This is a genomic window from Clostridioides sp. ZZV14-6154, assembly GCF_020657785.1.
Taxonomy (GTDB): domain Bacteria; phylum Bacillota; class Clostridia; order Peptostreptococcales; family Peptostreptococcaceae; genus Clostridioides.
This window is the reverse complement of sequence record NZ_JAGWCY010000008.1, coordinates 1-57,671: the sequence shown is the minus strand read 5'-3', so window position 1 is coordinate 57,671 and position 57,671 is coordinate 1. Positions and strand designations below refer to the sequence as shown.

Genomic DNA, 57,671 nt, shown 5'->3' with positions numbered 1-57,671 from the left:
AATGCAAGCCCTAAGAATATTAATCCAAGACCTGTCTTTTTAAATAAACTTATATCACCTTGTGGTCTACTAGCAAGTTTAAACCATAATGCTCCAAGAACTGGACCTAGTACAATACATACAAGTGCATTTAATGAGTCGAACCAAGCAAGAGGAACTTCAAACCCTCCAATAGTCATGTTTACAAATGCTGCACCATAATCATAAACTGCAAGATAAGTTAGGTACCAGAATAACCAGAAAACTACAGAGAAGAATGAAATAAGTATAATAGCCCAAATTCTCTTCTTATCCATACTTGTAAGAGGAGTATTATCTTTTTCTTTAACTTTCTCAGCTACTACACCTTCTTTAAAAGGTCTTTTCCCTGCATTTCCAAGGAATCTCCATCCATATGTGAACCAGATTGCACCGATTACACAAAGAACAGCTGCTATGAAGAAACATTGAGAGAAACCAAGTATTCCATTTTTAGCAAATGTCTTAAGATAAAGTATACCAACTGCTGTTGTTCCGATGAAAGAACCTATATTAACAAAAGAATATTGTACAGAGAATGCTGTATCAAGTTCTTCTTGATTATCAAAAAGTTGTCCATTTACTGCTGATACATTTCCTTTAAAGAATGCAGTACCAATTGAAACTAGAATTATCATTGCATTTACCATAGAAACTGTAGTTGCAATAGAACCAAGATAGTATCCTACCCCCATGATAAGCATACCTATAGGTATAGTATATCTAGCTCCTATCCATCTATCTGATATATATCCTCCAATTATTGGTGCGAAATATGTGAATGCAACAAGGTTAGCTTGCATTATAGCTGCTTGTCCTTTATCTATTCCAAGACCACCTTTAACAATAGCTGTTGTAAGGAATATATAAATTAAAAACTTTGCAGAATAATATGCTGCTCTTTCAAACGAGAAAGTTGTTGCACAGATATAAAATCCTATAGGGAATTTACCCTTTTTATTTACTGTTGTGCTCATAAGTTTAAATCCTTTCTTAATTGTATTTTTATATTTTCTACGTTTTATCCAGACTCTTTCTTTTAATGAAAGATATGGTGATATTGTTTTGTAAAACAATTCGTAATAATTATTAAGATAATTGCGTTTTTATTTGTAGAATCTAGATGTTTTCATGGCATAAAGATTAATATCTTTATTGTCAATAAATTTAAATACTATATCTATAAATTTAAATTATATAAATTCATTATTGTCAGGTATATTTATAACCTGTTATCTTTATAAATTAACACCACAAAAAACCAAACTATAAATTATTAGTTCATTAATTATTATTTAGCTTAAATACAATATTGCCATAACATAATGGATAATTTTATATCTAACTTCTAAATTCATCACTCTAGCAATTTTTTCTAATTTAACTACTCCTAATTAAATGAAAAAATCTTCACTATATGCAATTCTTATTTTTTTACTTGATAGTATTTTACAAACTAAATTCCTCCTTTTGTGGCAAATTGCGTAATCATATTACTATTGCCTTTTTAAAGGAGTTTTGAATAAAGCAACATGTATTTATTCAAATTAAATACTGTCTTTACTTGTTTTTTAAATTTCTAAATACTTCATTCAATTACTTGTCAACTTAAATAAATAAACTACTATCTATTCACAGATTAAATTTATTTCTTATTAAATATACACATGCATTCTGTGAATCTAAATATAAAAACTGTTGTTTTAAAGTGATTACCTAGATATTCGCTTTGATATTATTAATTGAGGTGATACTATTTATAATTTATTAACCATAAAATACCTCAACTTGAAAACTTTTTCACGAATATTTATTTTTCACCTCCCTTTATTTATTTCACCATGTAAATCGTACCATAAACACATACTTATATGCAACAAAAAAATAAGAAAAAAATCGAATAATCGACAGTAAATAATTAGAATAAATCAAATCATACTTGTCAAGTATATTATATAAATTTTCCGTCTGGAAATATAAGTTAAACTAAGCGTCAAAATAGTTTTTTAGAGATGAAATTTTATTATTTTATGGATTCATATTATTTATTAGATAGGTTTTTGATATGCAACTTATATTACTTAGACTATACGACGTCAAAGAGCATTTGTTATTTAAGAAACATTATCAATAATAAAATTAAAAAAAAGAATATTCTAATCAATTTTAACTAACTATTTTTAATTTTTAAATGATTGTTATATTTTTAATTAACTTAATAAATTTAAATTCTTCAAAATCAATTATTTTTTATCTGTTAACTCAACATTTACTTAATTAATATAGAAAAGTTTGATTAAAAACAAACTATAGTAATTATTATATATTACTCTTTTAGAAATAATCTAAATTTTGTATGTCTATAATTTTTCAAGTTACACTATAAATATACAACAAATATATCAATTTAAATTATAAAGGTATATTTAGTCTTATTTTGTCGATTATATTTATAATGTACTCTTCTAAACTAAAAGTATTTATCTAATCTATATTTTCATGTATGAAAAATAATTAATCCTTAAATATCTAAATTGTATTATTTATAATAAAATGTAACTTATGTTTATATTGGTATAATTCCAAATAATTTAATGTTAATATTTAAAAATATCTTAGTAATATACTTAATTCTAGCAATAATATAAAAATAATAAGCTGGATAAATATTAAGTTCAAAGTGCGTTTATATGAAACTAAAAATAATATTTTTTACAGAGAGATTAAAACTATATGTAACTTAAATGAAGCTATTTTACTTTAGTAAAATATAAATTTTTACGATATAGGTAAAATTAAATAAGGTGACTTCTATTTAATATAGTAGCCACCTTATTAATCAACACTAAAATATATTTTATATTGTCATATACTTTAAACGATAATACTCTTATAATATTATTAATTTTACTTCAGATTTCCAGCATGCTTATTAAACTTACCATTCAATCATCCCCTTGATTAAAAAGTATATTCAATAATAATTTAATTTTTTAAGAATTGTATATTATAAACATCATTTTAACGATTCCTATAATATTATTATATATTCAGTTTTTAATAAAAGCAATGTGAATAAATAATATTCTGAAATAATTAAAAATAGCAATAAAATATTCATAAGCACTTATTGTAAAATTATATTTAAATATTATTTTATTTTTTTTATATTTTTAACTATGCTATACTTTTTAAGTAGGAGATAATATAAAAAATACTTTATTGCGGTATATGACTTGATATATATGAGGTAACTTCATCAGGAGAAATATTCAAAACAGTTGCAAACTCTTCATTTAATAATCTTTCTGCTTCTTTCATCATATTATCATCTGCTTGATGTGATTTTTTACCAAGAGATTTTATATGTTCTTTATTACAGTATATACTTCTTATTAATTTAAGTAACTCTTCACACTTACCACTTCTAAGCATCACTTTAAATTGCTCACTTCTCATTTTTTCATTATCTATCCAGGATGTATCCATATTTGGTATATCACTTATTAGCGAAGCCACAGTAACTTCAGAAAGTATCTTTCTCATTGGAACTTTCTTATTATCAACAGGTATTTTTATTATTGTATTATTAGAATAAAGGGGACTTAATACATAATATTCTTTTTGTACACCATTTGTAATTTTTTCGTTTGTTATGTCCAAAACTTTACAAACACCTGTCATTCCGTACATTATATAATCATCAATCTTAAACACAAAACCTCACCATCCTTAACAAAAAATAGTTTTGACAACTGAATTTACATCATCAAAACTATCTACTATATACTAATTGTACCATATTTTAAGATTTTAAGCTAAGTAAAACTTTTATTGTTTAAATAATAAAAAATACATTGACTATTAATCTATGTATTTTTTATTAATTTTGATAGTGAATAAACCATAACAATCGAACAAATCATAACAATCATATCCAGTATAATATTTATAAAATTGGTGCTTGGCTATTCATTGAGTATCCATCATTTCTAACATCATTTATCTCTAATGCATCATCTTTTGTTTCAACTTTACTAAGTTTTTTAACTGCTCCATAATGCTCTCTCAGTGAAAGTTTATCTCCATTTCCAGAAATAACCCATAAAACTTTATAACCTCTAGGTATTACTTGTAGCTTATTTTCACCCTTACCATCAGTAAAGTAAACTAATAAGTTAATCTTTTTATTATTAGCATATTCGAAGACTGGAGTAAATTTTGTGCCTCCACCTATTTTAACTCTATCTTTTATATCTTTTATAGTTTTTGCTTTATATACACGTCTAATTTCACTGTCACACTCTATAATAGTAATTTCATGATTATAATTTTTAACTATATTAAGAACTTCTTTAATTGCTTGTTTAAATTCTTCATCACTAATACTTCCACTTATATCAATAGCAACTGCTATTTCTGCTTTATGACTTCTAAGTTCTCCTCTTAAATCTAATCGGTTAGGCTGTCTTCTATTTCTCCTTGTTATAGTCTTCTTTTTGTTGCTTTCAACTGTTCCCATTAATCTACTAAGATATAAATTCCATGGTAATTCGCCTTTACTATTTTTAATGGCTGCTATCATATTTTCCAAGTGTGCTGGAATCTTACCTTTTTGAGAACTATCAATAAATTTTTCTGTAAATTCTCTAAGAGTTCTTTCATCTATATCATCGGATTCTTCCCATATATCATGAGTTTTTTCTGGACTATAATCAGTTTCTATATTTCCATACTTGTCACTATCATCTTCTTCACCATCTTCATCTTCTTCTAACAAATCTAATTCAGTTTGAATCTTTTCTACATAATACTCAAAAGGCTCATACGGCTCTAGTTTTAGAGAATATTTCAGATTTACCCATTCTAAAGTAGTAGCATATGGCGGTAAATTATTCAAATATTTGTTTACTACTATATCCATTGCCATATTAATGGCTAATGTACTATACTTTCCTTTTAATTCTTTTGCTCTCACTAAATGCACAGATACTATATGATAAATTTCATGCTTTATTGTACTTTCCATTTGTTCTATATTGAGAGTTAAAAAAATTATTGGATTAAAGTATATGACGTATTTAGCTCCTTTAAAATTCACACCTGTAGGACTACTTATATCGAATCGTATCTCTCTTGACATCTGAAACAAAAAATATCCATAAAAATTATCTTTTTCTTCCATAAGGCTTAAATTAACTTTATCTACTAGACTAAAAAATTCATCTTTAAAATCTTTTGGTATATCCACCTCAAATTTCTCATTAGCACGATTTGCCTTTAGCATAGAATGAGTATTTATAATTTCACTAGCTTTAATATAGAGTTCTTTTGCTTGCTTATCAAAATAATTTTCCATATACTATCCCCTTATTAAACGATATGACTCAAAGTAAGATTTTACAAACTCTTCATTTTCTATAGCTTTTTTATACACTTCAATATAGCTATTTCTAATATCCTTCATAATTCCTATCATTAAATCTATCGGATATATTTTTAAGAACTCAATAAACCTATCAATATAATATTTTGATTTATACTCGTCATTTCTCATATTTAATTCTAAATTTTTTAGAATATTTATTGCTGATAGATAAAGTCTTGTATGGCTTTCATTTTTTACTCTTTCTACAAGATGTTCATCAATAGTATCACCTAAAAAAACATCTTCATAAGATATCAATGGGCTGGAATCTGATTCAATAAAACTTATAAACTCTTCTGCTATAACCTTACCTACATTCCCCTTTATAACATTTAAAAATACTGCTCTAGGAATTGATTTCTTTTTATCCTTATAAACTTTATAAATTTTAGAAACTCTTTCATAACTTCTCGGAGTTGCTCTTATGTCATCTTCATTTGTTTTATGCAGATATTCTGGGAAAGTTGAAATAAACTCTATAATCTTTTTTTCAATGCCTTCATCTATTGCCCATTTCAACCATTGTGTATGGTCACTCTCCATATTTAACCAAACAAATCTATTTTCTTGAGCTGAATCCATATCTACAACTTGATAATCGAAGTCTGAACCATATTTACTTGATGGATTCATTGCTGCTAAAATCTTTACATCATCATGTAACTTATATCCATTAATCTCTCTATTTAAAATTAGATTCATAAGTTCTTGTTGTACAGTATGCTCACAACGATTTATCTCATCTATAAATAAAATAACTGTTTTTCCTTTAGATATTTCTTCATCAATTTCTCTTAGTTTATTATGAACAGCATATACTGTCGTTTTCTTTTCTGTCTTATATCCATTAGAATTAACTCCTACATAAGATTCTATAGTTGGAAGACCTCCTATTTCACCTTCTTTAAGTAGATTTCCATCAATTACAATCAAACTCCAATTATTTTCTTTAGCAAGTTTTTTTGCTAGAGCTGTTTTTCCTATTCCACTTTCACCAACTATTAGAGGTACTTCTCCAGTGGATAATATTAAGTCAACGCTTTTTAATGTATCTATAAAATTCATTTTTTCTCTCTCCTACATAATTTTCAATTTTTCATCTACAGCTATTTTTTTTGCTGTTTTACTTCCATATTTATAAATAAACATCATCTTGTCTATTGCTATATAGTCACTGTTTCTATCTATAATATTACAATTTAAAAAATCTCTAATATACTTTTCTTCAACATCTTCTTTTGATAGTACTTGTTTTAATACTTCTTCTAGCTCATCCTTAGATATTTTTTTTACAATATACTTAATCACTAAAATATTTACTTTTAAAAATTCTAATATTTTATTCTTATCTAAATTAGTTATAAAGTTAATAGCTGCCTCATTATTCTTAATAGCTATAAGTTCTGTATTATAACTAGGAGAATCTATATATCTTAATGCATCATAACTTATTTTTACTGCCTCTTCCTGTACACTTTCATAAGGTTGTTTTATAAACTTTATTGAATCATAATTTTTTCTTACTGCTAATAATTGTAACTCTTCACTTGGATTTTTAGAATATTTAATAGCCCACCCTGCTTGATTTATAGCTAATTTAATCACTTTATCAGTTGGATTTTTTATATAGTCTAATATACTCCATCCATCATTTACTGCTTTTATCATCATATCTTCTGTTGGGTCATTTATAAATTTAATTGCTCTAATATTGTTATTAATTGCTAATTCTTGCATCTCTCTGGTTGGATTATTTATATATTCTAGTACAAGTCCGTTTTCTTTGATAGCTAGTAGTTTCATCTCATCAGTTGGATTATTTATAGTTGCTATAATATTAGGATTATTTTTTATCATTTCAATAACTTTTGACTTTTCCATAATATGCCTTTCCTTCTATAGTTATTTTTATTTGTATATTAATATAATAATCTATTCCTATCTATATAATTGTTTCTTATTATAATAAATATACTTTTTAAGCAAGTTTAAACAGAATAATTATACCAATTTTAAAAAAAATTTCTAAAACCTTAGAAAACTAAGTATTTTTAAACTCTGTTATTAGATGTTAATTATAGTAGTTTTTTAATAATTTACATGATTTATTAAAGTTTTATGACTTTTATCTATCTCTAAATATTTGCAACCTTTTTATGATTGCCCAGATTATTCTATTCAAAATTTATCACATATAAAAAATAATACCCTTTATAATAAAATAATAAAAAAAAGAGATTAAACAATCAGTTTAATCCCTTTTTATAAATTTATATAAGCTTAATCATTTTCGTTTAACCATTCAGTTAGAACCTCTATATATTTATCATTTTCTTCAACAAATGGCATATGTCTTGAATATTCAAATAGTTCCCATTTACTATTAGGAATTCTATCATACATAGTCTTTGCAATATATGGTGAGCACAAATCTATCGCTCCACTAGTTACTAAACAAGGTTCCTTTATTTCATGTAATCTATCTGTAAACTCATATCCAGAAAGAGTACCTGTAGGAGAAAATTCATTGTATCCCCATCCTACAATATATGCTTCAGAACCAGACTTTTTAGGTCTTCTTAAACATTCAGGAGAATCTTCAGTTACTTCCCCTGCACAATACATCTCCATAAACTTTTCCAATGCATCATTATATTCTTTACTAGAGTAATCTCCAGTATTTACTGCATCAAGTAACGCCTTTTGGTCAGCTTCACTCATATATGATATTCTTCTTTTTTGTTCTTTTTCCCAAAGTTTTGCAGAAGAAAGAGTAGATGAAAGAATATATGACTTAATACCCTTTGGTTTATACTCAAGAGCATACCAAATAGCCTGCATACCTCCCCAAGACTGACCTAATAGATGAATTTCATCAAGCCCTAGATGTTTTCTTAGTTCGATAAGCTCTTTTATCCATGTGTCCGCATTAAATAGCTCCGGATGCCCTTCTACAAATGAATTACCACAACCAATTTGGTCATACATTATAACTTGTCTGCCACTTTCAGCTATCTTGTCTAATACTTCAAAGTAGTTATGTGTAGAACCTGGACCTCCGTGAAGTAGTACTAATGGTTTCTTTCCTTCTGTAGCTTCTCCTACTATACGATAATAGGTCTTAAAACCTTCAAAAGGCATGTATCCTTCAGTGATTTTCATGTTTATCTCCTCCAATTTGTCATTATGAACAATAATTAAGTTCATTAATAAGGCTATTTAAAACTTCTCATACATATTTAATTATGTATTTTTATATTTATACCTACTTTTATAAATAGTATAACATAAAAGTTAAAAATCACCATACCAAAGCAATTATAAAATCATATTAACTATATAATTTTATTTTTTGTTAATAATATTATATACATTTTTGACTATTTTCATTTGCTACAACTATTTTTATTTGCTATTATGATATGAAATAACAAAAAATAATTACATAATAAGGAGTATAAAATGAAAATCTTATTAGTTGAGGATGATTTAGAAATCAGCGAAATGTTAAGAACCTTTTTACTTTCTGAGGGTTTTGAAATCACTATTGCATATAATGGAGAAGATGCGTGTGTTAAGTTTGATGAAAAACAATTTGATATTATTTTATTGGATTTAATGATTCCTAAAATTAGTGGTATGGAAGTTATGCAATACATAAGACAGCGAAATATTGTTCCAATCATCATTATATCAGCTAAAGATTCTGATTCTGATAAAACATTAGGTTTAGGTTTAGGTGCTGATGATTATATTACCAAACCGTTTTCAGTTGCAGAAGTCTTAGCCCGTATAAAAGCCAATGTTCGAAGAACGCAACAATATTCTGCTATGTCAAACTTCACGCCTGTTATTGATAACAGTGTCCTTATATGCAGAGACCTAGTTATGAATTTGGATAATTACACTGTTCATAAAAATAAAAATAAAGTTGAACTTACTGCCAAAGAATTTGATATTTTAAAATTACTTTTACAAAATCCAAAGAGGGTTTATACCAAAGAGCAGATTTATTCACTAATCTGGAATGATGTATATTTTGGTGACGAAAATGCTGTCAATGTTCATATCAGCAGACTAAGAAACAAAATTGAAGATAATCCACGTTCTCCAAAATACATCATTACAGTGTGGGGAATTGGATATAAATTAGGAGGAGCATAATGAGTAGTTCAACGATTATTTTTTTTCTTTCTATTTGTGTAGTAATTTTAGTCATTATCGTTTTATACCAACAGTTCATTTTTCGAAAAGGAATACAAAAAAAGCTGAGGGAAATAAGCAATAGTCTGATAGATATCTTAGATACAAATAACGAAAAAAAAGTAATGATTTTTACAGATAATAAAGTTCTTATAGATTTAGTATCACAAATTAACCGCCTTTTGGAGGATTGTCAAAAAATCCGTGTAGACTTCCGACGTTCTGAAATTTCTTCAAAAAAAATGCTTTCTAATATATCCCATGACATTAAAACACCTATGACTGTCATATTAGGATATTTGGAAATCATACAACTAAATACCCACGAGGAAAATAAAATGCTTACAAAAGTAGAACAGAAAGCACAGAAAGTAATGGACTTGATTAATCAGTTCTTTACATTAGCAAAGCTAGAGGCTGGTGACACAGATATCGAGTTATTGAAAGTAAATATCAATGAATGTTGCCGTGAAAATATTTTAGATTTTTATGATTTACTTACACAAAAAAATTTTCAAGTGGCTATAGAAATTCCAGAAGAAATTATTTTTGTTCAAGGAAATAAAGATTCACTACAACGTATCCTATTCAATCTTATTTCTAATGCTATTAAGTATGGTTCAGACGGAAAATATTTAGGTATTTTTATCCATTCAGATAAAAAATATGTCTATATTGATGTTACAGACAAAGGAAAAGGTATTGAAAAGGCATTTGCTAAAACAGTTTTTGAACGTCTTTTTACAATGGAAGATTCCAGAAACAGAGATATTCAGGGAAATGGTCTTGGTTTAACAATTGCAAAAAATCTAGCCATTCAACTTGGAGGTGATATAATTCTGGATAGTGAGCCAAACATCCATACTACATTTACTGTCAAATTAAGAAAACTATCATATTAAAATATCTACGAAAGAAATTCGTAAGATTTACTTAAGAGTTTTGAAAATCTATTTATCTATAATAAAAATTATCTAAGAAAGGGGGACACTTAAATGTCATATATTTTACAAACAAATCATCTTACTAAAGCTATTGAAGAAAGGGTCATTGTCAGTAATGTCAACATTAATATTAAAAAGGGAGAAATATATGGATTTCTTGGTCCAAATGGAGCAGGTAAAACCACAATAATGAAAATGATTACTAATCTTTGGAAGCCCACAGATGGAACAATTGAGATTTTTGGTGAAAGACTTACTTCTTCATCTTATGAAGTTTTAAAACGTATGGGGAGTATCATTGAATTTCCTACATTTTATGATCATATGAGTGGCTTTGAAAACCTTAAATTACATTGTGAGTATATGGGATACTACAGCCCTAAAAGTATAGACAATGCATTAAAAATGTTAAATTTATCTGATGCATCTAACAAACCTGTTAAGAGTTATTCTTTAGGTATGAAACAACGTCTAGGAATTGCTCGTGCGGTTCTAAACAAACCAGAGTTGCTGATTTTGGATGAACCAACTAATGGTCTTGACCCTGCTGGCATAAAGCAAATTCGAGATTCGCTTAAAATGCTATGTACAGAATATGATATTACCATTATGATATCTACACATATACTTTCTGAAATTGAGAGTATTGCAGATACAATCGGTGTTATTAATCAAGGTAAAATGCTTAAAGAAATTTCTATGAAAGATATTTCAGAAATGAACACTACATATATAGAATTAAGTGTAAATGATATTAAGCGTGCTTCTTATCTACTAGCAGATAAATTGAATATAATTAATTTCAAGATTATAGATGAAAACAATATACGAATCTATGATAAGAATATTACAACACAAGATGTATCAAGAGAGTTAACGCTTGGTGGTGTAGATATAAGTGTTCTACATACAAAAATGGAGACTTTGGAAGATTACTTCCTGAAAATAACAGAGGGGGCTAATAAATAATGTTAAAGTTAATAAAATTAGAATGGAAAAAAATCATATAGAAAAATACATTAAAAATGTATTTATCTTAGCAATTATTCTTTGCCTATTTGTTTTTGCACTAGCATTTTTAGGAATTGCAAATGACCCTGAGTCTGGGATTCTTGATGCAGCTCCAGGAAATGATATTATATCTGCACCAATTGAACTTTTTACAAGTATGGCATTCTTAATTTTTACAAGTGTTATGCTATCTTCTTTTATTGTCAGTGCTTACAAAAACAAAACAATGAACCTAATGTTCTCTTATCCAATTAAACGTAAAAAAATTCTGCTTTCCCAAATATTAGCTGTCTGGATTTTTAATTTTGTGGCACTAATATTAACAAGACTTTTGATTTATGGTTGTATTTTATTAGGTTCTCAATTTATGACTTCTTCATTCTTAATAGATTTTAATATGGGAAGTTCATTATTCTATGTACAACTTATTTTAAAGTCGATTGTACTTGTCAGTATGAGCTTTATAGCACTATTTATTGGTATTATTAGCAAATCATCAAAAGCAACAATTATTACATCCTTTTTGTTAATATTTTTAACCCAAGCAAGTGTAGGAGATTTTACACTGGCAAATAATATGCTCTTTCCTGTTATTTTAACAGTTATATCTTTAGTTTTCGCTTTTCTTTCTATCCATAATGCAGAAACTAAAGATTTGATGTAGATATATCAATAATATCTCAATTTACATTATATTTTTATAATCCAAGTTCTATTTATTGCTTTAAATTTTCACAAAAAACTTTCATAAAATAAAAATATATTGATTGTATTTAGCTAAATAGGGCAATAAAATAATTAAGTATAATTAATTACATTTCAAACCCCATTAGTTTTATGTTAAAATTATCTTTATTATATTTGTTTACAGGAGGTTTATATTTGAATAATATTAATTCACTTAAAGTAATAAAATTATCTCTTGGATGCTCTCTTGCTATATCTATTGCTTGGCTGTTAAAATTAGAATACTCAATGGTCGCTGGAGTTATAGTACTACTTACAGTAAAGGACACTAAAAAAGAAACTCTTAAAGGCTCTATTGGAAAGGTTTATGGCTTTCTTTTATGTACTATTTTTTCCTATTTATGTTTTAATATTTTAGGATATAATTTAACTTCATTTTCAATATTTATATTCATAATTATACCGCTTTGTTTTTTATTAAAAATTCAAGATGTTATTGCCATGTGTGTAGTAATCGCATCCCATTACTTCCTCCAAGGAGAAACATCTATTAAATGGATTTTAAATGAAGCTGGAATATTTGCAATAGGTACTGGAATAGGTGTCATAATAAATATGTATATTCCAACAAATATACATAAAATCTATGAAGTTCAAAAAAAATTACAAGAAGAAGTGAGTATTGTGCTTATAGATATTGCTGATATTATTGTAAATCCTAAAAAAGAAAATAGGTTCAGTAGAGATTTATATACCTTAAATTCACTTATTGATAATAGTATTTCTGAAACTTATGATAATATTAATAATACTTTATTAAGTGATACTAAATTTTTCTTAGAACATATGGATATTATAAAAAGCCAACGGGATATCTTAGAAAACTTGTATAGTTATATATCTCAACTAAATTCTACTCCACCACAAGCTCATATTCTATCTGCTTTCATACATAAGATAGGTTATACTGAATTTGAAGCCGAAACAGGGAATCTTCTTCTTGAAGAATTGGGCAGGTTAATGCTTAGTATGCAAAATCAACCTCTACCTGTTGATAGAACAGAATTTGAAAATAGAGCTATTTTATTCTTTTGCTTAACTGAATTAAAACAGTTTTTAATTAATCGTAGACGTGCTCAAGTTCTTAGAGATAATAATTTTTATAAATAGTATTATGAATCAAAAACAGGTAGATTATCTACCTGTTTTTGATTCATAATACTATTTCAAATTATATTTTAAAGTAAAAATACTACTATATTTTTCATATTTAAAATGAATTCACTATTTCTATTAATCTAATTATCTAGATTTAAATAATCTGATATATCATAAAAATGAATATTAAAAATTGTATAAACACCATTCTCTGAGTACACATCAATCTTATGCCCTAAATTATCCAACATCTTTTTTGCAAAATATAGTCCCATTCCAGTAGATTTATACAATCTATTCCTTCCATTTGTTCCTGTAAATCCTTTATCAAAAACTCTACATATATCCTCTTCATTTATACCAATGCCATAATCTTTTATAGATAACACTACTCCGTTTTCTAATGGTTTTGCATTAAATTCAATTTTACCAACTTCTTTTGAGTATTTTATAGCATTATTAATAATTTGGTCTAAAATATATGCTATACATTTAGAATCCGTGTAAACAGTATAATTTAAGTTGCTTAAATTAACTTCAATATTGTTTTTTATGAGTAAAAACGAGTTATTCTTTATAGAGGATTTTATTAATTTTTCTAAATTAACTTTATTCATAAATATGTCCTCAAACATACTATTACTTCTACTACTATATAAAATAGAATTTACTAAAAAGTTTATTTTTGCAATTTGATTCTTAATATCTATACTATCTTCTATATTATTTAATCTATCTGTAATTATACTCAAAGATGATATTGGAATCTTTATTTCATGAACCCATTTAGCTATGTATTCATCCAATTCTTTTAGAGATTGTTTATAATTTTTTGTATCATCATTGTTCTTTGATTTCAAATTTTCAATAATATCTCTTATGATATTTTCTTCAAAGGATTGTCCACTAATCAAGTAGTTGTCTATATCATCATTATTTTCTAAACACTTACATAAATCTTTATAGCTATTTTTAAAGTTTATATAATCTACAATAAAAAATACTATTATTATGAGTAAAGCTAAAAAATCTAAGTATATTAACTCTGCATATTGATTCTCAAATATATTTATAGCAAATAAGTAAATATTTATTATACTAATGATAATTAAAAAAAGTACAATATACTTGAATCTGTCTTTTAAATATTTTACTATCATTATATTGTATATCCTATTCCTTTTTTAGTTTTTATAAAATCATCAAACCCTAACTCTTTAATTTTACTTCTTAGCCTATTCATATTTACTGTAAGAGCATTATCTGTAACAAACTCATCATTATCCCATAAAGTCATCATAAGACTTTCTCTTAATACAACTTTATTTTTATTTTTTAATAATAAAGTTAAAATTTTTATTTCATTTTTAGTCAATTCTATATCTTTTTCCTTGTACTTGTTCTTTATGATTCCTTTTCCCACATCAAACATCAAATCTTTGTAGTATAGAACACTATTAGAGTCGCTATAATTGTAAGTTCTTCTTATTATCCCATTTATTTTGGTAACCAATATATCTATAGAAAATGGTTTTGTAATATAATCATCTCCTCCATTATTTATTCCCATTATTAAATCCATATCAGAATCTCTTGATGAAAGGAATATTATTGGAACATTTGAAACAGACCTTATTTTCTCACACCAGTAAAATCCATTATACAGTGGTAAATTTACATCCAAAAGTACTACATCTGGTTTTTTATCTATAAATTCTTCTAAAATCAGTTCAAATTTATCAATTACTTCTACTTTAAATCCCCATCTTTCTAATGCCAAAGCAATTTCTTTTGATAAATCAATATCATCTTCTATTAATAAAATTTTATACATTTATGTAATCTCCATTATTTTAATATTTTCTTATAATATAAATTATCTCTATCATATCATATTTTGTATACATTTATTAGTCAAACGACTTAGACCTAATTAATAAGGGGCTGTCTCAAAATAGATATAAGCCTCTTTTTCATTGTTGAAATGATGAAAATATATTTGATTTTATACAAAAAAGAGTGCCTCATGAACTAAAAAGTTCATTTTGAGACACCCCCTTTATTTTAATAGATTTGTTGATTAATTTTCGTATATTACCTTCTTAAACTTATTAACAGATACTGCTCCATATATTATAAATATTATTAAGCATATTACTAAGCTCAATATATATATACTAAATAAATCAGCCATTAATAAATTGCCTGCTAGTCTTAATGCAAAGTAACTTGATATTGTTGCACTTAACATTGGTAAAGTATAAAATATGGCTACTTCTTTAAATACAGCTTTATTTATTTCTTTTTCTGTCGTTCCTATCTTTAATAAAGTTTTATATTTATCTCTATCTTCATAAGCATCACTATATATTTTCATGTATATTATACTTCCAGCCACAAGCGTAAATACTAAAAATAAAAATACAAGCACTACATATGCAAATTTCATCCATTGACTTTCGTTCTGAGCTTTATATCCATTTCTCATGTAGCCACTTTGCATACTTAAATTTTTTTCAATATTATCAAACATCTTTTGGCTATTTTCTTCATCAGATACTTTTGCTCCATAGAAATATATTGGTTGTCCTTTGTCTTTTAACTTAGAGTAGATGTTATCATTCACTACTATAATACTGTCATTAATCCCTGTTCCTAATACTGGTACTTTTACTTCCCCTTTTGTAATATTATATACTTGTCCATCAATGTTCACACTGGTTTCTTTTTTAGCTAATGTTACTATCGTTTGAGGACTTTTTAACTGTATTACATTATTTCCTTTAACTAGTTTTTCGCCATACTCTTTTAATTCTTCCTCATTTCCATTTACTTTAAGAGTATTGTAAAAATCACTGTATTTCATTATTGTATTTAATTTATCATAATCATTTTTGCTATCTGGATTTTCTAAAGCAATTAGTTCTGGATTTACTGAATACCTTATATTATTAGTGTCTTTGATTATATCTTCTATTTGTTTTCTGTTTACTTCATTTCTATCTGTTGAAACTATACTAACAGTATATACATTTCTTTGTTCTTGAGCATTTTGTTGTAGATGTTTTATAGCAACTGATGCACCAAGGGTTGATATTGTAGTAGTTATAATTATAGCTATTATAGAGTAAGTTTTATAGTTTTTATTTAATCTGTAATTTATATTGTTTATAGCAATTATATTATTTCCATTAAATAATACTTTTTTATTTTTCATTATCATATGAAATACAACAGGCATAACTGATTTAAATAGACCATAAGTACCTATTATTATTATAACTATAACTGCCATTACACTAGTTATGTTTCCAGAGCGTATATCCATAGAAAGATAATAACCACATCCTAATACTAAAGTTGATATTATGGCTAATATGTATAATCCTATTCCTACTTTTGGTATTTTGTCTTGCTTCTTAGATGTGTTAATTAGGTTTATTACACTACTTCTACATATTGTTACAAAACCTTTTATAGTCATTATCATAAATATAGAAATAAATATCAAACTGGCATACATTATAGCTTTGATACTAAGCCCATTGGATACATTTATATCAAATCCAGATAATTTTATTATCACTACCTGGAAAAATCTAGATGTTATTATCCCTATAAGTATTCCTGTTATACAAGAGCTTATTCCTATAAGCATATTTTCTACAAAATATATTTTTCCTATAGTATATAAATCCAACCCCATAAAAGATAGTATTCCTATTTCTTTTGACCTATTTTTAAAGAATATATTTGTTGCATACCATATAAAGAAAAATAAAAATACTGATAATATTATTATTACAGATATTAACACTGATAATGTGAATTTCTGATTTTCTCCTTGCAGTACATTTATGGCATCACCATATCTTAGTAATTCAAAATTAGTCAGTACAACTACTGAAAAGACCATAGATATAAAAAATGCCAAATAAGTTCTTATATTACTTTTAAAATTATTATAAGCAATCCCAAGTACACTCACTTACATTTCACCTCCCATAGAGGCCAACATATCCATAATTTTTCCATAAAATTCTTTTCTACTACTTCCTTTATTTAATTTACACTTTATAGTTCCATCATTTATCATATATACTTCATTTGAATAACTTGCTGTTAGAGGGTCATGTGTAATCATTATAATAGTAGCATTATTTTCTTTATTTATCCTTTCTAATGAGTTTAAAAGTTCATAAGCTGATTTAGAATCTAAAGCACCTGTTGGTTCATCTGCAAATACTACTGCTGGGTTTGTAATTAGTGACCTTGCTGCTGCACCTCTTTGTTTTTGACCACCTGATAATTGGTATGGATATTTATCTAAATGATTTTCTAATCCAAATTTTTTGGATATAGAAAATACCTTATCTTCAATTTCTTTACTTTTCTTTTTCCCTAACGCCAGGGGAAGTGCTATATTATTCATGAGTGTCATATTATCTAGTAAGTTATAGTCTTGAAATATAAATCCTATTTTTTCTCTTCTTAATTTTGATAGTTCATTATTTTTTACTTTCGATATATCAATCCCATCGAGTATTATTTCTCCTGAGGTTTGTTTGTCAAGTGTAGACATTAGATTAAGTAATGTTGTTTTGCCTGCACCTGATGGCCCCATTATTGCTATAAAATCACCTTCATTAACTGTAAGAGATATACTTTTTAGTACATTTGTTTTAAATCCTTTTATACCATAATCTTTTGATATATTCTTTATTTTTAATATTTCTTTCATAATTAATAACCTCCGTTTGCTCACTTCTTAGTATATCTTCATTTTAAAGGTTTTGTACGGTTAAATCCTTATGTAAATATTACATTTTGCCTACCAATATTACACTTTTGTAACATAGAAAGGTTATTAATAAATATGTTTCTTAAATTTTTACTTATATTAATTTTTTAATGCTGAAAATGCCATTTCCTTATTAAATACTCATCATATATATTTATTTTATTTTTATATTCAATACTTCTAAATGCTTTGCTTATATTATTTTATTATTTTCTGTCATTTTAGATTTAAAATATAATTTTTAGCATCCTCAAAGTTATCAAATATTCTAAAATTGTTTGATTTATTTAACTCTAACATTAATTCTGAAAATCTTTTATTTATCTTATTTTCATCACTTTGCCAGAATGTAAAATCAACTTTCAACCATTTTGGTTCCAAGACATTTCTAAAAATATCACTAATTTTACTTAATGCAATTTCAGCATTAGGATATTTTATAACCTGTAACATTTGTAATCCCTGATATATATTCTGTTGCTCCTCTTTAGATAACAATGATTTGTCGAGAGCATATCCGTCTATTAGCGATATTCCCCCACCTGTTCCCTTTGTAGATATGATAGGTATTCCGGCAATAGACAGAGTATTGATATCGCGGTATATTGTTCTTGTTGATACATTAAAATAATTTGCCAATTCTTTAGCCGTTATATGCTCACGATTGACTATATAAAAAAACATTTGTACTAATTTCCTCCTTTCTGTTGCCATATGAAAACGCCACCTATAGTCTCTACTTAGGTGGCGTTATTCACTGGTTGGAAATCTATTTTTACTTGTTCTTATATGTTTGCCTTGGTCAAGTGCTGGAAGTAATATAACATCTCAAACCGTTGATTTTTTAATTCTATTTTCTCCAGTATAAAGTAATATTTAATTGTTATTTAATAATTGATATTTTCAAGCTTTAGTACCCTTTTTATACTGTTATCATCTTTAAAATTTATCGTTCTTTTACAGTCTTTTACTTTAAACTCAGGAATAGTTTTAAATTCTTCATCACATATTCCATCTTTGTTTAAATACATACAACTTGACATTCTAACTATTAAACCACTATTTTTTAACTCAAACAACACAGGGTCTATTCCTCCACCATCACCTCCAGTAGTTTCTCCTACTAAAGTTGCAAGCTTAGTCTCTTTACAAAACATAGAAAACGACTCTGATGATGAATATACTTTTTCGTCTATAAGTAAGTATATATTACCTTGAAATTTTAAATCATTATTAGTATTTATAGTATAAGAAGTCTTTTCAAAATCACTAAAATTTTTTAAAGTTTCTTCTGGTGCATTTTTCTTTACACCTACTGGTAGATTTTCTATAGGCTCTAATTTTATATTTCTTGCATTGGTATATTTTTTTACTATTTTGTTATTATTTCTATAGAGCCTATAACCCTCTATTTTTATATCATTTTTTATAAGTTTAGATACAATTCCTTTCCAATACCTGTCACTTCCGCCTGAATTTCCTCTTATATCAATAATTAAAACTTGATGTTTTTCTAAATTATTAATATAATCTCCTATCATTTTTAAATCCTTATCTATTGACCCATTTTGTGGCGACATTGCAGGTAAATACATGTATCCAACCTTGCCTTTAATTATATCTTCTAAAATTAGTTCTTTTTTCACAAAAATATCATTTGGCATTTTTATCTTAGTATTTATAGAATCATATCTATCTACAACTTTTTTATCATTAAGAAAGTCATACCAATTATTATTAGAATATGATTTTTTAAAAAGTTCATATCTGTTTTTATTATCTATTAATTCAGTATGTTTATTGTTTAATTCAGATAATATAGATGACATTTCTTCTATAAATTCTTCATCACTTTCAGTATTTTTAATTCTTTTTATATACTTATCCTTATTTTCTAACCAGTCAATATCATTAAGTCTCTTATTTACATCTAAGTAAGGATACCCCGTTTTTATAACATTATATACATATTTAAAGTCATCTACCTTTTCTTTCTCAGATAGTTGCTTCTTTTGGGAATAAGTAGAATTACCTAGTAAAATTATAGATATACAAATAATTCCTAAAAACAATATTTTCTTTTTCATATAATTCTCATCAACTTTCCAGCTTCATATTTTAATATATTATATTATTATAAATATTTAGAGTAATACTTATATATTATATTTCATTATAATTTATATATCCATAAATATATTTTAAATTTATTATTCTATAGTTTTATCAAAGGAATTCTAGTCTGTATTTATATATTAATAAACAAATTAACAATAAATTTTGCCACTAACTTTTAACCATCCACAATGTATTTCTATATAAAAAAAATATTTAGATATATATTTAGATAATCTTTACTAGTGTAACTACTTATCTCATTATATATATATTTCTCAAAACTACTAACTAAAACAAACATCATTCAAAATTATTGTAAATAAAAACGTAGGGAGATTTGTCTAACAAAAATCTCCCTACGTTCTTATTTATCCTATTTTCCTTTTTAGTTATTCTTCATCTAATACTGTTATCCATATTTTCTTTATGTAAAGCAACTCCACTAGCAACTATACATATATAGCTTCTTGATAAGTTTATTATAGCTTATTTTTTACTTAGTGTTATATATCTTTTATCTCAAATGTATTTGAAAACTCACTATCAATAGAAAATCTTTCAGACAATTTTTTACTGATAAAGAATGCTCTTATTTATATTTTTTTAAATAAAAACTAGAGAATACTCCCTAGTTTTTATTTAATCATCTAAGATTCATAACAATACAACTACTTGTTACAAATTGTATCAACTTCATATATATACCTATTAAGCATATTTTCTAACATTTCTTGTCTTCCAGACTTATTCTTTATAACTGGCATTTTCAGTGCATAAGCTTCTAAATCCTTAAATCCAACCTTACCTTCTACTATGTCTTTACCTATACCTTCACTAAAGCTTATATATATTAGCATTTATCATACTTCTTAAGCATATATCAATAAAATTTTCACTTACTTATCTTCTCTAAGTTCGTCAAATCCAACTATAGGTATTTCTAAATTATATTCATTAAGTAATTTTTCTAACTCATCTATAAAAATACCTTTCTCTTCTACCATTTGGACATCATTTATTTTATTCATCAAGTCCTTGCAACCACTTAATTCACCAAACCAATTTTTAGAACTACAGGTCTTATTATATCCACAACTTGGACTACCATCTATGGCAATGATACTTTTTATATTATAATTATTTTTTAAATATTCATCAAACTGTCTTATATAAGGTATTAGCATTTGTCTACATTGTTCTCTAAAAAACAAATTGTCAAACTGTTCTTTTACATGTCCCCACCTATTTATTCCATACAAAATCATCTCTGGACATGGTAATTGAATTATTCCATATCCATTATTTATTAAATCTATTGTTATACTTTGTGCACCTTTAAATTCTGATAGACCCTCTACTTTAGAGTTACAATTCAATATACAATGACAAACTACTACAATCTCTCTGTTTCTTTTCATAATATTCTCCTTAAGTATTCTCACTTTTAATAATACTACATATTTTGATAATTATATTATTCATTTGCTCTATATTTATAGTATTCTATATAGAAATATACAATTAGTAATCTTTTATAATCTATACTATGATAAAAATATATACATTTTTTTTAGGAGGTATTATAATTGAATACTAAGAAAATAACATTTTCTTCAATGTGTATAGTTATTAACATTGTTTTAGGTATAGCTATATCTATGATAAATATACCATTATTATTTTTAGATACGGTTGGTACTGTGCTTGGAGCTGTAGTATTAGGGCCTTTTTGGGGTGCTCTTATTGGTGGCTGTACAAACTTGGTTTTAGGAGTTATATCAGGCCCTACGAATATACCTTTTGCCCTTGTAAATATGGTTCTTGGTCTTATCGTTGGTTATATTTCTAAGAAAAAAGGTTTTGGTTATAAGGAGGCTATTATTACAGGACTAATTCTATCTGTTGTTTGTCCTTTAATTGGTACTCCTATTTCAGTTTTATTGTTTGGTGGTTTAAGTGGAAGTGGTGCTGATTTATTGGTCGGTTTTTTAGTTCAGTCTGGTCAGAAGATATTTACTGCTGCATTCTTTCCAAGAATCCTTAGCAATATAGTAGACAAGCCTTTGTCTTGTATTATGGTTGTGTATTTTATAAGTAAAATGCCTAAAGGTTTCATATCTCAATATAATAGGAGTACATCTAGTTCTTCTTAATAAATTGTAAATAATATATGATTTATTAATCTTTATAATAAATTTATATGCATATATTTGTATAATGATATTTTCTATTTTGGCTTCATTAACTTTTAGTATTTATGATTTAATTATACAACATTTGTATTAATTTAATTAAATACAACCTCTTAATATAAATTTAAATTCTAAAGCTGTATTAAGAGGTCGTATTGTTATTTTATTATAATCAAATAAGATATTAGCCAATTGCTACTACTAACTTATCTCTGATACATTTTATTTAACTTCTTTTAAAAACTCAAAGTTACTCAAGGTTTTTCTTTCCTTTACATCTTAGTTAAAATGCGTCTCCCTAAAAATCATTTTTTACAAGTATTTCTTATACTAACAAATACCTCTTCGTTTTCTGTAAACAACTCATACATATCTTCAAACTCTGGTATATCATATCCATGAGAATCATCATTTCTTAACTTTCTAAGTGTTTCTATAACAATAGAAGAATTTTGGGGCAATAAGTTATGATACTCACAAGCCAAGAGATAATCATAGAAGGTCTTAGATTTTATATTTAAATTAGTTGATTTATAATACAGCATTGCTTTTGTTAATTCTAGAAATGATACCATATAGCTTTTAAAACCTTCTTTTATATATCTAGCCCATAATTCAGGCATTTCTTCTTTAGTATATAGTATTTTGAAGTTTTGCAAATCATATAAACAAGAACCAAAATCTCTATTTACTTCTTCTATTGAACTCCAAGACAATTTATTTCTAATTACCATACATATCCCTCCAATCTAAGATATCTATTACATCACTATTTTCAAAATAGAAATTATTTATATAATCCTTAAAATCTTTAGATTCATAAATAACATCACCTTCTAAAATAGCCTTTCTAAGTGCTATTGTATAGTTATCTGTAACAATCTTTAAGTCTACATCAACATCTAATATATTTCTTAGAGCCTCTGTTTTCGTTGCAAGCTCTGTAATTGATACTTTTTTGATAGGAATCCATGCTATATCTATATCACTTTCTGATGTATGCCTATCTGTTCCATAACTACCAAATATTATGATGGCCATAGTATTTTCTTTTGGAAATATATTTATTATTGAGTTTTTAATCTCATCTGGTATATTTCTCATTTAATCACCTCATATTTATTATGTAATATTACTTAGCTAAATAATTCTCCTTCAAAAGCTCTTTACATTAATGAATTAAAGTTATCTTATAACTATTTTAAACTAATTTTCATTTCTAGTTTTCATTTATCTACTTGATTAACAGAATCACTGAATTGCATCTAAAAATTTGCTTTTCATACTAATCTCTTATCTGCTTTATGTCTTAATTTATCTATAATTATATACGACTTTCCATAAAATAATTTGAATATATATTTTAGTTATACTTCTTAATAATTGGTAACTTTTTACACTCAATTAAAAAGCACTCTAAATAATTATCAAATTTTCTTTTTTATTATACTTTTTAATTTTAAAAATTAACATAACAATCTTATTTTATAATTATTATATATACTCTACAAAATTATTTTATCATATATTCATCATTGAAGTAGCATCTACTTTAATAACTATTCCTCTATTATGGTCTTTTTACTATTAAATTAAAATGAAAGAAGAGATTTTTATTATATTAATAATATCTTCTTTATTCCATATTGCTCACTTACTCTCTTAAATATATAAAATAAAGTAAGAGGTTTATTATAGACCTCTTACTTTATTTTTATTTATGATTAGGTTTTATTGATAACACTCCACTGCCCCTACTGCTTTTCCTACACATCCACAAACTTCCATTCTACTCTTAACAAATTCTTTAACCGAATCTAAACCTTTTTTACCATATTTTTTAGGGTCAATTACCTCTGGGTCAGAATTAAGCACATCCTTAACCCCATTACTATAAGCAATCCTTAACTCTGTTGCATAATTAACCTTACAAATTCCTCTTTTTATAGATTCTTTAATAATCTCATCTGGTATTCCAGACCCACCATGTAACACTAATGGAACTGATACAACCTCTCTAATTTCAGATAATCTATCTAAATCAAGCTTTGGCTCTCCCTTATATAACCCATGTGCCGTACCTATTGCTACTGCTAAAGATGATACCCCTGTTCTTTCTACAAATTCTTTTGCTTCTAGTTGGTCTGTATATGCTCCACCATCACCACCATCTAAATCGTCTTCCTTACCTCCAACTTTACCTAATTCAGCTTCAACAGGTATATCTGAAGGTGTACATGCATCTACAACAGCTTTAGATACTGATATATTATCTTCGTAACTTTCATGAGAACCATCAATCATAATAGAAGTATATCCAACTCTAAGTGCCTGCATTGCTAGCCCAAAACTTGAACCATGGTCTAAGTGCATTGCTACAGGAACGCTTGCCTTCTCTGATGCTACCTTTACATTTGCTAAATAATAATCCAATCCTGCATACTTTATTGTTGAAGGTGTTGTCTGTAGTATTACAGGTGATTTAAGTTCTTCAGCAGCTTCTATTACTGCCATAACCATCTCCATATTTTCAACATTAAATGCTCCTACTGCATAATGCCCTTCTTGTGCATCTAATAATATTTGTTTAGTTGTCACTAATGCCATAATTCATCCTCCTATATATTTATAATGATTTAATTTCTTCATTATTTAATTTTGATACTATTTCTATGTTTGTCTTACTATTTATTAGCTCATTTAAAAATTCTTCATCCATTAGCTTTGCAGATAGTTGAGACAATGTCTTTAAGTGTAAATTATCACCATTATCTGTAGCTGCTATCATAAATATAATATGTACTGGACTTCCATCCTCCGATTCAAAATCAAACCCTTCTTTTGATACACCAACTGCTACACGTGGTACTTTTACTGCATCTGTTTTTGCGTGTGGTATCGCTATGCCCATACCAAAACCTGTAGATGATATTTCTTCTCTCTTATGAATTTCTTCTTTAAATTTATTTTTATCTAAAAGAACACCCGATTTATCAAGTATTTCAACCATTTCATCAATTACATCTGTTTTATTTTTTCCTTTAACATCTAAAACTACTGTTTCTTCGTTATACAAAGATATGTTATTAGATACGTTTTCCAATTTTGTATTTGTATTTTTATTTTCATTTTTATGTCCATTTTTAATTTCATTTGTATTTTCTGTAGTATTATTGTTATTTACTACCTTAGGTGTAACCATCATATAAAGTATTGCTCCTACTAATGAACCTACAAGTATGCATCCTACCCATAAAAATGGCTTATTTACTAATCCTAAGACTAAAAATCCTCCATGTGGAGCTGGTACCTCTATTTTCATTATGTAAGTTAAAATCGCTGATATTGATGATGCAATCATAAGTACTGGCAAGACTTTCAGTGGATTCTTTGCCGCAAAAGGTATCGCTCCTTCTGTTATATGAGTACTACCTAGTATATAATTAATCAGTCCTGCTGCTCTATCTTCTTCTGTAAATCTATTTTTAAATAAAGTAGATGCTATAGCTATTACTAATGGTGGTGTTATACAAGCTGCAGATACACCTGCCATGAATAAGTAGTTTCCTTGACCTAGAAGCATAGTTCCAGTTACATATGCTGCTTTATTTACTGGACCTCCCATATCAAATGCTGACATACACCCTATTACTAATCCCAAGATTATAGGGCTTGAGTTCTGTAACCCTGAAAGGAAATTCATCATAGCATTATTAAGTGCTGAACATGGTCCTCCAAGTAACAACATAGATATACCAACAACACCTACACTGACTATAGGAATTATAAAAATCGATTTAAGTCCTTCCAACTGTCTTGGTAATTTTCTCAATAAATACACAAATAATTTAACTGCATAACCTGCCAAAAATCCTGATATAATTCCACCTAAGAACCCTGAACCTGTGTCAAACGATATCATTCCTCCAACAAGCCCTGCCAACATACCAGGTCTACCTGATATAGATTGAGCTATAAATGCTGCTAATACAGGAACCATCAAATTCATAGAATATCCACCAACAGATTTTAATGTAGCTGCTATCTGATTATACTGTTCTGAATTTGGGTCAAATGAATAAATTCCCCATAAAAATGATATAGCAGTTAGCACTCCACCTGCTACTACTAAAGGCAGCATATGAGATACCCCATTCATTAAGTCCTTATATAACTTTTGACCAAACGATAAATTACCTTCTTCTGTAAATTTGTTACTTGATGTACTTCCTTTTCTAACTGGTACTTTACCATCAATACACTTTTTTATAAGCTCACTAGCTTTGTGTATACCTTCTTTTACAGGCACCTCTATTACTGGTTTTCCATTAAATCTATCCATATCAACGTTTTTATCACAAGCAACTATTATTGCATCTGCCATTTCGATATCTTCTGCTGTTAATTTATTCTCTACACCTATGGCGCCATTTGTTTCAACTTTTATATCACATCCTAATTCTTTAGCTGATTTTTTTAACGCTTCTTCTGCCATAAATGTATGAGCAATTCCAGTTGGACAACCTGTTACCCCAAGGATTATCTTCTTCCCCATTTTTATACCACCTTTCTTACTTTTATATTTTTTATGTAATCTTCTACATTCGCCAAATTACCTATACCATTACTTTCAGCCACACTTGCACCCGTTGCCGCAGACCTTTTTAATGCATCTTCAATATCTTCTGGATTTTCTAGCCATATACTTAAAAAAGCAGCTAATGCAGAGTCACCAGCACATGCAGAACTAACAACTGTAACTGGTTGAGCACTAGCATAATAAATTGCTTTTCCATTGTAAAAATAAGAACCTTTTTCTCCTAATGTTAGTAATATATTTTGAGCTCCTTTTAAATGTAGAAACTTAAGTACATCCTTAATATCCTCTTCATCTCTTACGATAATTCCAAATATATCTTTGATTTCCTCATCATTTGGTTTTATCAAATATGGATTATATTCTAATAATTCATTTAATTTCGGCGAACTTATATCAAGTATTGTTTTTATATTCTTATTTTTACAAATCTCAAATATATCTTCATAGTAATTCTCATCAATACCAGGTGGTAAACTTCCACTTATTGACAAATAACTTATATCTTCTAATGACTCTAGCTTCTCTAGCATGTCTAATTTTTGCTTTGCATTTACATATGACCCAGAGTTTACAAATTTAAACTCATCATTTCCATCATTTAAAAATATATTTATACGAGTTGTATCTTCTACCCATGTAGGTAGTACATCAAACCCTTTCTTTTCACTTTCTTCAACTATATATTTTCCTGAGAATCCTCCAAAAAAACCTAATATCTTAGACTCTATACCATAATGACCTAGTACAAATGTTACATTTAAACCTTTTCCATTAGGAGAATATGTAGCATTTGATGTACGATTTACTAATTTACTTTTTATACCATTAGTAGATATGTTCATATCTATTGCTGGATTCGTGGTTAATGTATATATCATTGTCTTCCCCCTTACTTCTGTTGTGTATGTTTTCATTATAATAAAAAAGCCTATGAAAATCTTTTCATAAATAGAAAATAGATTTTCATAGACTTTTTCAATTTAATTTCCAGAATTATTATATTTGACCATATAATCTATAATTATCCTAGATATAATGTACAGGGGCAACCTAGAAGACACTTCATATTCAGATATAGATATATGATAATGCTTATATCCTACAATATATAAATCAGAATACTTTATAAGTTTTGCATTTTCACTACAACAACATGTTATAACTTTGGCTCCACCTAAATTGGCATTTTGTGCTGATTCTACAAGTTCTTTAGTATTTCCATTCAACGAAAATATGATTATAAGTTCATCTTCTTTCATTGATTTAGATTTTATTTTCATTATATTAGGGTCATTTATGAAAAACACATTGAAATCAAGCAATTGTAACTTAAGGCTAAACTCTTTTGCTACATATTCAGTAAGACCTCTTGCTAGGACGTATATCTTACTAGATTCATTTATAGTTTTTATTATATTAATTAGTGTAGTTAAAGATATTTGTTCTATAACTCGTTGTGCTTCTATAAAAGACTTGTTTATTATATCCCCCATATTGTGTATATCATTATTTTCATCTTTTACTGTCAATCTATATCTAAGTTCATTAAATCCATTTAAACCACATTTTCTAATTGCTCTTGAAACAGTTGCTGGAGACGAATATGTTTCATGAGCAATCTCTACTATGGACAATTCTGATAATATTGACTCATTTTGATTTATAAATTTAATTATTTCCATTTCTGTTTTTGTTAGATTTTCAGAATTTCTTTTATTTAACTCAATTATCATATTTTCGCTCTCCTTATATATAGGTTTTATTTGTCTAAATTTATCACATATTATAATAATATATTACCTCTTAACTACTTATTTTTATACACAATTATGATTTAGTCAATGTCTATATATATAAATTTATAATATTATAATTTTATACTTTAGTTTATTATATTATCATTATGTTATATCACAATAAAAAAGTAATTGCTCAATCATCAAAATTGAGCAATTACAAGATTTTCAGTCTTCAAGCGACTTAAATTATTGAATACGATTCACAGATATATCTCATACTTATCCATTTATCAGTTTATATATTTGAAAAGTATATTTTTTTATTAGTAGAGATTAATTTACTAAAAATTGAAATTGTGGTCCCTGTACATAATATGTAAAATAGAGTTCCAAATCCTAAATTTCCACCTAAATATACACCTAGAATTAAAAATAGTACATCTACTGTAGTTTTTAAAACTTTATATGAATATTTAAAGTTATTTTCAATATGGATTAATATTGCATCTAAAGGACTCATTCCAATATCAAACTTTATAAGCATTGCAAATCCACCACACATAAGTATATGACCCATGAGAAAACTTATATTTCTAATAATAATATCTAAACTCCCTATATTAAAATTCAGTAGCAAGTATGTATATAAATCTATAAATTTATTCATAAATAATCTCCCTATAAATATTTTATTTATTTGATATTAGCTCTAGTGCTTCTTCTAAAGCTTTTGCACCATCTAATCTCCCGTATGCAATTTTAGATATACATGCTACTGGAACGTTATACTCATCTGCTCTTTTTTGAATCTCATCTTTCATATAGTCTAGATGTGGCCCTAATAATAAACAATCTATCTCTGGTAAATATTTATCTATTTCTGACTCACTTCTAGCCTTTATATCTGCTTCTATCCCCTTTTTCTTTGCACTCTTTCTCATACTAGTTGCCATAAACCCTGTACTTGCTCCTGAACCACATGCTAATAACACTCTTATATTTTTCATAATAATACCTCCAATATCTTCATTCATTAATTTACTTCTTAATGAATTTTTTTTATTTTTATTTGATTATATTTATATTGTACTTCCTAAATAAGTTCCTTTAACATAAATATAGTTCCTAACAATAGGAAATCATTTACTCTTAACTAGACATGTTAATATATAGTATAATGTACTTTATAATACGTACATTCAATTATACAATATATCATATCATACAGATTTTATTTTAAAAACTATGTGAGGGGATATTGATGAAAACATCTAAAAAAGAGTTATTTTTAAATTTCATAAAAACGCAACATGATTGGATAGATTCATCTACAATAGCTAATTATCTTAACGTATCAACACGTTCAATTAGAAAATATGTAAATGAGATTAATTCTACTGGTGAAATTATATTGTCCTCTAAAAAAGGATATAAAGTAAATCTTAATAGTAGTTGTCAAACTAAAATTGATAGTTCAGAAAATGCATCACCTGCTAATAGGTTAAATTTAATTTTAAAGGAACTTATCATTAACAGTAAAGGAATTAATATATTTGATTTAAGTGAAGAATTATTTGTTAGCTCAGCAACCATTGAAGGTGATATAGTCAAAGCTAATAAATTTATAGAAAATTATAATTTAAAAATAAAACAATCAAGATTTTTACTAAAACTAGTTGGAGATGAGTCTTCAAAACGCAAATTAATGAGTTCTATAATATTTAAAGAAACAGGAAGTGACTTTTTAAGTTTATTTGATGTTCAAAAAATATATCAGGAATATAATCTAACTAAACTAAAGGAAAATGTAATACATATATTAAAAAAGTACAATTTATTTACAAATGAATATGCTATAAATAACATACTTCTTCATCTAATGATAACCATAGATAGGATAAAAAAGAATAATTACATAGAATCAGGTGAAGTAGTAAACTACATAGACAATAATATAGATATAAATATAGCAAAAGATATATCGAGCTTTTTAGAGTCTGAATACGATATAACTTTAACTAGTGCAGAACTATATTATTTAGTATTTCAGTTAACAAACAAAACCACAGTCTTAAACTACCATCAAATGGATACTAAATCATTATCTAATTATATAAATGAACATTTCGTTGATTTAACTAAAAAAATAATTAAAAATGTATATGATTTATATTTTATAGATTTATCTGATGATGAATTCGTTGTGAGATTTACTCTTCATGTAAAAAACTTAGTAAGTAGGGCCAATAATAATCAAGTTTTGAGAAATCAAATACCTCAAAAGTTAAAAGATTCCTATCCTCTAATATATGATATTTCTGTTTATATTTGTAATCAAATTCAAATTTTAGAGGATATAAAGATAGATGAAGATGAGATATCATATATATCTCTTCATGTAGGCTCATTTTTTGATAGGCAAAAACTACTAGAAGATAAAGTTCTCTGTGCATTAATTACTCCAAATTACTATGACTTACAACTCAAAATAGTGAGAGACCTCGAAAAAAGATTTAATGAATCTATAGAAGTTATTCAGATTTTTTCAGACATTCATAATCTAGACTTTGATAGCAAAGTAGATATGGTTATTACTACCTTACCAATTAGTGATAGATGTCCTCTACCTTTTGTCTATATAAATCCTTATCCAAACAGAAAAGATTATGACAATATTCAAAGTAAATTTATTCAGATTAAGGAAAGAAAAAATATACTTACTGTACAAAATCATTTAGAAATGTACTTCAGTGAATCTTTATTTATGAAAAACATATATTTAGACAGTGCTAAAGATTATATAAGATTTATGGGAAATGTACTATATGAAAATAAATATGTTGAGCCTAACTATATAGATGACGTTCTTATAAGAGAAAATATGTCTTCAACTGCGTTTAATAACAATGTAGCAATTCCTCATAGTATGAAAATGAATGCTTTAAAAACTGGAGTCTGTTTAATTGTAAACGATAAACCAGTTAAATGGGGAGAGGAAAAAGTTCAAATTATAGCCATGATACCTATAAACGAAAAAGAAAAAGAAAGATTCAATTACATATTTGAAAGTTTTATTGAAATACTATCTGAGTGGAATAATGTAAAAGAGCTCACTAAAGCAGATAGTTATAGTAGTTTTATGAATAGAATAGCTTATCTTATTCAAAGCATCTAAATTCATTAATTTGTTCACAATACATATTATTAAAATTATTAATACAAAATAAATTAAGCTGTCACACTGAAAAAATCTAAATTCATATGTGACAGCTTTCTTTTTACTCAATATATCTTAATTTTAATACCACTTACTTTTAAATACTACTTATTTTTTGTCTGTTGTATACTAGTTATAAGATTAAATATTTGTATTGTTGTAGCAGTCATATTATTACTTGCAGTTTCTTTATCCATTGCTTCTTCAATTGTCATAGCCCTATTTACTATAGAGAAATAAGCATCTATCCCTTCTTCATTGCACTTAACTGCATCTTCTGTCGTTGCCCCAGCTAAACCTATTACTTTTACTCCATACTTTTTGGCTAGTTTTGCAACTCCTATTGGCGCTTTGCCCATAGCAGTTTGATTGTCCAATCTACCTTCACCTGTTATAACAAGGTCTACACATTTTATTTCATCTTCTAATTTAATTTCATCTAATATTATTTTTACTCCTGATTCTAATTTTGAATTTAAAAACGCTAAAAATGCAAAACCTAATCCTCCTGCTGCTCCTACGCCTTCTACATTAGCTACATCTTTATTTAGGTTACTTTTTACTACCTTAGAAAAATTTCTAAGTCCATTATCTAATTGTTCAACTACTTCTGGTGTCGCACCTTTTTGAGGTCCATATATGTACGCAGCTCCATTTTTTCCAAACAGTGGGTTGTTTACATCACAAGCTATTTTAAAATTACATTCATCTAATTCTTTTAATCTATTATCTACTTTTATATGTCTTATTTCATTTAAAACTGTTCCACCTAACCCTACTAAGTTGTTGTTTTCATCATAAAACTCAAATCCTAAAGCTTGAAGCATACCTACCCCAGCATCATTAGTAGCACTTCCACCTATTCCAACTATAAAGTTTCTATAGCCTTTATTTATTGCTTCCTTTATTATTTCTCCAACACCATAAGTCGTGGTATATAAAGGATTTCTAAATTCAGTTGGAACTAATGTTAATCCTGAGGCTTGAGCCATTTCTATTATTGCTGTATTTGTACCTTTTAATAATCCATATGTCGCATTTACTTTCTTAATTATGGGTCCAGTAACCTCTATAGTTTCTTTTTTCCCATTCATTCCTTGAACTAAAGCATTTACTGTCCCTTCACCACCATCTGCAAGTGGCAATATTTTTACTTCTGCATCTTTTTTTACTTTTAATATTCCCTTTTTTATTGCATTTGCTGCCTCGATTGAAGATAAACTTCCTTTCAAGGAATCTATAGAAATTAATACTTTCATTTTTATCTGCTCCTTATTTTAACCATACAATTTTATAAGTTTTAGTTTAAACTCTATTTTATACTCTACTCCTTTCTTTGTACATACAGTTTCTTCTTTATAGACATCTCTTATTAGATGAATTTAATATTCCATCATTTTATGCAACTAGATCAGTAAAAAAATAAAGTTATTTATGCAAAGAGCGGTATAACACCAAAATGTTATACCGCTTATCCTAAATTCAAAAGTATCCTTATAAAATACATATAAATATAATTCTTTGTTAATTTCAATACTGGAGCTAAAGTACAAAAAAATCACTCACATGATTATATTTCTGCATCCAATTTATAGATAGAAAATTTATTACAATCCTCGTAATTTTACTATCTAGTAATTATAAGGATTACTTGACTTCAATATCATTATATTTCTTTGAGTATACCTTAGTCATATAGAAATATATAGGAACTACAATTATCATACCACCTAGTCCCCAAACTATCTTCATTGGTTCATCAATACCTGCTTTTATCAATAATACTACACTTATAGCTACTGCAAATATTGGTATAATTGCTCCTCCAGGTATCCTAAAGTTTATGTCTTTACCAGCATACTTCTTTCTTAATATTAATACAGCTAGACAGGTAGGAATATATTGAATAAATCTAGATACAACACTTATTTGAGATAATGTTGTAAATGACCCTGACCATGCTATTAATAAAGTTCCTATAACAGATACTATAATTGCTATATATGGAGCTCCATTTTTATTAGTTTTTCTTATAGACTTAGGCATTAATCCTTGCTCAACCAAAGCAGCAGCAGACCTTGGTGTAAATATAGATGATGCAATATTTATACCTCCAACAGATACTATAGTCCCTATTGTAATTATATATCCACCTATAGGACCTAACATTTTAATAGCAGCATCTGCAACAGGAGTCGCTGACCCTCTTAATCCATCTCCCAATACACCTATACTTATCCCCAATATAAGCATATATATTACTGATACCACAAACATTACCATCACTAATGCCTTAGGTACATTTTTCTTAGGATTCTCCATATCTTTTGCTGCAACAGCTAAAGATTCAAACCCTGTAAAAGCATAAAATAAAGTTATTGATACTGCTACAAAAGCTGATGATGTACTTTGACCTTTTTGTATTATTACAAATGGTGTAAAATTAGAACCTTTTATAAAGAATAAACCTACAACTATAAATAAAACTATTGGTAATAATTTTCCTATAGTCATTATATTATTTAAATGCTTAGATTGCTTCATTCCCATAAAATTTATAAGCCCAAGCCCTCCAACTAATATACCAATTATTATATTTTTAATAAGTGGCTCGGCTGCTTGAGGCCATATAGATGATAGTGTAACTGCAAAAAAGTTTGCCATAGTCGCCCAAGCAATCATACTAACTATCCACTTCATAAATCCAACTTCAAACCCAATAAAATCTCCAAATGCCTCTTTTGCATAAAGATATGGCCCTCCATCAGTATCAAACCAACTCCCTGCTTCAGCAAAACATAAAGCAATAGAGACAGCTAAAAACATACAAAAAACTAGTACTAATATACTTGCTGGACCTATATTTGTATAAGCATCTCCAGGTAAACCAAATATACCTGACCCTATTATTGCATTAATCCCTAATAATACAATACTCCAGAAACCTAACTTAACGCTTTTTTTCATTGTTATTCCTCCAAACCCAACTTAAATATAGTTATAATTATTTTTCTTTAGATGCTTCTTTAACTATCGCCATAAATATTTTTTTCATATTATCACAATCCTTAGTCATCATTTCTGGATGCCATTGTATACCTATTACAAACTCATTTCCCTCCTTTTCTATAGCTTCAACTAAACCATCTTTAGCAGTAGCTGAAACAATATATCCTGGAGCTACCTTATTGACAACTAAATGATGGAAACTATTAACTAAGATTTCTTTTTCTCCTAATATTTCATACAACTTTGTACCCTCTTTTATCTGCGCTGTATGTGTAGGTATATTAGATAAATGTTGCTGATTATGTTTTATGTAAGCTCCTTCAATTAAAGATAAGTCTTGATATAAGCTTCCTCCCTCAGTTACATTTATTATTTGCTCCCCTCTACATATACCTAACACTGGTTTTTTCATATCTAAAGCATGTTTTAATAACTTCATATCAAAACCATCTCTTTTGGGTGATATTGCACCTAGCTTATTATGAGGTTCCTCTTTCCATATGAGAGGGTTTACATCTTGCCCTCCTGATAGTATAAGTGCATCTATATTTGATACTTGTTCCTTTATAATCTCATCATCATATACAATTGGTACAATATATGGTATAGCTTTACACATAACTACTGACTGTATATAGTCATTGTTTACATAAGCCCTTTCATAACCAGGAAACATCCCCCCTTCATCAATTAATAAGTTTCCTGATATTCCTATTACTGGATATTTCTTTTTAATCACTTTCTTCACCCCTTAAATTATTTATGAACAATAAAAAATGCTACTTCTCTGTTAAAGAGCAAGTAGCATACCAATATTTTATTTATTTAAAAATTCTAATTTATTTTTAAAATACTTTTTCTAAGGCAGCAGTTATATAAATCATTCTACTAATTTACATTTTATTTTAATCCTGTTTAATTCGGCTTTTTTGAATAGTCTTAAGTCTAATTAATGGGCAAAATAGGCATTTATATTTTCCTTTTTATTGACCTATTAAATACTATTTAATATATTTTTCCCTCTTCTATTTAACTCACTTCCCTTTCTACCTGATTCACATATTATCAAATCTAGTTCTTTAAGTATATTAAGTATTCCCCTTACCTCACCTTCTGTTATATTATAACCTAATTCATTTATTGAATTAACAATACCATTTCTACCTATGTTTTTATTAAGGTTATTGGCATTTTTTAAGCATTCCATTACTAACCTTACTTTTTCTATAGATGTTCTATCTTTTAATGTACTTATTTCTTTACTATAATCTTCAGTTATATTTAATAGGTTATGAGGTAGGTCATTGATTAAAATAACATGCTCAGAACTCATAATGTTAATATACATAGCTGTATTTTTTAACTCTCTTATATTCCCTGGCCATTCATATGCATTAATAATGTCTTGAACATCTTGACTAATTTCCCTCTTCCTTTTCATAAAATACTTTAACATAACTTCTATATCTTCTTTTCTCTCCCTTAAAGGTGGTATGTTTATAGGCAATACATTTATCCTATAATATAAATCAGCTCTGAACCTATCTTTTTTTATCATTTCTAATAAATTTTTATTTGTAGCTGCAATTACTCTAACATCAGTATCTATTACATTTTCTCCCCCAACTCTCATGACTTGATTCTCTTGTAATACTCTAAGTAATTTGCTTTGTAAATATATAGGCATGTCTCCTATTTCATCTAAAAATATAGTTCCATTATTAGCTTGCTCAAATAAACCTTTTTTTCCTCCTCTTAAGGCACCTGTAAAAGCACCCTCTTCATATCCAAAAAGTTCACTTTCAAGTAAATTTTCTGGCATAGCTGCACAGTTTATAGCTATAAATGGTTGACTATGTCTTGGCGATGCATTATGAATAGACTGAGCCATGAGTTCTTTTCCTGTTCCACTTTCTCCAGTTATAAGAACTGTATAATCAGATTCCGCTATTTTCATACCTAGCTCTTTAGTTCTTTCCATTTTTACTGATACTGTTTTTATGTCATCAAAGGTATACCTAGCAACTTGCCCCTTTTCTCTAAGCTTCTTTGATAGGTTTTGTTCCAATTTCCTTATGTAAGTTATTTCTTGAATACAAAAATAATATCCAGTCACCCTTCCAAAACTTTCTATATTATACTTATTTACATTTAAATATTTATTATTAAACTTTATAACTTCATCATGTGCCTTACTTAATCTAAAAATCTTTTTAATATTTTCATTCTCTAGTTCATCTATATTTTTTCCTATAATATCATTTTGAATATCTAGTGTATCACTCAAACTATCATTACAAATAATTATATTTTCCTTCTCTGATATCATTGCCATACCTAAGTTTGATAGGTTTATTATAGAGTTTAATTCATCTGCTTTTATAGTAAGTTCTTTATATTTAGTATTTATACCTGAATATAAACTAATCACTTCATCTGTATATTTAATTAACCTCTCAGTAATTTCTTTATCATCTAGTTTAAGCTTTGCTATTATTTGAATAAATGTTGAACTATCAATATATCTATGTCCTAAATCAATAACTTCTTTAATATATTCAGGAACTAACTCTCTCTCTCCTGGTGTTATAGCTATCTTAATGTGTCTATATTCTTCATTAGGATTATATGGTATAAAATTTAAGTGATTTATTCCTATATTGTATAAATTAGATATTGTTTCTAATACAGTATGGTTATTATCATTTACTACTAATACATCTATTCCTTCTGGTAATGAAAATAACTTGTATATATCCCTTTGCTTTATACTCCTGTTTATAGTTATTATTTTTGAGACATCCTTTACATATTTTTTTATTTTTAATACTCTATCATCTATCATTACTAATATTATGTCATCTTTTATCAATTCTTCTTCTGTTATTCTATTTAAATAATAATTTTTTATTTTTACTTTATCTTTAAATATTAGCTTTAGATTTTTATTTAAAAAACATTCTAATTTAGATAATCCATCAGTTACTACTGCTATTGTTTTCATTATAAATCTATCCTTTCTTTTGTTTATATTATGTGAGATTTTAATAGTTCTAATATAGTTCAAAATCTTTTAACTTAGTATAAAGCAAAAGTTATGCCAAATTGATAGATTACTTATTTTTATTTAATATTGACTTAGAAATATTATTATATGATTAAGATTAGATAAATAATATAACTTTATCTATAGAATCTACAAAAATATGACTTCTATCAAAAAATAAAGAGGCATTACCAACTTTTCGGTAATACCCCTTTGTTTTATTTTTAATTTAAGTGATTTTTCTTAATCTCATCAAGTAGTCCATCTTCTAGATAAATTTCTAACGCACATCCTACCATTGCCTTTACTGCTTTGTGGAGTTTATCATAAGCTTCCTCAGAATTTGCATAATTTAAAAACTCTTTTTCATGAACATATACCATTGGATTTATGTCTAGAGCTATTTCTGTATACATAGTAGGACAAACTTGGCTTACATTTCCTATATCTGTAGAACCTACTGGCCCCTCTTTTCCTTCTAATATATCCGTTATACCTGCTTCAATTAAATTATTCTTTGTTATATTCTGAAGCACCTTATTATTAATTATGTTGTCAAAAGAATTTTCAAAGTATCTATAAGAAAGTTTAGCTCCTGTCATTAGCTCTGCACCTTTCGCACAGTTTATAACTTTTTTAGTTACTTCATCTAAATAACTTCTTTCAGCAGCTCTTACGAAAAACTCACAGGCTGCTTTTTCTGGAACTATGTTTGGAGCTTCTCCTCCATTTGAAACTATCCCATGTATTCTAACATCTGATTTTACATGCTGTCTTAGTGCATTTATTCCTGCAAAAGTAAGTTGTACTGCATCTAATGCATTAACTCCCATATGAGGGTGGCTAGCTGCATGTGCTGATACACCTTCAAAACTAAACTCTATTGAGTCTATTGCCAAAGCCTTGCAGTTTATGTTATTAAAAGCTTCTATATGCATCTGATAACTTACATCAACATCATCAAAAGCTCCTGCTTTAACTAAATCACACTTTCCTCCTGTTGTCTCTTCAGCTGGTGTTCCTATTAGTACAATTTTTCCTTTAAAATTTTCTTTTAACTTACTTAGTACTATACAAGCTCCTAATGTAGATGCAGCAATCCAGTTATGTCCACAAGCATGACCTGGTTCTTTATTTTCCCCATATCCAGGTAGTGCGTCATACTCAGCTAAAAATGCTATAGTTGGACCATCGTTATCCCCTAGCTCTGCTCTAAAAGCAGTATCCATATTGCAGTACGGATAAGTTGTATCAAATCCATATTCCTTCATTTTCTCTACTAAGTACTTTGATGATATATATTCTTCTTCTCCTAGTTCTGGATTGTTAAATATAAAATCACATACTTCTTCAATTTCTTTTCCCAGTTCATTCTCTATCTCATAAGCTCTTTTCTTTATACTTTCAATCATAATATACCTCCTATTAGAATCCAACAAATAATCCTATTGTTAAAAATACCATTACAGTAATTGTTAATACTACCATTAAAGGCATTACAAATCTAACCCACTTTGACCAAGGAATATTAGCTACTGCTAGTGCTCCCATTAAAACACCTGATGTAGGTGTTATTAAATTAGTTACACCTATACCAAATTGATAAGCTGTAACTATCATTTGTCTAGATACATCTACTAAGTCTCCAAGTGGTGCAAGTACAGGTATTGTAAGTGATGCAAGTCCTGATGCTGATGGTATAAAAAATGCTATTAAACCTTCTATTAAGAAAGTTAAATTTATAAATATAGTTTTTGGAAGTCCATTTAATAAATTTGCGGCAGAATTTAAAATTGTATCTATTATAAATCCATTTTCTGCTATTATTACTATTCCACGTGCAAATGCTATACATAACCCTGCTGTCATTAAATCTCCTGCTCCACTTATAAATGAATTGACTATGTCATCTTGTTTAAGCCCTGATGCTATTCCTGATATTATACCTATAGCTGTAAATATCATTGCAATTTCAGTTATGTACCATCCTAGCTTTAAAACTCCATATATCATAATTGCCATACCTATTGTGAAAATTGCTATTACCATAGCTTCTCTTTTTGTAAATTCTTTTATGTTTGTATCAGTATTAGCCATTGATTCTTGATTCAATGATATACCATGTACTAAAGACTTTTTAGGGTCTTTTTTAACTTTATTGGCATACATCATAACAAATCCTATAGATATAGCCATATATATTATAAACATAACAACTCTCAACTCTATCCCAGAACCTGGTGTTATTTGTGACAATGCTTGTGCTATTCCTACAGAGAAAGGATTAGTAGTAGCTGCTCCAAATCCAGCTGTTGCTCCTATAAATACTGTCGCTACTGCTGTTAATGAATCATATCCCATACTGGTCATGAGTGGAATAAATATCATATAAAAAGGTAGTGTTTCTTCACTCATTCCAAATGTTGTTCCACCTAATCCAAATAGAATCATTGATATAGGTATTATTAAAAATTGGAATCTCTTCATTTTATTTACAGTATGAGCTATAACAGCTTCTATAGCTCCTGTTTTATTAACTATTCCAAAAGCTCCTCCAACTATCAAAACAAATCCAACTACTTCAGCCGCATCTATAAATCCATTTATAGGTGCTGTAAATACATCAGTAATTCCCTGTGGATTTGATGCTGCTTTTTCATAAGTTCCAGCTACAACAACCGATCTTCCGTCTATATCTACCCTTTCAAAATTTCCACTTGGCACTATCCAAGTAAGAACTGCCATTACTACTATTAGTAAAAATATTATAGTAAGTGTCTGTGGCATAGTAAACTTTTTCTTTTTTAAACTGCTCATTTTTAATCTCCCCACTTTTTAAATTAAAATATTTTATTATTGCTTCCCTTTTCTATCCTATTTTGTATAGATGTAAAAAAGCTCAACATGGATACATGTTGAGCTAAATGCGCTAAATACAATATACCTACACCTTCCCTTTATCTTAGTTAAGATAGCTCTCCATCAAAATTCGGGATAATTTTGATGACAGTGCTGTACTTATTAAATACAGCCCCAGCACTAGCTTTGGACACTAGCACTTCGGCACTTACTCCTTTTATATTGCTTCATTGGCTTCCAACCTCTTCAATATTAATCTTAGTAAATGCGACCTCTACCTCAATCTTTTTATTAGATGAGGTAATTCTTATTAAATTTTATTTATTCTAAATAATTGTAGCATAATGTGTCGAGATTGTAAATATTTTCAGAAGAGTTTCTATGCTTTGATAATATTAATAAATCTAACTTATACTATTCCAGTATATAATTACAACTTTAGTTTTATGTTTAAAAATATATTTGTTTTCTCTTTTTTCTATCATATTGTCTATATACTTATCTAACATATCACTAATGTTAATCTTTTTATTTAATTCTGTTTCCATTTTAAAAAGTATATCCTCTATACTATTGAATTCAATTTCATTTTCAACATCAATAAATTTTATATCTGCACATATATTTAAAGAATGTAGTATATTTGGAATATATATATAATCTGGACAAGTTCTATCTTTATCACCTAAATCCATATACAAATCATTAAATAATGGTTTTTGAATAGTTCTCACTATAATCACTTTTTCTCTAGCTAACTTATCCATCTTACTCAAAGCATCTTTAATATCCCAAATTCGATAAAGAGAATTCACAGATAAAATATAATCACTATGCCCAACATTAATCTCTTCCCATTTCCCTTGTACTGTGTCTATATTAGTTATATTATGTTCACTAATCTTTCCTTCAAGCACATTAAGCATATCTATTGAAAAATCATTAGCAATTACACCTTTACATTTCTTAGAAAGTGGTATAGTAAATTTTCCAGTACCTACACCAATTTCTATAAGATTTTTTCCTTCATCTATTAACTCATCTATAAAATCAAATACTTCTTTTGAATAATCATAAAGTGTTGGATTATCATCATATTTATGAGATAATTTTTTGAAAAATATTCTTTCCGCTTCATCATCAAAAGCTCTTTCTCTTGCATATCCTTCTTTACTTTCAATATACTCATGCCATTTTTTCTCAAAATCTATATTTTTATAACACATGCTTAATCTTCCTTTCTAAAAGTGTTAGGGACAAGATTTGTAATTTTCTATACTCAAAAAACTACTCTTACTAATGTAATAATTGATTGACTAAACAATTGATTACTATATTTTAAAAATTAGTGAAATTCTCAATAAGCTCTTTAGTATAAGCATGCTTTGCACTTTTATACAATTCCTTAGCCTCTATAGTTTCAACTATCTTGCCATTTAACATGACCGCAACCTCATCACTAACTTCTTTTACCAAGTCTATATCATGAGATATAAATAAATAGGTTATATTAAACTGTTTTTGAGCTTTCTTCAAAACCTGTATAACTTGAGCTTGCACAGATACATCTAGCATTGATGTAGGTTCATCCAATATCATAAATTTAGGATTTAATAAAAGGACTCTAGCTAAAGTAACTCTTTGTATTTGTCCTCCACTTACTTGATGTGGGTATCTATTTAAAATTTCCTCACTAAGCCCAACAAAACTTAAGTATTCCATTATGTATTCTCTTGCTTTATTCTTTTCGTAGAGTTTATGAATTTTTAATGGCTCCACAAGGCTCCCATATATAGTTTTTTTAGGGCTTAGGGCAGAATCTGGATGTTGAAATATTATCTGCATCTCTTTTCTTAAATCCCTCATTTGAGAAAAATCATAATTACTGATATCTCTACCATTAAAATAAATTTTACCTCCATCAGATTTAATAAGTCTTAAAATAAGCCTTGATAAAGTTGATTTTCCGCATCCACTTTCTCCTACAAGACCTAATGTTTTTCCTTCTTTTATTTCAAATGATACATCATCTACCGCCTTGACTATCTTTTTATTGATTATTCCGCTTTTAAACTCCTTATAAAGGTTACAAACTTTTATCATAAAGAAAACACCTCACCTTTGAACCATTAACATCAAATAGTCTTGGTTCATAATCAATACATGTTTTTTTTGCAACCTTACATCTTGGAGAAAATCTACATCCTTTTGGTAAGTTTGTTAAACTTGGTGCTATCCCTTCAATAGGTATTAATTTTTCATTTGGCTGTGAATCGATTAAACCTCTTGTATAAGGATGTAGTGGATTATTAAATATACTATTTTTTGGACCCTCTTCTATGATTTTACCTGCATACATAACTACAACTTCATCACAAAGCTTTTTAGCCAGCATTAAATCATGAGTTATAAGTATCATACTAACACCCATATTATTTCTTAAATCATAAAATACTTCATATACTTGCTTTCTTATTATTGCATCCAACCCTTTAGTTGGTTCATCTGCAATTATCCAGTTAGGTTTTAATGATGTCCCTATAGCTGCCAATGCCCTTTGACTCATACCTCCACTTAGCTGAAATCCATACGAATTATAAACCAACTCACTATTTGCGAAAAAGAATTTTTTTAATATCTCTAAACTTTTACTCTTGCAAGAATTCTTTTTCTCTTTTCCATGATAATAAAAAAGTTCATTCATATGACTTCCTATTTTCAATATTGGATTAAAAGAACTTGATGGATTTTGGGGGATTAACGCTATTTTTTTCCCTCTGATTTCTCTAATTTCCTTTTCTTTAATTTTTAGCAAATCTTTTTCTTCATATAAAACACTGCCTGAAACAATTGAATTATTAGATACAAGGTTCAAAATTCCTAGTCCTAGCACCGATTTTCCACTTCCAGTTTCTCCAATAATTCCTGTAATTCTACCACTTTGAAAGGTTCTAGATACTCCATCTACAGCTTTTACTTTTCCTTCTTTAGTATTAAAATGAATTTTTAAACCTTTTATACTTATATCTCTATTCATAGTTTTATTCCTTCTAAAGATATTGGCTTAAAGAGTTGCTTTTTTCATCAAACATATCCCTTAGTGCATCTCCAATTAAATTTATACTGCAACACAATAATAATATACTAAAACCAGGTGCTAATAATAGATTTGGATAGCTTCTAAAATGAGTCTTAGCATCATTTATCATAACACCCCAATCGGCTTGTGGAGGTTGTATTCCTAGACCTAAAAAACTTAACGATGCCATAGAAAGTACACTTTTTCCTATCCTTATTGTAAATAGTACTATAAAAGGAGCAAATATGTTTGGAATTATATAGTGCAAAATTATATAAAGATGACTAGCACCTAATGCTCTTGCACCTTCAACATATTTTTCTTCTTTTACCTTTAATACCTCTCCTCTAACTACTCTTGAAAAACCAGCCCAGGAAGTAAATACTATTGCAATTAATAAACTTTTTATACCTGGTCCAAGAACTCCAGCAAGAGCAATCATAAAGCTAAGACTGGGAAGACCTTGAAATATATTTACAATAGACTGGATTATCGTATCTACTATACCACCACAATATCCTGCTATTATACCTACAAAACTACCAAATAGCATTGTTAATAGGCTTGCTAAAAAAGCTAAAGATATGGATACTCTGGCTCCATATAATATTCTACTTAGAATATCTCTACCTAGAGTATCTGTTCCAAGTATATGCTCTCTAGAAATCCCCATTAACCTATCCTCCATTTGTACTTGATTAGGGTCATATGGAGCTAACTCTGGTGCAAACATTGCAACAAGTATCATAATTATTAGCACTAAAAAAGCTAGTTTATGTATAAATAACATTTCTTTAAATTTATCCATATTATTTACCTCCAACCCTCATTTTAGGATTAAGAAATAGGTAACATATATCTACAATTAAATTAAACACTATAAATATAATCCCTGTAAATAGCACATATCCTTGCACTACTGGATAATCCCTACTCATTATTCCTTGTATTACATAGCTTCCCATACCTGGAATACTAAAAATAACCTCAACCACTGTGGAGCCTCCTAAAATAGCACCAAAATAATTTCCCAGAACAGTTACAATAGGCATTAATGAATTTAAAAAAGCATACTTAAAAATAACTATTTTATTTGGCAGGCCCTTAGCTTTTGCCACTGTTATATAGTTTTGTCCTATACTTTCTATTAAAGTTGCTCTATTTAGCCTTGCTACAGTTCCTATAGTTCCAGCTGCTAAAACAAATCCAGGCATTATTAAATGTTTAATTGTACCATACCCACTTGTAGGTAGCCATCTAAGATTCTCACAAAATATACTTAACATGATAATAGCTAACCAAAACCCTGGAATAGATGTCAGAAGCAATGATACAAAAGTGCCAATCTTATCTATCGTTGAATCCTTTTTTAAAGCCATGATTATAGCTAGTGGTATAGATAACACTATAACAAAAAACATAGCCATTAAAGATAAAGAGAAGGTTATTGGTAACCTTCTTAATATCTCTTCTGTGATAGATGTCTTTTTGATATAGGAAAGTCCTAAATCTCCAGTCATAGCTTTTTTAGTCCAATTAATATACTGAACTATAATATTATCATTTAACCCTAATTCTTCTCTAACTCTTTCTATTTCTTCATCTGTAGGAGCAGAAATACCATCCATGCTTAAATATTCAACCGCTGGGTCACCAGGTGCTATAACCCCTAATATAAATCCTAGAAAAGTTATTCCTATCAAAATAGGGATAGTCATCAATATCCTTCTAATTAAATATTTAAATGGTGTTTTCACTACTTACTCCACTCCATATTTGCTAATGTAGTTCCATATAATGTAGGTTTGTACCCAGTTATTTTTTTATTATAGGCAATTAAGTTAACATCTTCAAATAATGGTATAGCTGATGGATGTTCTGCTGATATATCTTGAAGTTCATTATATATTTTACTTCTTTCATCTAAGTCCATTGTTTTTTCTAATTGACCTATTAATTCATCTGCTCTTTCATTTTTATAGCCCAATGAATAAGCTATATTACTTGACCCTGTGCTTCTCATATAACTATCAAATATAGAAAATGGTTCTGCATTTGGAAGCCCTTGAGTGTGAAGTGCTATATCATAATTTCCTGTTTTTTGTGCTTCCTTAAAAGCTGCTCCATCAAGTATAGTTATTTTAGAGTTTAATCCAACTTCACTTAATACAGATTGTATATACTCTGCTACAGTTTTGTATGGATAACGGTCTACACCATAAGATGGTATTATAAACTCTAACTCTTTTGTTTCCCCTTTTAACTCATCCTTTATGATTTTTTTTGCTTTTTCTGCATCATAAACAGGTTTAATTTCCTTAGCAAAAGGAGAACCTTGATTCAATATATTCATAGTGGGAGTTCCATATCCTCCATAAAATTTATTTACTATAGTTTCTCTATCCAACAACAAACTTAGTGCTTCTTTTATCTTAACATTATTAAATGGTGCCCTAGTACCGTTTGTAGATACAAATTGAGTTATTGTTGATGGAGATGTTTTAATCTCAAAGTTTTCATCCTTTATTAGCTCACTAGCTAACTCTGGAGTAATAGCCCCTAAATCCATAACACCCATAATTTCCTCTGATTTAAGTGCTGTGTAACGAGTTTGTGCATCTTTAATTACATTTACTCTTACATTTTTAACTTTACTTTTATCTCCATAATAGTCTTGATTTCTCTCTAACAAAACAAATTGTTCTTTTTCTCTTTCTTTTATCTTAAATGGACCAGTTCCTTGTGCATATTTAGTAAAATCTCCCGTTTTTATATCAAAACACTCTGGACTATACATAGCACTTCCAAATCTAGCCATGTTGTATATTAAAGTTGATATTGGTTTACTAAAAGTAAGTTTAACTTCATAGTCAGAAACTTTATCCACACTTAGTAAATTAGGATATGTCTTTTCTATATCAAACGAATAAAAAGGTGAGGATTTTGTTTTCATATTCATATAACGTTCAAAGTTTTTTACTACTGAATCTGCATTCAAATCTACACCATCATGAAATTTTACACCCTTCTTTATTGTAAATGTCCATTCTTTATAATCATCTGAATTTGACCACTTTTCTGCAAGTTCTGCCTTTGGTTTTCCATCATCACCCAATCCTATTAGCGGTTCCCAAACATAAAGTATAGAACTTGTGTAATAAGCATCTTGTTCACCTGGTGCCAAATCCCTAGCTGCTGCTAAAACTACTTCCTTTTCATTATTCATCTTACTAACATCATTATTTTCCTCTGGTTTACTACACCCTGTTAGCAATGATAACATCAGCATAACTGCTAAAATTATACTACTCAACTTCCCTTTTGAAATCTTCCTCATGATACATTTCCCCCTTATTTAGAAATATGAGCATAAAAAAAGTTATAGCAAATAATGCTATAACATCCCATTTTAATATGTATACTTTAAATTCTAAATTCCATATACAAAACAATAAATCTAGTTGCTCCCCTCTAAATTTATTTACTAATATTTAATGTAGGTATCTGACTTACATTTCATTTTCTCAGCCTTTCTAAATAACATCTGTTGGCTATGTAGAATTTATCCATGCTTACAGTGATGGGTTCGTGTTGGATTTTCACCAACTTCCCTACTCTTTAAATACGTTTATTCAATTCTTAGTTTAATTGTATGCAATCTTATATAAATTGTCAACTTAAATCAAAATATAGCACTATATGCAAAATTATAAATATATAGTAATTCATCTGATAAAAATACTACTTTTAATTTAGTATTTATATTTACTAGTTGTATATGTTACAAACTAAGTGTCTAAGCTTTATTATGAAATATAAATATTTAAATTAAAATTTACAATTATCTATCTATTAAAGTCTATTATAAAAACAGATATATTTTTTTCATACGGAAGGTAATAAGCTACTTTATCTCCTTTAACTACATTTTTCATAATATGATTGTATATAGTTTCATACTCTCCGCCTTCATCATAAGACTTAGCATACCTGACTATATCATCTTTACAGGTAAATGTCTGTCCAAATTCAAGACTTAATGGTATTAATTCATATTTAAGTTTCTTTTCATCTAATAATGATTTTAAATTTTTTGAACTATGTCTTTCTACCATGTCCATTCTTTTCTTAGATACTGGAATATGAGTTTTGGATTTATCATTAACAATTGCAATTAATCTATCACAGTGTTCAGTAAAAAATTCTATATTCTCATATGAAAAAAATGAAATTAATATAGTATCAAATCTTGTATTTATCTCTTTAAAATCTTTGACCATATATCTAATATTGTTTATATTATTGTCTTTTATTGATTTTTCTAAGTAATTTATAGCATTTTGGTTTATATCAATACAAGTTATATCTTTTAGTTCTTCGCTTAAATACATATCTATTAAACCTAATCCACAACCTACATCACAAAAAGTTTGGCTATCTTTGATGTATGGAATTATTTCTTTAGCTAATATCTTGTGAAAACCAGTATATTCACTTGCATCAACAAAAGATTTTATTGTAGTATCATTCCAATTCATTCTCATACTTAAATTTCCCCACTATCTTTTAAATTTACTTTCTGACCTGTACTGTAAAACATACTGTTTCTCTCATTTCCACTTATTATGCTCATTACTTTATCATGTTCTTTAATTACAAATCCTGATAAATCATTTACTCCATACTTAAATAATATAGGTGCCATTGGAGTTGCTGGACCTACCAATACCACATAAGCATTTTTACTTAATTCTAAATACCAAGGAAAAGTTTTTGTACTTAATGTGTAACAAGATATAACTACAAAGTCCTGTTCAGGTAAGATATATGGTGCTGAAGTCTCTGGATAATCACCATATATATCTTCACTTTCTATTATGGATAAATCACACACAGGTGCAAATAGTTGTTCTAAATAGTGAAAATGACCTATAACCGCTACCTTTTTCCCCCTTATCATATTTTGGTATGAAATAAAAGGGTCATTAATTCTATCTTCTATAAAATTGTTTTCATTTAACTTTATATTATTTTCTTTTGAAATTTTTACAGAATTATAATAAGAATTTATTGCAGCTAAGCCAATTCCTGATTCTGTGATATTCCAAGACTTAATACATCCAGCTATTTCATGTAAAGATTTTCCTTTAAAAGATTTTACGAACTCTGGAGGACGCCCATCTTCATTATATACAAAACCGATACCACTACCTACACTACTTCTTACTAAAATATTATGTTGCCCAACAGCTATATCTTCAACGATTATATCCTTAGGAATTCCTTCTATTAAATCATCATAAATTTCCCACAAAGCCAGTTACCTCCTCCTGTACAATACTTTTTATTTCTTTTCTATTTAAGACTTCACCTTTTCTAACCTTGTGCCTAATATCTAGTAAAATATTATCTAAGCTTTCTATGTATTTAATACTTTCTATTTCTTCATCTGTCGTAGATATTACCTTTGAAATTCCACCATTTTTAATAACTATTCTTTTATCAGCATTTAAAGCTAATATAGGGTCATGTGTTGAAATCAAAATTATTTTTTCCTTTTTAGATAATAGTCTTAGAGCTTCTTTTCTATCTATACCTGCATTTTCAATTTCATCAATTAAAACTATCGGTGAAGAACTCATATATGCAGTATCCGATATCATAAGAGCTCTTGATTGACCTCCCGATAATTGAGTTATTTTTGTGGTTAATTCAAATTTTTCTCCAGCTAGTTTATTAGCACAATAAAAGCATTTTTTTACTATGTCATCTTGATTTTTACAGAAACGACTTTTAGAGTGCATTTGTAAAAATTCTTCTACTGTTAAATCCATTACAAAATTCATATTTTGTGAAAGTTGAGCTACTAACTTTCCATCCATAACAAAACGAGTTTCATCACTTGGAACACTTTCATTTATTAATATTTGTCTGTTAGTAGGAGTGTCTCTCTGGGCTAAACATTCAATATCCTCTAGCAGTCTACTTTTTCCTGAGCCTGTAGGTCCAACAATACTTATAATTTCTCCAGCCTTTATTTTCAGCGAAATAGCTTCTTTTTCTTTTAGCTTATTGTACCCACCATTAATAGTAATACTTTCTATATTTAAGCTCTCTTCATCTTGGTCAAATTCTTTTAAAAACTCCACCAATTTAATATATAATTCTTCTTTTTCTATACCAAAAGTTATATAAAATTCCTCATCTAAAGATTCTATTAAATTATTAAAAGCAATTGAGTCATCTATATTACTTAGATTATAATTTAAGAAAAAATCAAAGGCCATAGAATAGCTTTCTTTTATCTCTTCTATAGACATGTTTAGTAAATTTTCATAATTATCATATTTCATAGTCAAACTCCATTTTCTTTATCATTCCCATTTGATAAGATTCTCCAATTCTAGTCTCTCCAGTACAGTAAGAACACACTGATGCTGGTGTTGTAAAACGTAATTGCTTTTCTCTAAGCGTAGTTATTTCTTTTATATCACTTAAATATTTCTTAAGTAAAAACACTCCTTGTCCTGTGATTCCATTTATAAATATTATCTTAGCTTTTGAATTTACTTGACGTACATTAAAGGAAAATACCTCCCTTTCTGCTTGTGATACTATATCTCCTTTTGTAATTACAACAATATCAGCATATTTTAGCATTGGTCCTATTTTTCTAGGTGTATTTATCCCTGATAAATTATCTATTACACAAACTGCTGGTATAGTTTTTATATATGGTGAGCAACGATTACAAAGCCCTGCACTTTCAGTAATTAAAATATCTAAGTTTAATTTTTTAGACCAATAAAGTGCATCTTCAATATTACTTATAAAAAAATGGTCTGGACAAATTTTACCAGAAAGTCCAATTTGAACAGGTATATTATTCTCTTCATATCTAATCTGGTCAAAAGATGTAAGGCAGTCAAACTTTACTACTCCAACCTTATTTTCTTCTGCCTCCATAGCTTTAATTAGATGAAGAATAACAGATGTTTTTCCGGATGATGGTGGCCCTGCTACTGTAATTAGTTTCATATCAATTCCCCTTTTTATGAAAGAAAGTAGGTAAAATCCTACTTTCTTCTAATTTACGTCTATATATTATTTATTAACTTTATGTCTATACATTATTTAATAACTTTATATCTATATACTATTTAATAGCGTTTTTAGTTAATTTGCTATATTGTCCATCACTTAAATCAACATGATAAAATAACTTATAAAATTCTTTTGTTTTTTCTTTTAAATCATAATTAAAATGCTCTGGATAAAGTATTTCAGATAACCAAATCATACCCATATATCTATTTACAGATGGAGGGAATCCCATCCAATTATATGGAGTGCTTGGTGCTTCATAGTGTTTATTACTAGATATAGCACTTATTTTTTGCCATTCAGCCTGACTTCCTACTTTACTATATATACTCTGTGGTGCAAACACTATTACATCTGGATTCCATAAGTATAATTGTTCTAATGATACTTCATTTCCATTGCCTTTACTTGATGGGTCATCAAGCTTTGCAACATTATTTGCAAGTATATTAATAATTTCAGAGTGGAAAGACCCTTCTGCGATTACATTTGTTCCTGTATCTCCTAAGCAATAAGCAAGGTTTACTTTATTCTTATCACCTATTTTATTCATCGTTTCTACAGTTGTATCATAAGTAGTTTTACAGTAATCAGCTAATACTTTTGCATTATCTTCTACATTTAAAATTTTTCCTAGCTTAGTGTAGCATTCTGACATATTAGCAGTTGTAGCTTCTATAAATATAGTTGGTATACCTGTTTGTTCTTGTATAGAATCTAAATCTTCTTTCATGCTACCTTTCTTCTCACCTATATCAATAATTACTTGTGGTTCTGCTGCTGCAAGGGCTTCCATATTTAAATCTCCCTTACCATAAAATTGACCAAAAACAGGAAGACTAGTATACTTTTTATCCACATAGTCTTTTGAATCATCTGTCCAATCTCCTGATAATCCAACTAACTTATCTGGTGCCACTGAAAATAGTACGATTTGTGCTAAACTTCCTGAAGGTGCTATTTTTTCAATATTTGCTGGAATCTCAACCTTTCTACCTACTGAATCAGTAAACATTATTGTTTTAGATGCGTTTTTATCCTCTTTTTCACCTTTAACATCATCATTTGATGATGTACATCCAACTAAAGATGTTATTGCTAAAGTTAGTACCAATAACAATGATAATAATTTCTTTTTCATTTTATCCCCCTTAAGTAAATTATATAGTTACACTTTTTGGTATGCAGACTCTGATTTTGTCATCATATAAACTGTTTAATTCTACATCTACATTATATAATTTTTTAATTAGACCAGAATTAATTATGTACTTAGGCACACCAAAAGCTAATATTTCATGATTGTATAAAGCTAAAACCTTGTCTGCATACAAAAAAGCCTGGTCTGGATTGTGTGTTGACTGAATTATTATATATCCATCCCTCGTTAATTCTTTTACTGTATTTAATACTCTGATTTGATTACCATAATCTAAATCAGAGGTCGGCTCGTCCATAATAAGTATCTTTGCGTTTTGAGCTAAAGCTCTCGCAATAAGTACTAATTGTCTTTCTCCTCCACTTAAATTTACAAAACTCCTATCTTTTAAATAGGAAATTCCTATTTTGTCTAAAGATTCTTCAACTATTTCCATTTGTTTTTTAGTAGGTTTAGACATAGGTGAAATTTGTGATGTTGTTCCCATCAATACCATTTCAACAACGGAATAACTAAACACAGGATTATGAGACTGAGGGATATAAGCTATTTTTCTTGCTAGATTCTTAATTTTATAATCCTTCAAGTTTTTTCCATCCAATAATACTTCACCTTTATATCCTTTTAATAACTGAAGTATACACTTAAACATAGTACTTTTCCCTGCACCATTAGGTCCTAATATACATAGTAACTGACTACCTTCAACATTAAAGGATATTTGATTAAGTACATTTTGATCTTTATAAAAATAACTGAGATCTTTAACTTCTAAAATCATATTAATCCCCCCTTTTCGTAATCAGATATATGAAAAATGGTACACCAATAAATGATGTTAATATACCTATAGGTATCTCACTAGTCCATAAATTTCTAGATACATTATCAACTAACAACAAAAACGATGCTCCAAACATAGCTGATGTTGGCAATAAATAAACAAAATTATTTCCAACTAATCTTCTAGATAAATGTGGTATTACAAGACCAACCCAACCTATCATTCCACTTACAGCAACACTTGCAGAAGTTAAAAGTGTAGCACATATAATAGTAATGAATCTTATACGCTTTGTATTTATCCCCATTGTTCTTGCCTCATCTTCTCCTACAGTCAATATGTTTATTTGCCAGCTAATAAGTATTAGAGGTACTATACCTATTAACATAGGAATAATCGCAAATTTTATATCAGATATTTTAGCTCCTGATAAACTCCCCATCAACCAATATGTAATTGCAGGTAACTGGTCATTAGGGTCTGCTACAAGTTTTATAAAAGATGTACCTGAAGAAAATAATGAACTTACCATAATACCAGATAAAATTAAGCCTAACACCTTACTTCCCTTTGTTCTTTCACTTATCAAATAAACTAAAATTACAGTAATTAAACTAAAAATGAATGCACTAACAGTAACCTCTCTACCGCTTTTATAAAGAAATAGCGCTAAAGCTGCTCCAAATGCTGCTCCTGATGATGCCCCTAGTATATCTGGTGATGCCATAGGATTTAAAAAAATATATTGATATGATGCTCCTGCAGCTGCCAATGCCCCACCTACTAAACATGCAAGTGCTATTCTTGGCAATCTAACATTTAAAAATATAGTTTCCATGCTATCTGTCCAAAACTTATCTATATTGCATATTTTTGAAACTAAAATTCCAAATACTTGATGAGGCTCTACTGGATATTTTCCAAGTGCTAACGATACTAATATCAATACAATCAATATAATAACTAAACAAAGCATAATTAATTTATTACTTCTTACACTCTTACTCACTTATTTAATCCCTTTCTGCCCCTACTATTTTCATCATTTTACCTGTCTTTTCAATATCCTCATAAGGTGCACTTATTTTTACTAAATTAAAACATTTGTCTATATCCTCTACAACAAATCCACCTATATTTTTTATACCTATTTTTTTAAAAGCTGAAGATATAGGTGTCGATATATCACAAATTACGCTTTCTTTATTAAGTGAATCATTGGCTATTTTTATTAAATGTTTATTAATAATTAAGTCTCCACCTAAATATGTACTATCATAGTTTTCTACTAAATATCCATATGCTGATATGTTGTAATCACCTTCTTCTATTTTTCTATTGAAAAAATCCATATCATATCTAAATTTAATTTTATTTTTATTTTTAAGATTTCCCTCTACTACTGCTATTTTTTTTGATGAATCATCAATCATGGAAATAAAATGATGATTAATTTTCTCTACTTTTGATGGTTTAGTGCAAATATTCTGATTATAATAAGAATTTATTGCTGCTAATCCTAAACTAGCCTCTATAAAATTCCAAGACTTAATTGACCTGCATAAATCTTTTAAAGACATATTTATTTTTATATCGTTTTCAAAAGAAAATCTTTTATCACATAATAAATGACTAATACCTGCTCCATAATCTGTTATTACCATAGCAAACTCTGAACCTATAACAAAATCTTTTACTCTTATGTTTTCTGGTACTTTATCTATTAAATTATTATAAAATTCCCACATTTTGTCACCCCCTTCAAAGTAATTATATTATGTTTTATACTATTTAGCTATAATATTTTATATTTTTTTACAATTTTAGTTATGTTTTGTTATGTTTTATTATGTTTCATTTTTCATACTTCCGTATTTCTTAATTTAACAGTCCTATTTTAAAGTCATCAGTTTATTTAGTAGATATGGCTATTATGCACAAGTTTTCCATAAATTCAAAATAACTATAATACTCTTGAAACTAAAAAAGCCATGCAAACTAATCTAATTTGCACGGCTTTATACTCATTAATCTACACCTAATACAGCTTTAACTTTTGCTGCTATTGTGATAACTCTTGGCCCAAATATAACTTGAACTGAATTTTTCTTTCTAACTACTCCACTTGCACCTAAATCATTTACCCAGAAACCATCTTCATAGAATCCATCTATTGAGTTTAACTCTACTCTAAGCCTAGTTGCACAGTTTGTAATATTTTTTATATTACCACTTCCTCCTAGACCTTCTATTATAGAATGTACAAGTTCTGTATCTTTGTCTTCTACTGTATCTTCTACTGCACCATTATTTACTGCTTTAACATTATCTACTGATTGTCTTTCTCTGTATTCTTTCTTACTATAAAGCTTAACTTCTTCTGAACTTCTTCCTGGTGTCTTTATATCAAACTTCTTAATTGCCCATTTGAATATTACATAAGTAACTATAAAGAATATTGGTATTAAAAATAATAAAGGTAATGTACCCACTTTTTGAGATTGTAACAAGTTAGGAAACATATTTCTAAATGATTCTCCCATTATAGAAACATTAAACATTTCTGTAAATACATATGTTAATCCTGCTAGCGATACATATACTACAAAGTACAATAATGGTGCAACAAATAAGAATGTATACTCTATTGGTTCTGTTACCCCTACCAACATGGCTGTTACTATTGCTGGTATCAATATACTTCCATTAAACCCTAAGACAAAAACGTTTTCCACATTTGCAAAAACTGACCCTAATCCTATAAATACCCCTGCTACAACAAGTAATATAACAGGAATCATCATTGCTCCAGAAAGTACTTGTAATTTATCATTCATTTTGAATAGATTATAATTAGTTAGACAATAAATATTTTGTCATGATATTATTATATATAATAATACAAAGAGAGATTGTTTTATCAGAGCTAGAAAAAGTAATACCTAATATGAAATAATTATACTAATTGAAAAGGAAGTAGTCTATGAAAATAGCAATCATAACAACTGAATTCTTAAAGGAGTTTGTAGAGAACTCTATAAAAAGGTTAAATATTAATGCAGAAATTGAAATATATATTTATAAAGATTTTTCTCATGTTGGAGATTTGTATCTAGAAATCGAAGATAAGTTTGATGGATTTGCAGTTAGTGGCCCTATCCCTAAGGAAGCTATTACAAAAAAAGCTGGTACTATAAAAAAACCTTTAGTTGATTTTGGTACTGATTTACAAAGTTATTATGATACGTTTCTAAAACTTATTTTTAAATACAATACATTAGATTTTTCTAGAGCATACTTTGACCTAATGGACTGGGCAGATAATCCAAAAGACATATCATATTATTTATCAAATGGTACTTTTGGAGATTTAATGTATAGTATTAATGAAAATGCATCCAAAATGAGTTTATCTGATATAGCAGAACTTGAAAAAAATATTGCAAAAAAACATATTAAGTTATGGGATGAAGGTAAAATTGATTTTTCTACTACTCGTTTTAGTAGTATTGTTCCTATGTTACAAGATGCAGGAGTAAATTTTCATTTTATATATCCTGACATAAACTTATTAAAAAGTACTTTTAATGAATTAATAAAGGACATTCATCTGCATAGAATGAAGGTAAACCAACCTAGTGTAATATATATAACAGCTAAAGATACAAACTATGATGATTATACTATAGATAAAATTTATAAAATATTGAATACTGTAAAAAAAGACAAATTAACTGATTTTATAATTGAAAAAAATAGTAGTTCTTTTAAAATTTTTACTAAATGCGACACTATTAAATCATTAACCAAAAATTTTACTACATGTTATATAAAAGAATTTATTGAAAATAGTATAGAGTTTAAAGTATGTGTTGGGTATGGAATTGGTAATGATATAAAACAAGCTATGTCTAACGCCATAAGTGCTAATAAGGAATCTAAAATAAATCATTTAAACTACAGTTTCTTAGTTAATGAAAGTTATGAGACAATAGGACCTTTATTATGTGATAAATTACTTACTGTTTCAAATAAAGTAACTCCACACATAAATACAATTGCCAAAAATTCTAAATTATCTACTCTTACTATTCAAAAGATTATATCTGTTACTGAAATTCTACAAAGAGATGAAGTTACTCCCAAGGAATTATCTTCATGTTTAAATGTAACAGTAAGAACTGCCAATAGATTTTTAAGTAGTCTCCTAAAGTCTGGAAATGCTACTATATTATACGAAAAACAAAACTCAACAAAAGGTAGACCTGAGAGGGTATACAAATTATTTATATCAGAAAATAAACATTAAAATCTAGAGTACATAAAAACATTTTATCAAAGATAGGCGAAATACTCCATCCTCAACGTAAGTATGGTGGAGATGTAAACCTGTAATATAAATTAAAAGGAGGTGAAGAAATGATACAGATGAAAGCTTTTAAGTTTAGAATATATCCAAATCAAACTCAAAAAGAAATAATAGAAAAATCTTTTGGATGTTCAAGATTTGTGTAT

At 27.8% G+C, this 57,671-nt stretch carries 52 protein-coding genes and 2 riboswitches (1 of these 54 running past the window's edge); of the genes, 9 read left to right on the top strand and 43 right to left on the bottom strand.

Annotation, left to right across the window (positions count from 1 at the left end):
• The 6 genes from KGF45_RS14975 to pepI form a co-directional block, all read right to left on the bottom strand.
• Nucleotides 1–995: the 5' portion of a peptide MFS transporter gene (locus tag KGF45_RS14975; RefSeq protein WP_227829633.1), read on the bottom strand. It extends 361 nt beyond the left edge of the window; the window shows 995 of its 1,356 coding nt (coding positions 1–995); its start codon is at nucleotides 993–995; its stop codon lies beyond the left edge, outside the window.
• Between the two features lie 2,242 nt (nucleotides 996–3,237).
• Nucleotides 3,238–3,735: a CarD family transcriptional regulator gene (locus KGF45_RS14970; protein ID WP_227830047.1), complete on the bottom strand. Its 498-nt coding sequence runs from the start codon at nucleotides 3,733–3,735 to the stop codon at nucleotides 3,238–3,240.
• 232 nt (nucleotides 3,736–3,967) lie between these two features.
• A complete protein-coding gene (locus KGF45_RS14965; RefSeq protein ID WP_227830048.1) occupies nucleotides 3,968–5,377 on the bottom strand; it encodes a VWA-like domain-containing protein in 1,410 nt (469 codons plus the stop codon).
• A 3-nt stretch (nucleotides 5,378–5,380) separates the two neighbouring features.
• Nucleotides 5,381–6,511 carry an AAA family ATPase gene (locus tag KGF45_RS14960; RefSeq protein WP_227830049.1) on the bottom strand — a complete coding sequence of 377 codons (1,131 nt, stop codon included), beginning with the start codon at nucleotides 6,509–6,511 and terminating at the stop codon, nucleotides 5,381–5,383.
• 12 nt (nucleotides 6,512–6,523) lie between these two features.
• A complete protein-coding gene (locus KGF45_RS14955) occupies nucleotides 6,524–7,327 on the bottom strand; it encodes a hypothetical protein (protein ID WP_227830050.1) in 804 nt (267 codons plus the stop codon).
• 399 nt (nucleotides 7,328–7,726) lie between these two features.
• Nucleotides 7,727–8,608, bottom strand: coding sequence for a proline iminopeptidase (gene pepI, locus KGF45_RS14950; protein ID WP_227830051.1), 882 nt, complete (start codon nucleotides 8,606–8,608; stop codon nucleotides 7,727–7,729).
• A gap of 300 nt (nucleotides 8,609–8,908) precedes the next feature.
• Between pepI and KGF45_RS14945 the strand changes: the two genes are divergently transcribed.
• From KGF45_RS14945 to KGF45_RS14925, 5 genes are all read left to right on the top strand, one after another.
• A complete protein-coding gene (locus KGF45_RS14945; RefSeq protein ID WP_227842829.1) occupies nucleotides 8,909–9,610 on the top strand; it encodes a response regulator transcription factor in 702 nt (233 codons plus the stop codon).
• Nucleotides 9,610–10,551 (top strand): sensor histidine kinase, encoded by a 942-nt coding sequence (locus KGF45_RS14940; RefSeq protein WP_227842828.1) that lies wholly within the window; start codon nucleotides 9,610–9,612, stop codon nucleotides 10,549–10,551. The genes KGF45_RS14945 and KGF45_RS14940 overlap by 1 nt, the downstream gene beginning before the upstream one ends.
• Before the next feature lie 93 nt (nucleotides 10,552–10,644).
• Nucleotides 10,645–11,562, top strand: a complete 918-nt coding sequence (locus KGF45_RS14935; RefSeq protein WP_227842827.1) for an ATP-binding cassette domain-containing protein — start codon at nucleotides 10,645–10,647, stop codon at nucleotides 11,560–11,562.
• A 22-nt stretch (nucleotides 11,563–11,584) separates the two neighbouring features.
• A complete protein-coding gene (locus tag KGF45_RS14930; protein ID WP_227842826.1) occupies nucleotides 11,585–12,268 on the top strand; it encodes an ABC transporter permease in 684 nt (227 codons plus the stop codon).
• A gap of 218 nt (nucleotides 12,269–12,486) precedes the next feature.
• Nucleotides 12,487–13,461, top strand: coding sequence for an aromatic acid exporter family protein (locus KGF45_RS14925; RefSeq protein WP_227830052.1), 975 nt, complete (start codon nucleotides 12,487–12,489; stop codon nucleotides 13,459–13,461).
• Nucleotides 13,462–13,589: 128 nt separating this feature from the next.
• Here KGF45_RS14925 and KGF45_RS14920 read toward each other — a convergent pair whose 3' ends face one another.
• From KGF45_RS14920 to KGF45_RS14885, 8 genes are all read right to left on the bottom strand, one after another.
• Nucleotides 13,590–14,609, bottom strand: coding sequence for a sensor histidine kinase (locus KGF45_RS14920; protein WP_227842825.1), 1,020 nt, complete (start codon nucleotides 14,607–14,609; stop codon nucleotides 13,590–13,592).
• Nucleotides 14,609–15,283: a response regulator transcription factor gene (locus KGF45_RS14915; protein WP_227830054.1), complete on the bottom strand. Its 675-nt coding sequence runs from the start codon at nucleotides 15,281–15,283 to the stop codon at nucleotides 14,609–14,611. Before KGF45_RS14915 ends, KGF45_RS14920 begins: the two co-directional genes overlap by 1 nt.
• 246 nt (nucleotides 15,284–15,529) lie before the next feature.
• A complete protein-coding gene (locus KGF45_RS14910) occupies nucleotides 15,530–17,437 on the bottom strand; it encodes an FtsX-like permease family protein (RefSeq protein WP_227842824.1) in 1,908 nt (635 codons plus the stop codon).
• Nucleotides 17,438–18,190: an ABC transporter ATP-binding protein gene (locus tag KGF45_RS14905; protein ID WP_227830056.1), complete on the bottom strand. Its 753-nt coding sequence runs from the start codon at nucleotides 18,188–18,190 to the stop codon at nucleotides 17,438–17,440. It lies immediately after the preceding gene.
• Between the two features lie 276 nt (nucleotides 18,191–18,466).
• Nucleotides 18,467–18,964 carry an HTH domain-containing protein gene (locus tag KGF45_RS14900; protein ID WP_227842823.1) on the bottom strand — a complete coding sequence of 166 codons (498 nt, stop codon included), beginning with the start codon at nucleotides 18,962–18,964 and terminating at the stop codon, nucleotides 18,467–18,469.
• Nucleotides 18,965–19,137: 173 nt separating this feature from the next.
• Entirely contained in the window at nucleotides 19,138–20,337 is a 1,200-nt protein-coding gene (locus tag KGF45_RS14895; RefSeq protein WP_227830058.1) for a S41 family peptidase, read from the bottom strand.
• A 699-nt stretch (nucleotides 20,338–21,036) separates the two neighbouring features.
• Nucleotides 21,037–21,225, bottom strand: coding sequence for a hypothetical protein (locus KGF45_RS14890; RefSeq protein ID WP_413906973.1), 189 nt, complete (start codon nucleotides 21,223–21,225; stop codon nucleotides 21,037–21,039).
• A gap of 39 nt (nucleotides 21,226–21,264) precedes the next feature.
• Nucleotides 21,265–21,786, bottom strand: a complete 522-nt coding sequence (locus KGF45_RS14885; RefSeq protein WP_227842822.1) for a CD3072 family TudS-related putative desulfidase — start codon at nucleotides 21,784–21,786, stop codon at nucleotides 21,265–21,267.
• Nucleotides 21,787–21,954: 168 nt separating this feature from the next.
• Here KGF45_RS14885 and KGF45_RS14880 point away from each other — a divergent pair, with 168 nt between their 5' ends.
• Nucleotides 21,955–22,521 carry a CD3073 family putative ECF transporter S component gene (locus tag KGF45_RS14880; protein ID WP_227842821.1) on the top strand — a complete coding sequence of 189 codons (567 nt, stop codon included), beginning with the start codon at nucleotides 21,955–21,957 and terminating at the stop codon, nucleotides 22,519–22,521.
• A gap of 344 nt (nucleotides 22,522–22,865) precedes the next feature.
• On the opposite strand, the gene KGF45_RS14875 is transcribed toward KGF45_RS14880, so the two are convergent.
• The 8 genes from KGF45_RS14875 to KGF45_RS14840 all read right to left on the bottom strand — a co-directional run bounded on the left by KGF45_RS14875 (nucleotide 22,866) and on the right by KGF45_RS14840 (nucleotide 29,906).
• Nucleotides 22,866–23,294, bottom strand: a complete 429-nt coding sequence (locus tag KGF45_RS14875; protein WP_227842820.1) for a hypothetical protein — start codon at nucleotides 23,292–23,294, stop codon at nucleotides 22,866–22,868.
• Nucleotides 23,284–23,664 (bottom strand): nucleotidyltransferase domain-containing protein, encoded by a 381-nt coding sequence (locus KGF45_RS14870; protein WP_227830062.1) that lies wholly within the window; start codon nucleotides 23,662–23,664, stop codon nucleotides 23,284–23,286. The genes KGF45_RS14875 and KGF45_RS14870 overlap by 11 nt, the downstream gene beginning before the upstream one ends.
• 627 nt (nucleotides 23,665–24,291) lie before the next feature.
• The gene (gatY, locus tag KGF45_RS14865; protein WP_227842819.1) at nucleotides 24,292–25,167 is read right to left on the bottom strand and encodes a tagatose-bisphosphate aldolase subunit GatY; all 876 of its coding nucleotides are present in this window, start codon (nucleotides 25,165–25,167) and stop codon (nucleotides 24,292–24,294) included.
• A 19-nt stretch (nucleotides 25,168–25,186) separates the two neighbouring features.
• A complete protein-coding gene (locus KGF45_RS14860; RefSeq protein ID WP_227842818.1) occupies nucleotides 25,187–27,115 on the bottom strand; it encodes a PTS fructose transporter subunit IIABC in 1,929 nt (642 codons plus the stop codon).
• Nucleotides 27,116–27,117: 2 nt separating this feature from the next.
• On the bottom strand, nucleotides 27,118–28,038 hold the full coding sequence (locus tag KGF45_RS14855) for a 1-phosphofructokinase family hexose kinase (RefSeq protein WP_227830065.1): 921 nt from the start codon (nucleotides 28,036–28,038) through the stop codon (nucleotides 27,118–27,120).
• A gap of 102 nt (nucleotides 28,039–28,140) precedes the next feature.
• Nucleotides 28,141–28,893 carry a MurR/RpiR family transcriptional regulator gene (locus KGF45_RS14850; RefSeq protein WP_227830066.1) on the bottom strand — a complete coding sequence of 251 codons (753 nt, stop codon included), beginning with the start codon at nucleotides 28,891–28,893 and terminating at the stop codon, nucleotides 28,141–28,143.
• Nucleotides 28,894–29,194: 301 nt separating this feature from the next.
• Nucleotides 29,195–29,566 carry a hypothetical protein gene (locus tag KGF45_RS14845; protein WP_227842817.1) on the bottom strand — a complete coding sequence of 124 codons (372 nt, stop codon included), beginning with the start codon at nucleotides 29,564–29,566 and terminating at the stop codon, nucleotides 29,195–29,197.
• 22 nt (nucleotides 29,567–29,588) lie between these two features.
• Nucleotides 29,589–29,906, bottom strand: coding sequence for a PTS sugar transporter subunit IIB (locus KGF45_RS14840; protein ID WP_227842816.1), 318 nt, complete (start codon nucleotides 29,904–29,906; stop codon nucleotides 29,589–29,591).
• A gap of 254 nt (nucleotides 29,907–30,160) precedes the next feature.
• On the opposite strand from KGF45_RS14840, the gene KGF45_RS14835 reads away from it, so the two are divergent.
• On the top strand, nucleotides 30,161–32,074 hold the full coding sequence (locus KGF45_RS14835) for a PTS sugar transporter subunit IIA (protein ID WP_227842815.1): 1,914 nt from the start codon (nucleotides 30,161–30,163) through the stop codon (nucleotides 32,072–32,074).
• A 146-nt stretch (nucleotides 32,075–32,220) separates the two neighbouring features.
• Here the strand turns inward: KGF45_RS14835 and KGF45_RS14830 are convergent, their stop codons facing one another.
• From KGF45_RS14830 to KGF45_RS14730, 21 genes are all read right to left on the bottom strand, one after another.
• Nucleotides 32,221–33,375, bottom strand: a complete 1,155-nt coding sequence (locus tag KGF45_RS14830; RefSeq protein WP_227830070.1) for a glycerate kinase — start codon at nucleotides 33,373–33,375, stop codon at nucleotides 32,221–32,223.
• A 388-nt stretch (nucleotides 33,376–33,763) separates the two neighbouring features.
• On the bottom strand, nucleotides 33,764–35,083 hold the full coding sequence (locus tag KGF45_RS14825; RefSeq protein WP_227842814.1) for an APC family permease: 1,320 nt from the start codon (nucleotides 35,081–35,083) through the stop codon (nucleotides 33,764–33,766).
• 37 nt (nucleotides 35,084–35,120) lie between these two features.
• Entirely contained in the window at nucleotides 35,121–35,873 is a 753-nt protein-coding gene (locus KGF45_RS14820) for a gamma-glutamyl-gamma-aminobutyrate hydrolase family protein (protein WP_304521243.1), read from the bottom strand.
• A 246-nt stretch (nucleotides 35,874–36,119) separates the two neighbouring features.
• Nucleotides 36,120–38,129, bottom strand: a complete 2,010-nt coding sequence (locus KGF45_RS14815) for a sigma-54 interaction domain-containing protein (protein ID WP_227830073.1) — start codon at nucleotides 38,127–38,129, stop codon at nucleotides 36,120–36,122.
• Nucleotides 38,130–38,395: 266 nt separating this feature from the next.
• The gene (locus KGF45_RS14810; protein ID WP_227838960.1) at nucleotides 38,396–39,583 is read right to left on the bottom strand and encodes a M20 family metallopeptidase; all 1,188 of its coding nucleotides are present in this window, start codon (nucleotides 39,581–39,583) and stop codon (nucleotides 38,396–38,398) included.
• Between the two features lie 13 nt (nucleotides 39,584–39,596).
• Nucleotides 39,597–40,988 carry a YfcC family protein gene (locus KGF45_RS14805; protein WP_227433860.1) on the bottom strand — a complete coding sequence of 464 codons (1,392 nt, stop codon included), beginning with the start codon at nucleotides 40,986–40,988 and terminating at the stop codon, nucleotides 39,597–39,599.
• A gap of 147 nt (nucleotides 40,989–41,135) precedes the next feature.
• Nucleotides 41,136–41,315: riboswitch (Lysine riboswitch) on the bottom strand.
• A 119-nt stretch (nucleotides 41,316–41,434) separates the two neighbouring features.
• Nucleotides 41,435–42,256: a class I SAM-dependent methyltransferase gene (locus KGF45_RS14800; RefSeq protein ID WP_227842813.1), complete on the bottom strand. Its 822-nt coding sequence runs from the start codon at nucleotides 42,254–42,256 to the stop codon at nucleotides 41,435–41,437.
• Nucleotides 42,257–42,368: 112 nt separating this feature from the next.
• The gene (locus KGF45_RS14795) at nucleotides 42,369–43,133 is read right to left on the bottom strand and encodes an ATP-binding cassette domain-containing protein (protein WP_227830076.1); all 765 of its coding nucleotides are present in this window, start codon (nucleotides 43,131–43,133) and stop codon (nucleotides 42,369–42,371) included.
• Nucleotides 43,117–44,067, bottom strand: a complete 951-nt coding sequence (locus tag KGF45_RS14790) for an ABC transporter ATP-binding protein (RefSeq protein WP_227842812.1) — start codon at nucleotides 44,065–44,067, stop codon at nucleotides 43,117–43,119. The genes KGF45_RS14795 and KGF45_RS14790 overlap by 17 nt, the downstream gene beginning before the upstream one ends.
• Nucleotides 44,068–44,080: 13 nt before the next feature.
• Nucleotides 44,081–44,917, bottom strand: coding sequence for an ABC transporter permease (locus tag KGF45_RS14785; RefSeq protein WP_227830078.1), 837 nt, complete (start codon nucleotides 44,915–44,917; stop codon nucleotides 44,081–44,083).
• Nucleotide 44,918: 1 nt separating this feature from the next.
• Nucleotides 44,919–45,866 (bottom strand): ABC transporter permease, encoded by a 948-nt coding sequence (locus tag KGF45_RS20505; RefSeq protein WP_227830079.1) that lies wholly within the window; start codon nucleotides 45,864–45,866, stop codon nucleotides 44,919–44,921.
• A complete protein-coding gene (locus KGF45_RS14775; RefSeq protein WP_227842811.1) occupies nucleotides 45,866–47,446 on the bottom strand; it encodes an ABC transporter substrate-binding protein in 1,581 nt (526 codons plus the stop codon). The genes KGF45_RS20505 and KGF45_RS14775 overlap by 1 nt, the downstream gene beginning before the upstream one ends.
• 161 nt (nucleotides 47,447–47,607) lie before the next feature.
• A riboswitch (cobalamin riboswitch) is annotated at nucleotides 47,608–47,745 on the bottom strand.
• A gap of 209 nt (nucleotides 47,746–47,954) precedes the next feature.
• A complete protein-coding gene (locus KGF45_RS14770; RefSeq protein ID WP_227830081.1) occupies nucleotides 47,955–48,653 on the bottom strand; it encodes a methyltransferase in 699 nt (232 codons plus the stop codon).
• A 2-nt stretch (nucleotides 48,654–48,655) separates the two neighbouring features.
• Nucleotides 48,656–49,423 carry a Rossmann-like domain-containing protein gene (locus KGF45_RS14765; protein ID WP_227830082.1) on the bottom strand — a complete coding sequence of 256 codons (768 nt, stop codon included), beginning with the start codon at nucleotides 49,421–49,423 and terminating at the stop codon, nucleotides 48,656–48,658.
• A complete protein-coding gene (locus tag KGF45_RS14760; RefSeq protein ID WP_227830083.1) occupies nucleotides 49,407–50,462 on the bottom strand; it encodes an ATP-binding cassette domain-containing protein in 1,056 nt (351 codons plus the stop codon). The genes KGF45_RS14765 and KGF45_RS14760 overlap by 17 nt, the downstream gene beginning before the upstream one ends.
• A complete protein-coding gene (locus KGF45_RS14755; RefSeq protein ID WP_227433850.1) occupies nucleotides 50,452–51,147 on the bottom strand; it encodes a GTP-binding protein in 696 nt (231 codons plus the stop codon). The genes KGF45_RS14760 and KGF45_RS14755 overlap by 11 nt, the downstream gene beginning before the upstream one ends.
• 118 nt (nucleotides 51,148–51,265) lie before the next feature.
• A complete protein-coding gene (locus KGF45_RS14750) occupies nucleotides 51,266–52,354 on the bottom strand; it encodes an ABC transporter substrate-binding protein (protein WP_227842810.1) in 1,089 nt (362 codons plus the stop codon).
• A 19-nt stretch (nucleotides 52,355–52,373) separates the two neighbouring features.
• The gene (locus tag KGF45_RS14745) at nucleotides 52,374–53,153 is read right to left on the bottom strand and encodes an ABC transporter ATP-binding protein (protein ID WP_227842809.1); all 780 of its coding nucleotides are present in this window, start codon (nucleotides 53,151–53,153) and stop codon (nucleotides 52,374–52,376) included.
• Between the two features lies 1 nt (nucleotide 53,154).
• On the bottom strand, nucleotides 53,155–54,165 hold the full coding sequence (locus KGF45_RS14740) for a FecCD family ABC transporter permease (RefSeq protein WP_413926595.1): 1,011 nt from the start codon (nucleotides 54,163–54,165) through the stop codon (nucleotides 53,155–53,157).
• Nucleotides 54,166–54,169: 4 nt separating this feature from the next.
• A complete protein-coding gene (locus KGF45_RS14735) occupies nucleotides 54,170–54,904 on the bottom strand; it encodes an enolase N-terminal-like fold-containing protein (protein WP_227842808.1) in 735 nt (244 codons plus the stop codon).
• A 279-nt stretch (nucleotides 54,905–55,183) separates the two neighbouring features.
• Nucleotides 55,184–55,993, bottom strand: coding sequence for a glucose PTS transporter subunit EIIB (locus KGF45_RS14730; protein WP_227842807.1), 810 nt, complete (start codon nucleotides 55,991–55,993; stop codon nucleotides 55,184–55,186).
• A 146-nt stretch (nucleotides 55,994–56,139) separates the two neighbouring features.
• On the opposite strand from KGF45_RS14730, the gene KGF45_RS14725 reads away from it, so the two are divergent.
• Nucleotides 56,140–57,465: a hypothetical protein gene (locus KGF45_RS14725; protein WP_227838972.1), complete on the top strand. Its 1,326-nt coding sequence runs from the start codon at nucleotides 56,140–56,142 to the stop codon at nucleotides 57,463–57,465.
• A 110-nt stretch (nucleotides 57,466–57,575) separates the two neighbouring features.
• Nucleotides 57,576–57,671 (top strand): helix-turn-helix domain-containing protein (locus tag KGF45_RS14720; RefSeq protein WP_413926561.1); only part of this gene is annotated, 96 nt, incomplete at its 3' end.

Coding starts and splice junctions, on each gene's coding strand:
- KGF45_RS14755 (WP_227433850.1), bottom strand. CDS start 51,147: ATGAAACTAATTACAGTAGCAGGGCCACCATCATCCGGAAAAACATCT.
- KGF45_RS14770 (WP_227830081.1), bottom strand. CDS start 48,653: ATGAGAATGAATTGGAATGATACTACAATAAAATCTTTTGTTGATGCA.
- KGF45_RS14895 (WP_227830058.1), bottom strand. CDS start 20,337: ATGAAAAAGAAAATATTGTTTTTAGGAATTATTTGTATATCTATAATT.
- KGF45_RS14900 (WP_227842823.1), bottom strand. CDS start 18,964: ATGGCAACAGAAAGGAGGAAATTAGTACAAATGTTTTTTTATATAGTC.
- KGF45_RS14870 (WP_227830062.1), bottom strand. CDS start 23,664: ATGAGAAATATACCAGATGAGATTAAAAACTCAATAATAAATATATTT.
- KGF45_RS14725 (WP_227838972.1), top strand. CDS start 56,140: ATGAAAATAGCAATCATAACAACTGAATTCTTAAAGGAGTTTGTAGAG.
- KGF45_RS14760 (WP_227830083.1), bottom strand. CDS start 50,462: ATGAAATATGATAATTATGAAAATTTACTAAACATGTCTATAGAAGAG.
- KGF45_RS14800 (WP_227842813.1), bottom strand. CDS start 42,256: ATGTGTTATAAAAATATAGATTTTGAGAAAAAATGGCATGAGTATATT.
- KGF45_RS14935 (WP_227842827.1), top strand. CDS start 10,645: ATGTCATATATTTTACAAACAAATCATCTTACTAAAGCTATTGAAGAA.
- KGF45_RS14875 (WP_227842820.1), bottom strand. CDS start 23,294: ATGGTAATTAGAAATAAATTGTCTTGGAGTTCAATAGAAGAAGTAAAT.
- KGF45_RS14915 (WP_227830054.1), bottom strand. CDS start 15,283: ATGTATAAAATTTTATTAATAGAAGATGATATTGATTTATCAAAAGAA.
- KGF45_RS14745 (WP_227842809.1), bottom strand. CDS start 53,153: ATGATTTTAGAAGTTAAAGATCTCAGTTATTTTTATAAAGATCAAAAT.
- gatY (WP_227842819.1), bottom strand. CDS start 25,167: ATGGCATTAGTGACAACTAAACAAATATTATTAGATGCACAAGAAGGG.
- KGF45_RS14945 (WP_227842829.1), top strand. CDS start 8,909: ATGAAAATCTTATTAGTTGAGGATGATTTAGAAATCAGCGAAATGTTA.
- KGF45_RS14730 (WP_227842807.1), bottom strand. CDS start 55,993: ATGAATGATAAATTACAAGTACTTTCTGGAGCAATGATGATTCCTGTT.
- pepI (WP_227830051.1), bottom strand. CDS start 8,608: ATGAAAATCACTGAAGGATACATGCCTTTTGAAGGTTTTAAGACCTAT.
- KGF45_RS14805 (WP_227433860.1), bottom strand. CDS start 40,988: ATGAGCAGTTTAAAAAAGAAAAAGTTTACTATGCCACAGACACTTACT.
- KGF45_RS14830 (WP_227830070.1), bottom strand. CDS start 33,375: ATGAAAGTATTAATTTCTATAGATTCCTTGAAAGGAAGTTTATCTTCA.
- KGF45_RS14905 (WP_227830056.1), bottom strand. CDS start 18,190: ATGAAAGAAATATTAAAAATAAAGAATATATCAAAAGATTATGGTATA.
- KGF45_RS14810 (WP_227838960.1), bottom strand. CDS start 39,583: ATGATTGAAAGTATAAAGAAAAGAGCTTATGAGATAGAGAATGAACTG.
- KGF45_RS14890 (WP_413906973.1), bottom strand. CDS start 21,225: ATGCTAATATATATAAGCTTTAGTGAAGGTATAGGTAAAGACATAGTA.
- KGF45_RS14735 (WP_227842808.1), bottom strand. CDS start 54,904: ATGTGGGAATTTTATAATAATTTAATAGATAAAGTACCAGAAAACATA.
- KGF45_RS14955 (WP_227830050.1), bottom strand. CDS start 7,327: ATGGAAAAGTCAAAAGTTATTGAAATGATAAAAAATAATCCTAATATT.
- KGF45_RS14850 (WP_227830066.1), bottom strand. CDS start 28,893: ATGATAATTGAGTTAAATAAAAGAAATTCTGAAAATCTAACAAAAACA.
- KGF45_RS14785 (WP_227830078.1), bottom strand. CDS start 44,917: ATGGATAAATTTAAAGAAATGTTATTTATACATAAACTAGCTTTTTTA.
- KGF45_RS14795 (WP_227830076.1), bottom strand. CDS start 43,133: ATGATAAAAGTTTGTAACCTTTATAAGGAGTTTAAAAGCGGAATAATC.
- KGF45_RS14960 (WP_227830049.1), bottom strand. CDS start 6,511: ATGAATTTTATAGATACATTAAAAAGCGTTGACTTAATATTATCCACT.
- KGF45_RS14845 (WP_227842817.1), bottom strand. CDS start 29,566: ATGAATAAATTTATAGATTTATATACATACTTGCTACTGAATTTTAAT.
- KGF45_RS14790 (WP_227842812.1), bottom strand. CDS start 44,067: ATGAATAGAGATATAAGTATAAAAGGTTTAAAAATTCATTTTAATACT.
- KGF45_RS14815 (WP_227830073.1), bottom strand. CDS start 38,129: ATGAAAACAATAGCAGTAGTAACTGATGGATTATCTAAATTAGAATGT.
- KGF45_RS14840 (WP_227842816.1), bottom strand. CDS start 29,906: ATGAAAAATATAAGAGTGTTATTAGCATGTGGTTCAGGAGCAAGTACA.
- KGF45_RS14885 (WP_227842822.1), bottom strand. CDS start 21,786: ATGAAAAGAAACAGAGAGATTGTAGTAGTTTGTCATTGTATATTGAAT.
- KGF45_RS14775 (WP_227842811.1), bottom strand. CDS start 47,446: ATGAGGAAGATTTCAAAAGGGAAGTTGAGTAGTATAATTTTAGCAGTT.
- KGF45_RS14860 (WP_227842818.1), bottom strand. CDS start 27,115: ATGGGGAAGAAGATAATCCTTGGGGTAACAGGTTGTCCAACTGGAATT.
- KGF45_RS14920 (WP_227842825.1), bottom strand. CDS start 14,609: ATGATAGTAAAATATTTAAAAGACAGATTCAAGTATATTGTACTTTTT.
- KGF45_RS14750 (WP_227842810.1), bottom strand. CDS start 52,354: ATGAAAAAGAAATTATTATCATTGTTATTGGTACTAACTTTAGCAATA.
- KGF45_RS14940 (WP_227842828.1), top strand. CDS start 9,610: ATGAGTAGTTCAACGATTATTTTTTTTCTTTCTATTTGTGTAGTAATT.
- KGF45_RS14835 (WP_227842815.1), top strand. CDS start 30,161: ATGAAAACATCTAAAAAAGAGTTATTTTTAAATTTCATAAAAACGCAA.
- KGF45_RS14825 (WP_227842814.1), bottom strand. CDS start 35,083: ATGAAAAAAAGCGTTAAGTTAGGTTTCTGGAGTATTGTATTATTAGGG.
- KGF45_RS14855 (WP_227830065.1), bottom strand. CDS start 28,038: ATGATATATACATTAACCACGAATCCAGCAATAGATATGAACATATCT.
- KGF45_RS14965 (WP_227830048.1), bottom strand. CDS start 5,377: ATGGAAAATTATTTTGATAAGCAAGCAAAAGAACTCTATATTAAAGCT.
- KGF45_RS14930 (WP_227842826.1), top strand. CDS start 11,585: ATGGAAAAAAATCATATAGAAAAATACATTAAAAATGTATTTATCTTA.